We start from the raw sequence: 53357 nt of genomic DNA on the forward strand, positions 1-53357 counted from the left end.
GTTTTATCTGCTATTGCAATTCCTAAATTTACTGATTCAACCGCAGCTGCTAATACTGCTAAAATTCAAGCTGACTTAAGAACTATTGATGCTGCTATTGTAATGTATCAAGCACAAAGAGGTTCGGATCCTGCTGGTATAGGAGCTGCTGGTGACGCAGCAACAAGAGCTACATTGATGGGAGCTGGATTGCTAGTTGAAACACCAACGCCACCAAGAGGGAAATGTTTTCTAGGTGGAGCAACTGCTGTAGCTGTTCCGGCTTCTGCTTATACTTTCGAAACAGTGAATGGAACTATGAGAGCTGTATGTAAAACAGGTAACACATCAGATAAGTTTAAAAAATCTTAATTTTTAAGAATACTTTCTTGGCTATAGCCAAGAAAGTATTCTTCTTCTTAAAGAGGAGGTAACATGCTGATAATTTTTATAGCGGGCTTAGTTATTGGTAGTTTTCTTAATGTTTGCATTTACCGCCTGCCTCTAGAGCAATCGCTGTCATTTCCGCCGTCGCATTGTCAACATTGCCAGAGTGCTGTGAAAAAGTATGATTTAATTCCGGTACTAAGTTGGTTGTTATTAGGCGGAAAATGTCGCCAGTGCGGGATGAAAATATCTTATATTTATCCGTTGGTAGAATTATTAACTGCCTTAATGTTTGTCTGGGCTTATGTAGCAACTAATAGTAATTTAGAATTAATGCGAGCATTGAGCTTAGTCAGTTTTTTTATTGTAATAACTGTTATTGATTTTCAACACCAATTAATATTAGATAAGCTTTTAATACCAATGGCAATAGTTGGTGTGGGGTTTAATGTGCTAATTAATGAGAATTTATTAGCAGGCTATAATTATGGTGCAGAGCTACTAACAGTCAGCTATGCTGAAATGGCGCTGGGTAGTATCATCGGTGGCGGACTATTACTGATAATTGCGATTGTTAGCAATGGCGGTATGGGTGGTGGTGATGTTAAACTAGCAACAGTATTAGGGTTGTGGCTAGGGTGGCAGTATAATATTACATTATTACTATTATCTTTTATTTTAGGGGGCATTATTTGTAGTTTATTGTTACTGCTGAAAATTAGAAGTCGTAAGGATTATATTCCCTTCGGCCCGTTTATTACCTTAGCAGGATGGCTGGTGTATTTATATGGCAAGGAAATTATCAATTGGTATTGGAGTTTGATGAGCTGATGAATAAAGGCTTTTTCCTGATAGAGTTGGTAGTGGCGGTAGCTGTGCTGAGTATTTTAAGCAGTATTGTTTTACCGCAACTGGTTAATACTGATAAGTTATTATTAATGGCGGCAGCACAGCAAATAACTGCCGATTTACGCTATTTACAAGAGGTTAACAGCAATGTTAGTGTGGGTAGTAATGATTTTCCGGAAATTAATACTAATTTGGGGTTAGAGTTGGTGTTTTTTCATAAAGAGAATAATGGTTATTATCTGGTTAAAGGCAGTAATGTTGTCAAAACTATTGAGTTACCGAAAAATGTTGCAGTAAACAGTTCTTATACAAAAGTGGCTTTTGATACTAATGGTTATACCAAACCTCAGCATATTAATTTAACTGTTAACAGGCAACTCTTGGCGGTAATTATAAATAGTGCCGGAAGAATTAGAATTCAATAATAGAATAGAGGTAGATAATGAACAAGAACGGGTTTGTGATAATAGATTGCGTCCTTAGCGTTTTTATTATAACTACAACTATTTTACCGATATTACATTATATTACTATTTATACCAATAACAGCATTACTTCTTTCAATTATTATCAAGCTAGTATTTTAGCAGAAAATGAGCTCGAAACTTTGAAGGGTAAAATAAAGTTTGGAAGCAGTAATGGTGTTATTGAGAAAAAAAGTCTGAATAATTATCATTTTACAAAAAATATCAAAAAGCAAAATTATGAGGTCTATACCGATTTCTCCCAAGCAGAAGATAATCTGGTAAAAGTAAGCGTGAAAGTGCAGTGGCAAGAGGATACTAAGTATAAAGAGTTTGAACTGGAAAGCTTATTATGAAGAAGTGCTATTATAATTTTGCTAATCAGGGTTTTATCTTGGTAGAATTAATACTATATTGTCTGTTGATAATGCTGATAACACAGGTTTTAGCTAATGTGATGGTTAGCACTTATAAAAATTATCAGTGTTGTCTGACTCAAATTGAACTACAACATAATATCAGATTTGCAGTAGAAAGCATTGAAAGAGATGCTTTCTTGGCAAAAAAAATAGAAGTTAATAATAATGTATTGTTGATTTTCAAAGGAACTGATACTACTAATGAAGTAGTTCGTTATGAACTGAGCAGAAAATATCATCCGTATCGTTTAATGCGAGATGGCCAGCCGGTTACCGGTAACAGCATCAATAATGAGGTGGAAATTTCAAGTTTTTCACTAATAAAAAAAGGAAATAATATTCTGGATGTGGAAATTATAGGAGTTGATAGTAATAGCTCCGAATATTTAGCCATAGATAAAGTCATAAATATCATGAATGAGACTTGAAGGTGTAGTGATGAACAACCAAAAGGGCTTCATGACAGTTTTAGCAATGGTGATGATGGGGATAATGTTGTTATTGCTATTTAGCTTAACAACGGTTAAAACGGCAGATAACCAAATGAAGTTAGTATACTATGACGGTATTAAAGCGCGGTATCTTGCTGAAGCCGGAGCTAAAAAAGCTTATATGAAAATTTCAAATGATGAATATTTTCGTCAGCAACTGAAAATTAATCATGCTGCCATAAATTTAAATTCCGCTAAGCAAGAATTTAACAATGGCTTATATGAAGTTGCAGTGAAATATAACAATGAAAAATTTGAAATTTATGCCAAAGGTACATGCGAAACCGCTCAAAGGCAAATAATTTTATGGATAGAAGAATTAGATAACAATGATTATAAAATTATTGCTTGGAAAAATTGTTAAAAGCAATTATTGAAAAAAGAGGAAGAGATGAATGGATAATAAAAAGTTTCAAATTGTTAACTGTATGGAAAAAGCAGTCTTTGATCACTTGGATAATATCATCAATGAAAATAAAACTATTTGTAAATGTGAAAAATGCCGAATGGATGTTGCTGTGCTAGCCCTTAATACGTTAAAGCCACATTATGTTTTAACATTAAAGGGTGGAACTTTTACTAGATTAAAACTATACGAAACACAAAGTGAAGCTGATATTATTTTTGCGTTAACAAAAGCTATAGAAAAAGTCGAGGGTAATCCACAACATGAAGAGCTATTATAGTAAACTTGTTGGAAAAATAAAAAATAGAATATTGCCATCAAAAGAAAGTGTATTGGGAATTGATGTTGGGCCAGGGTATTTGAAAGTAGTAGAATTGTCGTTAGTAGAAGAAAATACTATTAAGGCAGTGGCTATTAATTCGTTAGATAAAAGTATTTTTGACGAAGAGGGTATTGCTGATATAAATTTACTGAGTCAAATCCTAAGAAGAACCATCGAAGTTAATGGTATTAGTGCAAAACACGCTGTTCTTTCCTTGGGCGGGAGAGCTTTGTTTGCCAGAGAAATTTTATTTCCCAAAATGACAGAAACAGAACTTACCGAGGCGATAAAATGGGAAATTGAAAAATATGTGCCATATGAGCCGGAAAAGTATTTTTATGATTACAATGTTATTGGTGAAGCGGAAAATGGCAAAGAAATCAGAGTGATGTTGGTAGCTGCACCAAAAGGTAATGTAGAAAACTTGGTTAGTTTGGTGAAAAGTGCAGGTTTAAAACCATTTATTATCGATGGTGAAACCTTTGCTTTGTCACGGACAATTGGCGTCGAAGATTATATTTGTGTTGATATTGGTAAAGTAAATACTCAAGTTATTATTTATCAAGATGGGGTGCCAATCACAAATCGTAATATTCCGTTATTCGGTGATAGTTTTACAAGAGCGATTGCACAGGTGCTAGACCTTGATTATGTTGAGGCGGAGTCTTTTAAACAACGTCAAAAAAACTTGGTAACTGTACTTGGACAAGTCGAAACAGTAACACCGGTTCAAGAGAAACTTAATGAAATGGTTGATGAATTAGGCAGGGAAATATTACGGACGATAGAATATTTTCAAATTCAAAAGCGTGAAGCGGTTTTTGAAAAAATCATTATCAGTGGTGGCGGGGCTAGATTGGATGGTTTAGTAAACCGTTTAGCCACTGAGATTAGAATACCGGTAGAAATGCATCAACCATTACAAAATTTGCAATGGATAAAATCGTTTGATAAACAATATTTACAAAGTGTTGCACCACAATTGGCGATTGCAGTAGGGTTAGCGTTACGCGGAGGTGAAGAGTAATGATTAAAATTAACTTGTTACCACCGGAACAGCGTAAAGTTAAAATTCCGCTAAAAAAAGCCTTTCTGATAACCTCAGGGTTGGTACTAATGTTGTTGATTGCTGTTTATACAGGAGCCTTAGTGGAAGAATATTTTTTAAAACAAGAATTGGCAAAAGTTAATGAAACTTATCACCAAATGTCATATGTGATGGATACAAAGCAACAGTTTGATGTTAAGCAACAAGAAATTAATAAACGCAATGATATCTTGGTGAAGTTATCGAAAAATACAAAATCGTGGAACTCTTTATTAATTCACTTAGGAAGTATTATGACTAATGATGTTTGGTTGACTGATGTGAAGATGAATGATAAACAAGTGTTAAGTATCAGAGGGATGGCGGCATCTTATCCGGCATTGGCAAAAACTTTAAAAAACTGTGAAAAAGATACTTACTTTAATAATGTAAACTTGGTTAATTCTGAAGCGGGTAAAGGTGAGCAAGACAAGATGTTAACCTCTTTTGAAATTCAAGCAAGCTTCAAGGAGTTGTAGATATTGGAAAAGATAACGGCTAAATTGGAGACAAGGCATAAAATATTTTTCTTTGTACTGGGTCTTGCTATTGTAGTGATGGTGTTTTATACTTATGTATATCAGTCGCAACAACAATGTCTTGCACAGTTGAACACTGATTTACAAATGATAAAACAAAAAGTGCAAGTATTGGAAGGTTTTTTAGTGCAACATCCTGATTTAAAGCAATATGAGAAAGAATTGCAAGATAAAACAGATTTAGTTAATAGTAAATTACCGGCAGATAAAGATATTAGTTCTTTTATTATGCAAGTAGAAGACAGTGCGAAAAAAACTAATGTAAAATTAAATAGAGTAAAGCCAATCGGCGAAGAAAATAAAGAGAATTATCGAGGCATTAAGGTCGAATTAGATATTACCGGAGATTATTTTCAAACTTTGGAATTTCTAAAGAAATTAGAACAGTTGCAGCGTTTTAATACTGTGACAGATATGAGTGTTCAAGCGAAAGATGAAATTTTGAACAGTAAATTATCGCTACTGGTATATTCTTATGGAGTAACACCGACTGAGGCTAATAAAACTCAAAATAATAATTAAAAATTTGTTGCGTCTATCTCTTTATAAGGTAGACGCTTTTTTATGATATGAAAGGATGATAATATGTTTCGTTTTTTAACATCAGGAGAGTCTCATGGACAAGCTTTGACAGCAATTGTCGAAGGAATTCCAGCAGGACTGAAAGTTGATCTGGATTTTATCAATAAAGATTTAGCTAGACGCCAACAAGGTTATGGTCGTGGTGGCAGAATGAAAATAGAAAAAGACCAAGTAGAGATTTTATCAGGAGTTCGTTTTGGTGAAACTATGGGTGATCCAATTACCTTGCTAATAAAAAATAAAGATTGGGCTAATTGGCAAGAAAAAATGTCGGTAGCCGGAGCTGAATTTGGTCCGAAGGTTACTGCTGCTCGTCCAGGACATGCCGATATTACGGGTGTTCAAAAATATAATCGCAAAGATATTCGCGATATTTTAGAACGGGCTAGTGCCAGAGAAACAGCCAGTCGAGTTGCGGTAGGCGGGTTTGCAAAAATATTATTAAAAGCTTGTGGTATTGAAGTTGTTTCTCATGTTACTAATATTGGTGGCGTAAAGATCACCAAAAAAGTAGCAACAGCAGAATTGTTTGATAACAGTAAATCCGAATTAAATTGTTATGATGAAGTTGCAGAACAGCAAATGATGGAAGTTATTGATAATGCCAAAAAAGCCGGTGACACTTTAGGTGGTGTGTTTGAGGTTGTTGTGACCGGCGCGGTTAAAGGTCTTGGTAGCCATATTCAATGGGATACCAGATTAGATGCTAAAATTGCGGCGGCCTTAATGTCAATTCAAGCAATTAAAGGTGTTGAAGTTGGTGAAGGGTTTGAATATGCCAATTTACCGGGTAGTAAAGCTCATGATGAGATGTTTTTAACTGAAAATAAAAATTATATGCGTAAAACTAATCATGCCGGTGGCATTGAGGGTGGAATGAGTAATGGTGAAGAAATTGTTGTAAGAGCGGTTATGAAGCCGATTCCAACTTTGATGAGACCGTTAGCTTCAGTTGATATTGAAAGTAAAAATGAAGTTTCGGCCAATACAGAGCGTAGTGATGTTTGTGCTGTATCGGCAGCTTCTGTTGTTGGTGAAGCGATGGTGGCAATTGCTTTAGTCGAAGTATTGTTGGAAAAGTTTGCTAATGATAATATGGCAGATTTATTAGCGTCGATTAAACAATACCAAGAGCGAATTGGTTGGTGAGACAGTGAATGTTGTATTAATTGGGTTTATGGGAACAGGTAAAAGTAGTATTGGTAAATTATTGTCAGCGAAACTTGGCTATAAATTTGTTGATAGTGATCAGCAGATTGAATATGATTTAAAAATGTCGATTAGTGATATTTTTGCTAAACATGGTGAAAATTATTTTCGCCAAGCTGAACATAGAATTATAAAGAAAATTTCTCAGTATAATAAAGCTGTCATTTCTACCGGTGGCGGTGTAGTGTTAAATAAAGATAATATGGTAGAATTGCGAAAAAAAGGGATGGTTATTTCACTCAGTGCATCCATTGACACTATTTTGGAGCGGACTAATCGCCGTAATAATCGACCGCTCCTAGAACAAGAAGACCGTAAAGCAGCGATTACGGAGCTTTTGGCAAAAAGGGCCGAATTTTATGCTGATGCTGATTTGGTGGTTGATACCGGTAAATATAATCCGCAAGAAGTGGTTCATATTATTTTAAACTTTCTAAAAGAAAAAGGAGCAGTCTATGCCAAAAGTAAAGGTTGATTTACCTAATAATTCTTATATGATAGAGATTGGTTATGATATTTTAGGGCAGATTGGTCAAGAAATAGCGGAGTTTAATTTTTCAAAGCAATTATTATTAATCACTGATGATAATGTAGAAAAGTTATATGCCGATACAGTACAAGTGTCATTAAAGCAACAGGGCTACTTTGTCGAGAAGTTTGTTATTCCGGCCGGAGAAAGTTCAAAATCTTTTGATATGGCTAAAGAAATTTATACTAAAGCGATAAAAATGGGGCTGGATCGTAAAGGCGCTATTATTGCTTTAGGGGGTGGCGTTGTTGGTGATTTGGCAGGATATATTGCCTCAACTTATTTGCGGGGGATTCCTTTTATCCAAGTGCCAACTAGTTTACTAGCACAAGTTGACTCCAGTGTGGGCGGAAAAGTTGCGATAAATCATGAGTTAGGTAAAAATTTAATTGGTTCATTTTATCAACCCAAAAAAGTTTTGATTGATTTAAAATGCCTAGAAACGCTACCGAAACGCGAAATTATTTCGGGAATGGCGGAAATTATTAAGTATGGCTTTATTTATGACCAAGATTTATTTTCTTATCTTAGTGCAAATAGTCAACAGCTAATGGCTTTAAATTTTGAATGTTTAGCAAAAGTAGTGTCTAGATCTTGTGAAATAAAAGCTGATGTAGTCAGACAAGATGAAAAAGAAGCAAACCTTAGAGCTATTTTAAATTTTGGACATACTATTGCCCATGCGATTGAAAGTAATACTAAATATAAGCTATATACTCATGGTGAAGCGGTGGGGATTGGATTATATGGAGCAGTATTGTTAAGTCATTACCACGAAATGGTTGATGTCAATACTGTTAGAGTAACCAAAGAGCTTTTAGAAAAGTTTGAATTACCGTTACAAGCTAAGCAGTGTAATGTTGACACTTTGTTTGAGATTGTCGGTCGTGACAAGAAAGCTGTTAATGGTAAAGTTAAATGGATTTTATTAGCTGAGATTGGGAAAGTTATAATTAGCGATCAAGTATCAACTGAGCAAATTAAGAAAGTCTTACATGAAATTGTAGTTTAAGTTACAATAATAACTAAAATACTTGATGTTTAACCTGTAAAGTGTTAATATTATAATGTGTTAATTGATATTAACAGCCTTTGGGGCAAGGTGAAAAGTTTTTACTTTAATTCCTTACCGGCGGTAGAGCCCGCGAGCCGACAGGCAGATCCGGTTAGATTCCGGAGCCGACAGTATAGTCTGGATGAGAAAAGGCGCGATATAGAGTTTTTGGGCTATAGGTGTGTCTATTTCTAAGTTTTTAAGGGCTGTTAAAAAGATTTTTCTTTTTGACAGTCTTTTTTTGTTGAGGTGATTAAATGGATGAATTTTATATGAGACAAGCATTAGAAATAGCAAAATATGCTTACGGTCGAACCAGTCCTAACCCCTTAGTCGGAGCGGTAGTAGTAAAAGATGATAGAATTGTGGGACAGGGCTGGCATCGCCAAGCTGGTACGGAGCATGCAGAAGTTCATGCTTTAAGACAAGCAGGTGCATTATGTAAAGGGGCGACGATTTATGTGACGTTAGAACCTTGTTCGCATTATGGAAAAACCCCGCCTTGTGCAGATGCTATTATTTCGGCAGGCATTACAAAAGTTGTAATTGGAATGCTTGATCCAAACCCACTGGTAGCCGGTCGCGGTGTCAAAAAAATGCAAGAGGCTGGTATTGCGGTTGTAGTGGGTGTGTTAACAGCGGAAGCTCAAAGATTAAATGAAGTTTTTCTAAAATGGATTATAGATAAAAAACCGTTTATTGTTTTAAAAACAGCGATGACCTTAGATGGTAAAATATCAACCGTTACGGGTCATTCGCGCTGGATTACTAATTCGACCTCACGACAAAGAGTTCATCAATTACGTGATATTTATGATGGAATTTTAGTAGGGGTGGGAACAGTCGTAGCGGATGATCCTGAATTGACTACTAGGTTAGCTGGAGTTGGAAAAAATCCAGTACGGATTATTGTTGATAGTTTGGCACGAACGCCGTTGACTGCAAAAGTTGTAAATGACAAAGCTGCTAGAACAATTATTGCCGTTACGGCACAAGCTAATGAACAAAAAGTTGCGGCGCTTAAAGCGGCGGGGGTAGAGGTTTTAGTAATTCCTGCAGATGAAAATAATCAAGTTGATTTAGTGCAATTAACAGCAAAATTAGGATTGAAAAATATCTGTAGTATTTTGGTAGAAGGTGGCGCAACTATTAATTTTTCTTTTATCAATAATAAATTAGTAGATAAAGTATATTCTTTTATTGCACCTAAAATTATTGGTGGGAAAGAAGCTTTGACGCCGGTGGCGGGAACAGGACTATCTAATTTAGATAATGCATTATTGCTGGAAAATATCAGCACTGAAATATTAGCTGGTGATATTTTAATAACAGGGTATGTTAAACAGGAGGAACTCTAATGTTTACCGGATTGATTGAAGAAATTGGCAACATTAAAAATATTGCTCATGGTAGTAAGTCATGTAAAATAACCATTACAGCGAAAAAAGTTTTAGAAGATGTTAAATTGGGCGATAGCATTGCTGTAAATGGGACGTGCTTGACGGTAGTTGATTATGGAGTTGATTATTTTACAGCAGATGTGATGCCGGAGACTGTTAAACGGACTGTTTTGGCAAAACTTAATAATGGCGATGTTGTTAACTTGGAACGAACAATGGCCTTGGGTGATAGATTTGGGGGACATATTGTTAGTGGTCATATTGACGGTTTAGGTGAAATTGTTAATATGAAGAAGGATGATAATGCCATTGTTATTACTATTAAAGCAAGTTCTAGTGTTATAAAATATATTATTGAAAAAGGCTCGGTAGCGATTGATGGGATAAGTTTGACGGTTGTTAGTGTTGATGCTGAAAAATTTGCAGTGTCAATTATTCCACATACGGTAGCTATGACCAATTTACATTATAAAAACACTGGTGATTATGTAAATATTGAGACTGATGTTATTGGCAAGTATGTAGAAAGATTAATGAATTTTGACAATCAGAAACCAACAAGTACTAGTAAGATAAATTTAGAATTTTTAGCGAAAAATGGATTTTAAGAGGTGAAGATAATGAAATTTAATACTATTGAAGAAGCAATTGAAGATATTAAGCAAGGTAAAATAATTGTAGTGGTGGATGATGAAGACCGCGAAAATGAAGGCGACTTATTAATGGCAGCTGAATTGGTCACACCGGAGTCGATTAATTTTATGGCAACTTATGGGCGGGGGCTGATTTGTATGCCGATTAGTGGACATAGATTAGATGAGCTAGGCCTTGATGCGATGGTTGTACATAATACGGACGCACATTGTACAGCTTTTACGGTTTCAGTAGATGCTTTTGATACGACTACTGGAATTTCTGCTTATGAAAGAGCTCATACTGTAAAAACTATTTTAGATCCGGCTGCAAAACCGCAAAGTTTACGTCGTCCTGGTCATATTTTCCCGTTAAGAGCAGTGGATGGTGGGGTTTTAAGAAGATGTGGTCATACTGAAGCGGCAGTAGACTTAGCAAAGATGGCAGGCCTTTATCCGGCTGGCGTTATTTGTGAGATTATGAATGAAGACGGCACTATGGCTAGAGTTGATGACTTACAAGATTTTGTTAAGAAACATGATTTAAAAATTATTACAATTGAAAGCCTAATCAAGTATCGTAAAGCTAATGAAACTTTCGTTAAACGGGCGGCTGAAACCAAATTACCTACAAAATTTGGTGAGTTTAAATTAGTGGCTTATGATAATACTTTAGATGATAAATGTCATGTGGCCTTGGTTAAAGGTGATGTGGATAAGCTTGATAGTGTTTTAGTGAGAGTTCATTCTGAATGTTTAACCGGGGATGTTTTTGGCTCATTACGTTGCGATTGTGGAGATCAATTAGCGATTGCTTTAGAACGCATTAATAAAGAAGGGGCCGGAGTACTACTATATATGCGTCAAGAAGGTCGTGGCATTGGTTTAGCTAATAAAGTTAGAGCTTATGCATTGCAAGATGAAGGGAAAGATACAGTTGAGGCTAATGAGTTGCTAGGTTTTGCTCCGGACTTACGAGATTATGGAATTGGCGCGCAGATTTTAGCAGATTTAGGTTTGAATAAAATTCGCTTGTTAACCAATAATCCAAGGAAAAGAATTGGGTTAGAGGGGTATGGTCTTAATATTGTGGAAAGAGTTCCATTAGAAATTAAGGCTAATAAATTTAATAAAAGATATTTAAGTGTCAAGAAATCAAAATTAGGGCATATGCTGAAACAAAATGAGGAGGAAATTTAAAATGGCAAAAACTATTGAAGGTAAATTGACAGCACAAGGGTTGAAATTTGGGATTGTGGTATCAAGATTTAATGAATTTATTAATGCTAAATTATTAGGGGGCGCGATGGATGCTTTAATTAGACATGGTGCTGCTGATGATGATATTGAAGTTGTTTGGGTTCCGGGAGCTTATGAAATACCACTGATTGCACAAAAAATGGCAAACAGTAAAAAATATGATGCAATTATTTGTCTAGGAACGGTTATTCGTGGTAGTACCACTCATTATGATTATGTTTGCAATGAAGTTGCTAAAGGTGTTGCCCATGTTGGTTTAAATACGGGAGTACCAACGATGTTTGGCGTTGTTACTACTGAAAATATTGAACAAGCAATTGAGAGAGCGGGAACTAAAGCCGGTAACAAAGGTTTTGATGCAGCCGTAGGCGCGATTGAAATGGCTAATTTATTAAAAGAAATTTAATTTAGCAGAAAAAGGCTACCTCAAAGCATTTGCAATAATCTTTGGAGGTAGCCTTTTTATTAGGAGGATTTATGAAAGATCATATTATTAAAGCAACCGCAAATGGCATTAGAGTTTTTGCCACTGTTACTACAGATTTAGTAGAAGAAGCAAGAACTCGTCATAATTGCTCACCACTGGCTATTGCTGCTTTAGGGCGGACGATGACTGGAGCGTTGTTATTAGCTGCTAATTTAAAAACGGATGAAAGTTTAACGATTAGAGTTTCCGGTAATGGTCCGTTAAAGGAAATTGTGGCAGATGCTTTGGCTAATGGTGAGGTTAGAGGGTATGTGAAAAACCCTTATATTGATTTACCATTAAACAATGGCAAATTAGCTGTTGGTGATGGTGTTGGTGCTGGACATATTTATGTAACTAGATTTACTAATTTAAAGCAGCCTTTCACTGGTAGTACTGAGCTTGTAACTGGTGAAATTGCCGAAGATTTGACTAATTATTTAATGACATCAGAACAAACTCCGTCCAGTGTGGGGTTAGGAGTATTGGTAGGCACTGATTTAAAAATTATGGCGGCTGGTGGATTTTTAATTCAAGCTTTACCTGATGTTGAAGAAAGTGCGATTGATATGCTAGAAGAAAATCTAAAGTCATTAGCACCAATTTCACAATTAATAAGTGAAGGTAAAGATGGCGCCGGCATTATTGCGGAAATTTTTAAAGGAATGGCTGTAAATTACTATGATACCACTGCTGTTAGTTTTAAATGCCAATGCAATAAAGAAAAAATTGAGAAGGTTTTAATTAGTTTAGGTGAGGCTGAATTAAATCACCTAATAGCGGAAGGGAAAGCAGAAGTTAAATGTCACTTCTGTAGTCAGGCTTATGACTTAAATAAGGAAGAATTAGAAAAGTTATTGTGTGAAGCGCAGTAACGAAATAAAAGCAAATCCTTTGGTGTAAGGATTTGCTTTTATTTTATGATTGCTTATTATATAATAAAAAAATATAGAAAAAAAGAGCTGATTATCAGCTCTTTGACTCGTATTTTAATTAAACTGCACGTTGAACTTTACCGGAACGCAGGCAACGAGTACAAACGTTAACTCTTTTTACCTCACCATTTACTAGTGCGCGAACACGTTGGATGTTTGGTTTCCAAGTACGTTTAGTTTTTAAATGAGAGTGACTCACGTTGAAACCACTAGTTATACCTTTTGCACAAACTTCACAAATATTTGCCATTTATTCCACCTCCTTTAACGAAGGACAACATATCCTCATACATAATGACTATATTCTATCACAAGGGAATAATAAAATGCAAATTCTTTTTTAAAAAATAAGAAAATTTATGTATTATTTTAAATATAATTACTATTTTATCCAAAAATATTCTTGCTTTAAATTTTGGGATTGAAATGCTATCCTTAAAAGATAGTGATGGTGGAGGATACTATGTTATTAGATAAAGATATTTTAGAACTTAAAGGTGTGGGAAAAATCAAAGCGCAAGGATTGAATAAGTTAGGGCTCTATAAAATTAGTGATTTATTAACTTATTATCCGCGAAGATATGAAGATCAAACTACTTTAACAGAACTAGCAAAGTTGAAAGATGGTATGATCTCAACTGTATTTGGTAAGGTTGTTGATATTGTTGAGTCTAAAGTTAGAAAAGGCTTAACATTAACAAAAATCCAAATAATTGATGAAAATGTTAAGGCAGAGTTAATTTATTTTAATCAACCTTTTGTAAAAAGTAAATTTTTTACAGGTTTAAATATTGTCGCTAGTGGTAAGGTTAGTGTGAAATTTCGAAACATTACTATTAGTAACCCGCAGATTGTGATTTTAAAAGATAAAAATTTATATAATGGGAGAATTTTACCAGTATATAATATTAATAATATAGTAAATCAAAAATTATTGCATAATATTATAGCAACAGTGTTAAAAGATTTAGTAGTAAAAGATTTCATACCCGTAAAAATTAGCAAATCTTTAAATTTAATAGATCGTGCCAGTGCACTAAAAAATATTCATTTCCCTAAAGATGAAAAAATGTTAATGGCAGCAAAAAACAGACTTATTTTTGAAGAGTTGTTTTTATTACAATGCGGAATGATGTTACTAAAAAAAATCACACAGCAACAACATTGTGGGATTGAGCATAGTGCTGATGGGTCTTTAGTGAAACAGCTTAAGGCAAAACTGCCGTTTGCTTTAACCAATGATCAGAAAAAAGTCTTGAGGGAGATTAAAGCTGATATGGAAACCGAAATGCCAATGCAAAGATTATTGCAGGGTGATGTTGGTTCGGGAAAAACTATTATTGCAATGTTGTTGCTGGTGAAAACTGTGGAAAATGGTTACCAAGGAGCGTTAATGGTGCCAACAGAAATTTTGGCGCAACAGCATTATAATGTGTTTTGTGAATATTTAGAGCCGTTGAAGATGAAAATTGGATTGCTAAGTAGCAAATTGACGAAAAAAGAACGACAGGAGATATTAATTAAGCTAAACGAAGGAACCATTGATATTGTCATTGGTACGCATGCCTTGATTCAAAAGGATGTTGAATTTTTCAAGTTAGGATTAGCAATAACGGATGAACAGCATCGTTTTGGTGTTAGACAAAGAGCTGATTTAAAGGCTAAAGGAAAGTTGCCGGATGTGCTTGTTATGACGGCAACGCCAATTCCGCGGACGATGTCGTTGACGGTTTATGGTGATCTAGATGTATCAACCATTAGAGAATTACCGCCGGGGCGAAAGCTTATTAGAACTTTTGTTAGAAATAGTGTTAAGCGAGAATTAATTTATGATTTTGTGTTAAAGGAACTACTAAAAGGACGACAAGCTTATGTTGTTTGTCCATTAATTGAAGAATCGGAAAATATTGATGCAGTAGCAGTAGTTGCTGTTTATGATGAACTGAGAAAAAGTGTGTTTAAAGATGTAAAATGCGCCTTACTACATGGTGGTCTTAATAAAAAAGAGAAAGAATCAGTAATGGCGGAGTTTGTAGATGGTAAGATTAAAGTTTTATTTGCAACAACAGTGATAGAAGTTGGTGTTAATGTTCCTAATGCTAGTGTGATGGTGGTAGAAGGTGCAGAAAGATTTGGATTGGCGCAGTTGCATCAATTAAGAGGGCGAATTGGTCGAGGTGAATACCAATCATATTGTATTTTGATTACCGATGGCAAAAGTACCAAGACTAAGGAACGACTAGGAATAATGGAGAAAACTAATGATGGGTTTGTGTTGGCAGAAGAGGATTTAAAAATTAGAGGCCCCGGTCACTTCTTGGGGACAAAACAACATGGCTTGCCTAACTTAAAGATAGCCGATTTAACAATGGACTTAGAAACTTTATTTTCTGCCAGAGATTATGCGATGCAAGCACTGGTAGAACCTGAAAACATACCGTTAATTATTGAGGGGTTAAGAGTTTATTTTGGGGAATGTTTTAGTGAGATTACCGGAACAATTTTATAACAAAGGCTTTATTTTAATAGTGAAAAGTTGTAAAATTAATTAATGTGCAAAAAAAGAGTTAAAGGAAAGAATTATATGAAAAAATTGATGGGCTGGGTTGTAATTATTGTAGCAATAACAGTTTTATATGCATTGTTTCCGGAATTTTTTAGGCACGCTTATGGAATTATTGAGCATGGTGATATTGGAGCTTTGGCTGATTATTTAAGAGGCTTTGGCTGGGTCGGCATTTTGGTGACAATTGCGTTGTTTATAGTGATGACTTTTACGATAGTATTTCCCTTTATGATTTTGTCGGGAGCGGCCGGAATAGTTTATGGTTTGTGGTCCGGTATTTTTATTTCTTGGTTTGGTGAAGTTATCGGTGCAGTGGTGATGTTTGTTTTTGCCAGATTTTTTTTCCGTGAAATGCTTGAAGGCCTAATAAGTAAAAGTGTTTACTTAAAAAAAGTTGATGACTATAGTGCGGAAAATGGTTTTAAAGCGTTGTTAATTGCGAGATTGTTGCCGTTAGCGCCATCAGGGATTATTACCGCGGTTGCGGCTATCAGTAAAATGAACTTTAAAGATTTTATGTTAGCAACTGTTATTGGGAAATTACCACCAGTTGTTTTGAAAGTGCTCATTGGTCATGATTTGGCGTTTGCCAATGAAAATATGACTAGATTGATTTTATTATGCTTATTAGTGGTGGTTGTTTATGCCGGATTATGGTGGCAAAAAAAAAATAGTGTTGAAACCTGAGTGAATTTTAGAGGAGGGCTTATTATGCCAATAGTACAAATTGATATGTTAGAAGGACGTACCGTAGAACAAAAAAGAGAATTAGTGCGTAAGGTTACGGCGGCGATTTGTGAAACTGCTAGTTGTTCACCGGAAGCGGTAAAAATTGTGATTAGAGATATGAGTAAAGATAATTATGGTGATGGCGGAAAATTGCGTTCTGATTTTTAAGTTATTACCTTGACATTGTGTGGTTTTTTAAGATAAAATAATATCCAAGTTGTAAGTAGAGTAGAGGTGCAGTAAACATAAGTACTTTTGGGGAGAATGGCAACAATGAACTGAGAGGAAAGGGAATACTGCCGAAGCTTTGATAAAAGCCTTGTTATCATTGCTGGTCTTACATTGAAAAAGTGTAAGATTGTCACCAATTGTTGGTGGAGTGCTATCTCATCCAGAATAAAATTTTTATTTTATTCATAAAGCTGTTTTTTGTAGCTGGTGAGAAATCTCATCAGCTATTTTTTATAATGTAAAACTTTAACAAATGCTAATATGGAAACAGAATTTTAAGCTACAAAGCTTTTAATAATAGATGGAGGTGTAATATGGTAAAAGTAATGGTTTGTGGAGCTTATGGTAAAATGGGACGTGAAGTGTTAAAAGCTGTGCATAATGATACTGAATTATCGTTAGTAGGAGCAGTCGATTTAATGTCAGAGGGTGCTGATGCCGGAGACTTGATTGGCGTTGGTAAACTAGGAATCACAGTCGAAAACAATTTGGAAGTTGCAATTAGTAAAACCAATCCGGATGTTGTAGTTGAGTTTACAAATCCGGCAGTGGTGATGCAAAACATAAGAATAGCAATGAAAAATGGTGTTTCACCGGTAGTGGGGACAACTGGTTTATCAGAAGCAGACTTAGCCGAAATAAAAAGTATGTGCAATGATAAAGTTAAAGCTTTTATTGCACCGAATTTTGCAATCGGTGCGGTGCTAATGATGAAACTATCACAACAAGTTGCAAAACATTTGCCACATGTGGAAATTATTGAATTGCATCATGATAATAAGTTAGATGCTCCTTCCGGAACTGCGTTAAGAACAGCGCAACTTATTACTGAAAGTCGTGAAAGTATTAAGCAGGGCAATCCGAAAGAAGAAGAGTTGATTAAGGGCGCACGGGGAGCTGAATATGACGGAATGCGGATTCATAGTGTTCGCTTGCCAGGGTATGTCGCTCATCAAGAAGTTATTTTTGGTGGCTTAGGACAAACTTTAAGTATTAGACATGATTCCATTTCTCGAGAATCTTTTATGCCAGGCGTAGTGCTTGCTTGCAAAAAAGTTCAACAATTAGAGGGATTGGTGTGCGGTTTAGAAAATATATTGGATTAATAAGGAGATAAAATCAATGAAAAAATATAATATTGCTATTCTTGGGGCAACAGGCGCGGTTGGTCAAGAATTTTTAACTTTAATAGAAGAAAGAAAATTCCCTTTTGCTAATTTGAAACTATTAGCATCAAAGAGATCAGCCGGTAAGGTTATAACTTTTATGGGCAAAGAATATGTGGTAGAAGAAGCTAGTAATGATTCTTTTAAAGATATTGATATTGCCTTGTTTGCTGGCGGCTCGGCAAGTACTGTTTTTGCTGAGGCTGCGGTAAAAAGTGGTGCAGTTGTTATTGATAATTCCAGTGCATTTAGAATGGACCCTAACGTTCCGTTAGTAGTGCCGGAAGTTAATCCAGAAGCAATTAGTAGTCATAAGGGTATTATTGCTAACCCTAATTGTTCTACTATTATTATGACAATGGCTCTTAAGCCGATTTATGATAAAGCGAAAATTAAAAGAATTATTGTTTCTACCTATCAAGCGGTTTCTGGAGCAGGAAAAGAAGCTATTGATGAACTTGATAATCAAGTGAAAGCGATTGCTGAAGGTCGAGATGTTGAGGCGAAAGTTTTACCGAGCGCTAGTTTACCAAAACATTATCAAATTGCTTTTAACTTGATACCGCAAATTGATGTGTTCACCGATAGTGGTTACACTAAAGAAGAAATTAAAATGATTAAAGAAACACATAAAATTTTGCAAGATGACAATATTGGTATTACCGCTACAACTATTAGGGTTCCGGTATATCGTAGTCATGCTGAATCAATCAATATTGAGTTGGAAGATGAGGTTACGGTAGCTGAGGCGAAAGCTTTGCTAAATGCCTTCCCGGGGGTAATTGTACAAGATGAACCGGAGAATATGGTTTATCCAATGCCACTATATACATCGATGCAAGATGAAGTTTTTGTTGGACGGATTAGAAAAGATAATTCGATTAAACATGGTTTGAACTTATGGGTTGTTGGTGATCAAATTCGTAAGGGTGCAGCATTAAATGCTTTACAAATTGCTGAATACATGATTAATAATAATTTATTAAGTAAATAATTAGTTTAAAAAGTCCATTTTTTAATGGACTTTTTTTAAGGTGATTAGTCTGAAAGCCTGATGTATTCTAAGATAAAGCTTGTTGTTTCGATAATCATAAGGTATAATGATAATTGAGTTAGCGAACGGATGATTTTGGGATAACGTAATTTTGGGTAACTTTAATTGTGCGGAAAGAACGAAATATTGAATTAAGTTGGTAATGAAAACCAAAAATGTTAATATAATAAAATGTGGAGGTGTGAAATTTTTTGACACAAGTAGAACAAAAACTTCAAATTATCCCCCTAGGTGGGTTAGGGGAGATTGGGAAAAATTTAACGGTAGTAAGATGTGGTGATGAAATTATTGTCATTGACTGCGGGTTAATGTTCCCTGACGATGAAATGTTAGGAATTGATTTAGTTATTCCTGATATAACATATTTACTAGAAAACATTGATTTAGTAAAAGCGATTGTTTTAACGCATGGTCATGAGGATCATATTGGAGCGTTACCATATGTATTGAGAAATTTAAATGTTCCGGTATATGGTACTAAATTGACTTTAGGAATTTTAGAAGGTCGCTTAAGAGAAAACAATGTTGACTCCAGTAGCTTAGTACCGGTAAAACCTGGTGATTTAATCCATATTGGCTGTTTTAAAGTGGGCTTTGTTAATGTTAGTCATAGCATTGCTGATGCTGTAGCATTATACATTAAAACACCGCTTGGAACTATTGTTCATACTGGAGACTTTAAACTTGATCAAACACCGGTTGATGGAAAAGTAACTGATTTTCATAAATTTGCTGAGCTGGGCGATCAAGGAGTATTGGTAATGTTAGCAGATAGCACTAATGCTGAACGACCTGGCCATACTTTAAGTGAAAAAACAGTTGGTGTAGCCTTTGATGAGGCTTTCCGAAATATTAAAGACCGCATTATTATTGCTACTTTTTCCTCTAATGTACATCGAATTCAACAAGTTATTGATACTGCCCATAAATATAATCGCAAAGTAGCAGTATTAGGTCGCAGTATGGTGAATGTAAGTAATATTTCAGCCGAACTTGGCTATCTTAATATTCCGGATGGAGTTTTAATTGATATTGATGAGATTAATAATTATCCGCCATCTAATATTGTTATTATTACTACCGGTAGTCAGGGTGAGCCGATGTCTGCGTTGACAAGAATGTCGACCTCAGATCATCGTAAAGTAGGAATTGTTCCGGGAGATACAGTTATTATTTCCGCAACACCAATTCCGGGCAATGAAAAACTTGTTTCAAGAACAATTGATAATTTATTGAAACAAGGGGCAAATGTTATTTATGAAAAAACTTCGGGTATTCATGTTTCCGGACATGCTAGTCAAGAAGAGTTAAAACTAATTCACAATTTAGTTAGACCCAAATTCTTTATTCCTGTTCATGGTGAGTATCGTCATTTAAGAAAGCATGCTATGCTAGCTCAAGATTTAGGCATGCCGAAAGAAAATGTATTTGTTGCTGAAAATGGTAACATTATTGAGTTCACCAAAGAAAAAGGTGGAATTGTTGGTAAAGTTCCTTCGGGAATTGTACTGGTTGATGGTTTAGGCGTAGGTGATGTTGGTAATATCGTTCTTCGTGATCGTCGTCAATTATCACAAGATGGTATTTTAATTATCGTAGTGACAATGGACAAAGAAATGGGTGCTGTTGTTGCTGGACCTGATATTGTTTCACGGGGCTTTGTGTATGTCCGTGAATCGGAAGAGTTAATGGAAGAAGCAAAAGAAAAAGTAAAAATGGCATTAGAAAAATGCGAAGACAATAATATAACAGAATGGGCAGTTATTAAATCAAATGTGAGAGATGCGCTAGGTAGATACTTGTATGAGCGCACTCGCAGACGTCCAATGATTTTGCCTATAATAATGGAAATTTAACAACAACCCCGATCTCCGCACAGGATTTCGGGGTTCTTTTCCGATAAATAGGGATTGTAATGTATAAATGAGGTGAAGGTATTGAAAGAAAAATTTATTATTATTGATGGTAGTAGCTTGATGTATAGAGCATTTTATGCCCTACCTTTATTAGAAACGAAAAAAGGCCAATATACAAATGCGGTCTATGGCTTTGCAACAATGCTGTTTAAATTATTAGAAAATTTTAGTCCTGAATATATTGTTGTGGCATTTGATAAAGGAAAAATAACTTTTCGTAATGAAATTTTTGATCAATATAAAGCTCATCGTAAAGAAACACCGTCGGAATTGTCAATGCAAATACCTCTTATTCATGAATTTTTAGTGGCAATGAATATAACATTGATAGAAGAAAGTGGTTTTGAGGCGGATGATATTATTGGCACTTTAGCCAATAAAGCCGCAGCAAACAATAAAAAAGTACTGATTGTAACCGGTGATAAGGATGCGTTGCAATTAATTAATGATGATATTTCGGTATTGTTAACGAAAAAAGGCATTTCGGAAATGTTGGAATTTAACAAAAAGCTGTTTAAAGAAACTTATGGCTTAGAATGTAATCAACTAATTGACTTAAAAGCGTTAATGGGTGATAGTTCAGATAATATTCCGGGAGTACCGGGCGTTGGCGAAAAAACTGCGACAAAATTATTAGCGGAATATAATACCTTGCAAAATATATATGAAAATATTGATAATGTGAGTGGCAAAAAACTTCAAGAAAAGCTTAAGGATAATAAAGACTTGGCTTTTATTTCGCAACAATTAGCAAAAATAAATAATAATGTACCGCTTAATTATGCAGAAGAACAATACAAACTCAATTTAGCTGAAAATAAATTAGAAGAATTTTGCTTAAAGTATGAATTTAAAAGTATTTTAGCGCGAGCTAATTTTTTAGAGTCTAAATCACCAGAGCAAATTGCTATAACACCAGTAGAATTTTGCAATATAAATAATAGTGATGAGTTTAAAATATTAGTAGATAAAATTATACAAGAGAAAAAAATGGTGTTTTATCCTGTCTTAGAATCTAGTGCTTTTGACCTTAAACATATTTTCATAGCTAATAGTAATCAAAGTTATTGCATTAGTAATAACTCTGAAATTGAAAATATCTTTGTTACATTATTAGAAAATCCTGAAGTTGAGAAAATTACTTATGATGTAAAAAAATTATATAAATTCTGCTTTCAGCAACATAAGATGATTCAAGGCACTGTGTTTGATATTATGCTGGCAGCATATTTATTGGAGCCAATGGCCAATAACTATTCAATAGAAAGCTTACATAATTTTTATGTAGGAGAAAATTATCATTTAAATGAGAAAAATATTGAAATCATTCAACTTCAAGCGTTTTATGTTGAAACAATTGAAAAAATATATCAGAGCTTAAAAAGTAAGCTAAAGCAGGCTGATTTGTTTGAGTTATACCAAACTGTTGAAATGCCACTAATAAAGGTATTAGCGAAGATGGAACTTTATGGTATAAAAGTTGATGCGGAACAATTGAAAATAATGTCTGCTGAAATGGATATTAAAATAAAGCAACTATTAGAAGATATTTATGAAATGGCAGCAGAACCGTTCAATGTAAATTCGCCAAAACAATTAGGTGTTATTTTATTTGAAAAATTAAATTTACCAATTATTAAGAAAAATAAAACTGGCTATTCTACCGATGCGGAAGTGTTGGAACAATTGAGAGACCAACATCAAATCATTAGCAAAATTTTAGAATATCGACTATTAACTAAATTGAAATCAACATATTTAGAAGGCTTAGGAAACTTATTATCGCCAACGGAAATGCGAATTCATACCAGCTTTAATCAAATGGTTACGGCAACAGGGCGCTTGAGTAGTTCAGAACCTAACTTGCAAAATATTCCGACCAGAAGTGAAGAAGGAAAAAAAATTAGAGAGCTATTTGTGCCGGGACTAGGATTTGACTATTTACTATCAGCTGATTATTCGCAGATTGAATTGAGAATTTTAGCACATATGGCAAATGACCCTAATTTAATCAGTGCATTTAATGATAATCAGGATGTTCATGCTAGAACGGCCGCTGAAGTTTTTTCTGTTGATTTGTCAGCAGTAACTCCTGAAATGAGATCTAGGGCAAAAGCTGTTAACTTTGGAATTGTATATGGTATTAGCGATTATGGTTTAGCGAAGGATATTAATGTTAGCCGCAAAGAAGCTGGAGAATATATTAGCAATTATTTTTCTAAATATCACGGCGTTAAAAATTTTATTGATAATATTATTGCTGATGCTAAGAAAAATGGCTATGTCATAACGATGTTTGGGCGTAGACGTTATTTAAAAGACATTAATAGTAGTAACTATAATATTAGATCCTTTGCTGAAAGAATGGCAATGAATACTCCAATTCAGGGGACTGCTGCTGATATTATAAAATTGGCGATGATAAAAGTAGATTATGATTTGCAAAAAAATAATTTAAAAAGTAGAATATTGTTACAAGTTCATGATGAGTTGTTATTAGAAGTTGTTGAGGCTGAAGTCGAAATTGTTTCAGAAATAGTAACAACAGCGATGCAAAATGTCGTTTCGTTAGCAGTGCCGTTAACGGTAGATGTTAAGGTTGGGAAAAGTTGGGCTGAAACAAAATAGAAAGTGGGGTGAAAATTTTGCCGGAAATGCCAGAGGTTGAAATAATTAGAAAATCATTAGTAGGATTTTTAAAAACCAGAAGAATTAAAAATGTTGAAATTGGCTTAAGTCGATTGATTAAATGGCCTTCACCAACTGAATTTAGTGGGTTAGTAATCGGTAAAAAAATTTTGGATGTTAAAAGAAGAGGTAAATATTTATTAGTAGAGTTAGAAAATGAGTATTATATTATTGTACATTTGAGAATGACCGGTAAACTATTATATGTGAAGAAAGGTGAAAAAAAAGATTCTCACAGTCGGATTGTTTTTTATTTAGATAATGATGATTTATTGGTCTATGCTGATACTAGAACTCTTGGCACAATTCATGTTATTAATAAGACTGAAATATGGAGAATTTCCGGGCTAGCTAATTTAGGACCGGAGCCTTTGAGTAAAGAATTTACTGTAGAGTACTTAGAATTAATATTAGCCAATAATAAGGGGAAAATTAAAACATTATTGTTAAATCAAAAATACATTTCGGGACTAGGTAATATTTATGTTGATGAAGCGTTATTTTTAGCAGGGATTCACCCTGAGCGAATTGCCGGAAAAATAGAATCAGCAGAAATAAAAAAGCTGTATACGGCAATAAATAAAGTTATTAAAGATGGACTAGCACATGGTGGAACTACCTTCCGTGATTACCGTAATGCGGAAGGGGAAAAAGGGCAACATCAAAACCATCTTTATGTTTATGGTCGAAAAGATAAACCTTGTTTAAATTGCCATACTTTTATTAATAAAATTGAAGTTGGTAGTAGAGGTACACATTTTTGTCCTAAATGCCAAAAATAGGGGGAAGAAGTTTGTACTTGATAGGATTGACCGGAGGAATTGGTAGTGGAAAAAGCACTGTTAGCAATTATTTAAAAGAATTAGGTGCGAAAATTATTGATGGTGATATTATTGCTAGAGCTGTTGTTGTACCAGAGCAACCTGCCTGGAAAGCAATTGTAGAGACTTTTGGTAATGAAATTTTATTGGCTGATTTATCTTTAAATCGCTTAAAGTTAGGTGAAATTGTTTTTAACAATAAAAAAGCGAAAGAGTTATTGGAGAATATAATTAGTCCATATATTGCTGCAGAAATTAATAAGCAGCTAAATTCCTTTAAAAAGGTAAAAAATATAATAGTAGTGCTAGATTTACCGTTGTTATATGAAAATAATTGGGATAAAATAACTGATGAAAATTGGGTTGTCTTTGTTGAACAAGACATTCAGATAAAGCGATTGTGTGATCGCAATAATTTTACGATAGAACAGGCTTTAAGCCGAATAAATAATCAACTACCGTTATTTGAAAAAGCTGGCAAAGCAAATGTTGTTATTAATAATAATTTTGATATTGAAAATACCAAGCAACAAGTTCTTGCTAATTGGCAGGAAGTTAAAAAAAGAATAAAGACTAATGAGCGTGAATAATTATGTTTAAGAAGTTAAGTAGATGCAGGTTGCATATTGTATTTTTTAGTGTAATTTTTGCAATTATGAGCTTGTTTTATTTAAATAAAGATATTATAAAAGATGATATTTATTTGTATCCTTATAAAGATATTATCATAAAATATGCTAAGCAGAATGAACTGGAAGTTTCGTTGCTAGCAGCGGTTATTTTAAGTGAAAGTAAATTTTACTATTCTGCAGAATCACATCGTGGCGCAAAAGGGTTAATGCAATTAATGCCGGAAACAGCAAGGTGGGTTGCTGGTGAAATTGGATTAAACAATTATGCTGAAGACCAATTATTAGAGCCGGAAATAAATATAATGTTGGGCTCATGGTATTTAGCGTCATTGAAGCGCGAATTTAATAATAATGAGGTGCTTATGTTAGCGGCATATAATGCTGGCAGAGGCAATGTTAATGAATGGATGAAACAATATGATTGGCACGGTGATTTTGCTAAAATTGAAGAAATTCCTTTTCCAGAGACAAAAAATTATGTTGAAAAAGTTTTAATGCGGAAAAAAGTATATGAAGATCTCTGTGTTTACAAAAAAAGAATGTTGAACTTACAATTTAATAATTAATTAAAATGGTTATACAATGAAAAATGTATAACCATTTTTTGTAGATAATAATAAATTTTACAAAATAAGATAGTTTTTAATAATATTCTCATGGTATAATTTAACTAAGTATGATTAATAATGAGGAAAGTGTGTGTTAGAGGGAAATATAACTATGTTCGACTCTTTGGTCAAATCAGCAGAGGTTATTCAAAAAATTATCCCACTGGATTGTTGTATTATGATTTGTAATAAAGAGGGGTTAATTGTAAAATTTGTTGGTGCTGAAAGTTTTGATATGAATGTTAGAGAGGGGAGTGGTGTTGCTAAAGGTGGCTCACTTGGTGAATGTATAGCGACAGCCAAAATTGTTCATAAAGCAATACCTAAAGAAGCTTATAATGTACCAATTAAGGCCATTGCAGTGCCGATTTTTGATAATAATAATGTATTAATCGGTGGCATTGCCACAGGTATAAGCTTAGCGAATCAAGAGGCACTGCTAGATTCGGCACAAATTATTGCAGCAACCTCAGAAGAAATGACAGCCACAACTCAAGAATTAGCAGCTACTGCAACGCATTTATCAAGTGGTCTGGATGATATTCAGTCAATTGGTAATTCTGTTATTAATGAAGTTAAAAAGACAGATGATATTTTACGCTTTGTTAGTGATGTTGCAGCAAATTCAAACTTATTGGGGTTAAATGCCGCAATTGAAGCGGCAAGAGCTGGTGAACATGGTCGAGGGTTTGCAGTAGTTGCTGAAGAAATCAGAAAAATGGCAGTTAATAGTGCTGAAGCTGTTAATGATATAAAGGATATTTTAAATAATATAAGAAAAGAAGTCGAAATTTTAAAAAATAAAGTTGAAGAAAACTCATCCATGGCAGAGCGCCAAGCAACCGCTACGCAAGAAATTGCAAAAGATATGGAATCATTGGCGGCATCCGCAATCGAAATCGAAAAAGTTGCTCAAATAATTTAATGTTAAAATAGCAATAAGAATTAAAATTCTTGTTGCTATTTTTTTGCAAATTGATAATTTTTTTTATAAACTATTAATTACAAAAAACTTTATTATAAGATATAATATAAATAGTTGATTTTTAGGAGGTAGCCATGGATATTTTTTTAGCAAGACAACCTATCTTTAATAAGAATATGGACGTTTATGGTTACGAACTACTTTATCGTAATAACAATGTGAAAAATCTTTGTCAATTTTTCAATGCCAAAGAAGCGTCGCTGGAAGTTATTGCTGCCAGCTTTGTAGTAATTGGGTTGACAAAATTAACCGGTGGAAAAAAAGCCTTTATAAATTTTACGGAAGATTTATTACAAGAAGAATTTGCCACGATTTTACCTAAAGAAGATTTGATAATAGAAGTATTAGAAGATGTTGAGCCAACAAAAGAAAATGTGGAAGCTTGTCATAACTTGGTTAAGGCAGGCTATAAAATTGCTTTAGATGATTTTGAATATAAAGCAGCGTATAATGATTTAATTAATATTTCGTCAATAATTAAAGTTGATTTTATTAATAGCAGTAGAGCTGCTTGTAAAGAACTTATTAATAAGTATAAAAATAGCAAGATTTTATTTCTTGCTGAAAAAATTGAAACACAAGAAGATTTTGAATGTGCCCTAGCTATGGGTTATTCCTTGTTCCAAGGTTATCATTTTTGTAAGCCGGTTATTTTATCAGCGAAAAAGGTGGAGCCGTTTAAAATAAATGCCATTGAGCTGATAAAATTGGTAAATGAGGATGTTCCTAATTTTAAAGAAATTGCTAAGGTTATAGAAAATGATGTATCATTATCATTTAATTTATTAAAACTGGTTAATTCCTTAGCTTTTAGTCGCGGGACAAAAATAAAATCAATTTTACAGGCGATATCGTTATTAGGGGAAAAAGAAATTCGTAAATGGATTACATTAGTGGCCATTGAAAAAATTTCTTCAGACAAGACTAAAGAGCTGTTGCGACTTAGTATTATAAGAGCTAAGTTTTGCGAAGTGCTTTGTCATAAATTTTCTTTAGGTAATAGAAAGACAGAACTATTTTTATTAGGTTTGTTTTCGTTAATGGATGCAATGATGGATGTTCCGAAAGAAGATGTTTTTTTAGAATTACCAATTTCCGAAGAATTGAAAGAAGCTTTAATTAAGCAAACCGGTATTTTTGCTGATTGCTATGAAATAATGATTGCTTATGAGCGGGCAAACTGGGGCTTGGTAGCACAAATTGCTGTAAAATATAAATTAGCAGAAGCCGAGATTGCGACAGCATATTATGAGGCAGTGAAATGGTTAAATAACAATATTGAATAGCCTTGACGAAAATTAGATACCTAACATATAATCTTAATATGAGGAAAAATAATGCAGTTGCCTTAATGAGTAGAATCAGAGCTAAGGCTAATCGTTTTATAATTGAATCATTGGTGGCGGAAGGGATTGAAGGGATAGTGCCATCGCATGGTGAAATAATGATTCATCTTTTTGCGGAAAAAGATTATACAATGCAAGAACTAGCTCAAAAAATTAATAGAACAAAGCCGACTGTAACAATTCTAGTAAGTAAATTAGTTAATTACGGTTATGTTTACAAAGAAAAAAGTATTACTGATAACAGAGTTACTTATATAAAATTGACGCCGTTAGGTATAGCCTTAAAACCTGTTTTTGAAAATATCTCAAAAGATTTAAATAAAATAATTTATAAGGGTTTAAGTGATACTGATGCTGAAAAATTAGAAATATTACTGAATAATATTTCTGAAAATTTTACTGAACAATGAATTAGTGGCAAATACTGTTGTATTTGCTTTTTTAACAACAAAATAGTTAGAAATCTAACATAAAAAGAATTAATGGAATTGTTAACGTGAAAATTTCTACAAGTAAAACCATAGCAAAATATTGCTATGGTTTTTAATTTATTTGCAAAATTTACAGGATTTGTTTGTGATTTATAGAATATCTTTTTAAACTAAAAAATAGTGGAGGTGAAGTTGTGAAGAATAAAATTATTATTTCCTTAATACTACTAAGTTTGTTTTTAATTAGTGGAGCAGTAAATGTATTTAAGGAGAATAATGTTATTACAGAAGAGGTAAAACAAGAAATTACAGAAAATGGACAGAAACTAGAGAGTGACATTACTGTTTATGTATCAGGAGCGATTAATCATCCTGGCACTGTAAAGTTAGCAGAAGGTAGCAGTGTTGCTGATGCTATTGCCCACAGTGGAGGAGCTTTATTGACGGCGGACTTAAGTAAGCTGAATTTAAGTGAAGCGCTAAAGGATGGGCAACAATTAAATGTTCCTGAAAAGCCATTGAAAATTATTAATGGTGAGGCGATGGTTGGTGATGCTAAACATAGTAAAGTTAATATTAACACTGCTGATGAAAAAGAACTTGATACTTTACCGGGAATTGGCCCGGCCATGGCAAAGGCTATTATATATTATCGAAACAATAATGGCGGTTTTAAAAATATTGAAGAATTGAAGAACGTAAAAGGAATTGGTGATAGTAAATATAAGAAAATAGAAGACTGTATTGAGTTGTAAAATGGATTCTTACATTTTACGACTCAATATTTTACTAATAACCTTTGTTAGCTTTTTGTTGTTAATTCATCAGCAATATAATATTTACTTTATCCTAAGTTTGCTCTTTGCTTTGTTGTTAATTTTATATTATAGAACAAAAAACTTAACATTATTGATCTTAGTGATGCTTTTTTCGCTAATTGGTGTTACAAGAGGTTTAACTACTGATTTTGCTATGAAATCAGAATTTATTGAAAATGAAGTCGTTGAAATTACCGGAGTCGTGGTGGCGGTGCCGAAGGTTACAGAAAAAGATAATGGTGATATTAGTATTAAATATGTTATTGACTTTTCTAATAAAGATCATACTAAGAAAAAAATCTTAGCATATGTAAAATATAAGAAAAACACAGTGAGAACTGAAGCTAAGGTTAATGATATCGTGAAGCTACGAGGACAGTTTACAGCACAACAAAACTATAATAATCCTGGAGCTTTTAATTATAAGATAAAACTGCTGAATGAAGGTATTGTTGGTAATGTCTTTGTTAAGAATAATGATTTTAGTATAACCAGAGAAGTAAGAAGTGGCTTTAAATATTATATCTATAAGATAAAAGATAAAATTTTAGAAAATTTAAAAAATGTAATGTCTCCTAATGATGCGGCGATACTTTTTGATATGGTTTTTGGGGGCTATGATGGGATTAATCCTGAAGTATTAAAAGCTTTTTCTAGTACTGGTATTGTTCATTTATTATCAGTATCTGGCTCTCATATTGCCTTAATAGTTGCATTTATAACTTGGAGTGGAAAACTATTAAAGCTTAGCAATAAAATTAATGCGGTTTTGGGAATAGTAATAATTATAATGTATGCAGCGTTAGCGGGTTTTGTACCGCCGGTAATTAGATCTGTGCTAATGGGTGGGTTGAGCTTAATTGCTGTAATTTTAGAAAAAGAGGTTTTTGCCAAAAACTCTCTTAGCATAATAGCATTAGGAATGTTGTTCGTTAATCCATTATTACTATATGATATAAGTTTTCAGTTGTCGTTTATGGCAACGGCAGGATTATTGTATTTAGCACCAATAATTAGTGCTAAACTTTATTTCTTGCCTCAAAGTATTAGACAAAATTTAGCAATAACGATAGCAGCGCAATTAGCAACGTTACCTTTTTTAGCATGGTATTTTAATACTGTCTCTCTCAGCAGTATTTTTAGTAATTTATTAGCAGTACCAATCCTTGAGTTTATGATAATATTAACTATCCTTGGAGTCTTACTAAGTTTAATGGTACCGCTTGTTGCTAAAGTGTTGTTGGTAAGTTGTAGCTTGTTATTGGGGGCTGTATATGATTTTATAGTTTTACTAAGTAAATTTTCTTATGGTAGTGTATATTTGCCATCAGGTAATATTTACTATGGCATCGGCTATTATATTATGTTAGTAGGTGTTTTTAATGATGCTTATTACAGTGCAATTAAAAAATATGATAAAAAACTATGGTTGATTAATTTTGTAGTAGTGGCAATGATTTTAACGGTAATTGCTTACCAAAATAAGTATAGCTTAAAAATGGAAGTGCATTTTATTGATGTTGGTCAAGGCGATTGCTGTTTAGTGATAACGCCACATCGAAAAGCGATATTAATTGATACCGGGGGCAATATTAATGATAATTTTAATATTGGTGAAAAGGTTGTTGTACCGTATTTGAGGCATATTGGAATTACTAGTTTAGAATATATAATTTTAACACATTGTCACATTGATCATGCCGGAGGAGCCGGTGCAGTTGTTGACAATATCAATACTAAATATGTTTTGATTGGTAAAGAAAATCGTGATTTATATGCTAAGGCAATGAAAAGAAGTGTTGAAAAGTGTGATAATTTAATTCCGGTGCTAGAGCTAGAGCAATTTAAAATTGATGATGTTATGTTTGAAATTATACCAAGTGAGAATATTATTAGTAATAATATTAATGAATATTCTAATGTTGTTAAAGTTAGCTATGGGAAAAATGATTTTATGATTACTGGTGATTTGGAAGTTGAAGGTGAAAATGCTATACTTAATAAAAACATTAATATTGCCAGTGAAGTTTTAAAGGTAGGACATCATGGGTCTAACACTTCTAGCTCGGAAAAGTTCTTAAAACAGGTACAGCCATTGTATGGAGTGATTTCAGTAGGCTACAATAATCGGTTTGGGCATCCTGATAGTGCTGTGCTTGAAAGAATGGAGAAACTAGGAATTAAGATTTATCGTACTGATCTTAATGGGGCAATTGTGTTTCAAGCAACTAAAGATAATTTGAAAGTCCAGGCTTTCCGTTAAAGGTGAATAAATGAATTATAATGATTTTTTAAAAAAGAAAAGTTTAACCGACAACTTATATTTAATAGTTGGTGAAGAAAAATATTTAGCTGATAAAGTTGAAAGTTTTATCAAAAAAGAATTTTTAGCAGATAATTTGGATGGGGTCATAGCTGTTAATGGTGCTGCTGAAATAAAAGAGTTAAGCAATACTGTTAATAGCGTGCCTTTTTTCGCGCCGTATAATTTAGTCGTTGTTAAAGAGTTTAAGTTATTAAGGGACAGTAAAAAGAATGCTGAGAAAAGTAAGGAAAAAGATGAAGAAGATTTTTTGACACTAATAAATTTATTACCACAGTTTTCTATCCTAGTATTAATTGCAGATAAAGTTGATAAGAGAAGAAGAATTTACAAAGCCATTGACAAAAATGGCACGATTATTGAAGTGAATAGACTCAAGGTGAAAGAAGTAAGAGAATGGTTGGAAATAAAATTAAGAGAGCTTGGTAAAAGTTTTGATAGTGAAGCTAACCAATATTTTTTAGAAGTGGTTAGCAGAATGAGCAATATTTCGCTGGGCTTGTTGGATCAAGAAATAAATAAAATCGGTTTATATAATGAGGAAAAAATTATTACTAAAAAAGATTTAGTAAATGTTTTTGCGGGAATTCCGGAGGCATCAATTTTTGCTTTAACAGATGCTATTGGTGAAAGAAAACTTGTTAAAGCGTTAAATTTATTAAAAGAACAAATCGCCAATGGAGAACATTTTTTGAAGATATTAACGATGCTCATTCGAGAAGTAAGATTGTTATTGAGAGCTAAGCAGTTAAAAGAATTAGGTTATAGCCATGATAATATTGCCACTAAGCTTGAACTGTTAAGTTTTATAGCAGATAAGGTTATAGAAAAAAGTCGAAATTTCACCGAAAAAAAACTGGAGCAAGCATTGATTAACCTGGCGCAATTAGATGGTGACTTCAAAACCGGGCAAGCTGATAATGTAGCGATGGAAAAAATTATTATTGATTTGATAAAAAAATAAGGCAAAGGTACAACTTGTATTGCAAGTTGTACCTTTGCCAAATAAAAAAACCTGTCAAAGACAGGTTTTAAAAATGCTATTATTCGTTGATAGCATTAATTTTGCGAGCTAAACGAGATTTTCTACGAGCAGCTGCGTTTTTATGAATAACGCCTTTTGCCGCCGCTTTATCAATAACTTTGCTAGCATTTGTAAGGAGAGCTTTTGCATCGTCAGCTTGACCTGCAACAGTTGCTTCAACTACTTTACGAGTAGCAGTTCTAATTGTTGATCTTACAGCAAAGTTTTTTGCGCGACGCTCAGCGTCAGTTTTCACACTACGTTCTGATGACTTAATATTAGGCAAATCATTCACCTCCTTACAATTTTGGTTACTAAAACATTCTATCACGAGTGTAAATAAAATGCAAGTAAAGAATAAATAGAAGTATTAAATGTTCTTTAGATAAAGTTTATTATAACTCATCTTGATAAATCTTGCTAGTACCTATTAAGAGATGCTATAATTTAAAGAACTGTTTTTAATGATAGATAGGAGAAGCTTATGCAAACAAAAAATATTCGTAATTTTTCAATTATTGCACATATAGATCATGGTAAATCAACAATAGCAGATAGATTGATTGAATATACGGGAGCTTTAACATCACGTGAGATGGAAGCGCAAGTGCTGGATTCGATGGATTTAGAACGTGAAAGAGGTATAACCATTAAGGCTCAAGCCGTAAGACTGGAATATGTCGGCAAAGATGGCGAAAAGTATATGATTAACTTGATTGATACTCCGGGACATGTTGATTTTACTTATGAAGTATCAAGAAGCTTAGCTGCTTGTGAAGGAGCATTATTAGTAGTTGATGCGGCACAAGGAATTGAAGCGCAAACTTTAGCTAATGTTTATTTAGCCCTGGAAAATAATTTAGAAATTATCCCCGTTATTAACAAAATAGATTTACCTAGTGCTGATCCGGAGAAGGTGAAACATGAAATTGAAGATGTTATCGGGTTAGATGCTTCGGAAGCGGTGTTAGCTAGTGCAAAAACTGGGATTGGAATTGAAGAAATCCTTGATGCTATCATTGACAAAGTTCCGGCACCAAGTGGCGATGTTAATGCACCACTACAAGCATTAATATTTGATTCATATTTTGATGCCTATAAAGGTGTTATTGCTTATGTTAGAGTTATGGATGGTAACATTAAACCGGGGATGAAATTGAAAATGATGGCAACAGATAAAACTTTTGAAGTGACTGATGTCGGAATTTTTAAACCATCGTTAATAAATATCGATGAACTTGGTCCGGGGCAAGTTGGATTTGTTGCCGGTAGCATTAAAAATGTTAAAGATGTAAGAGTTGGTGATACTATTACTAGTCTTCATAATCCAGCCCAAAATCAATTGCCGGGTTATCGAAAAATGAATCCAATGGTTTATTGTGGTCTGTATCCGGTTGATAGTGCTGATTATGATGCGCTAAAAGATGCGCTAGAAAAGTTACAATTAAATGACGCCTCATTATTGTTTGAGCCAGAAACATCGATTGCTTTAGGGTTTGGGTTTCGCTGTGGTTTCTTAGGGTTATTACATATGGATGTTATCCAAGAGCGGTTAGAACGTGAATATAATTTAACGCTAATTACAACGGCACCAAGTGTTATTTATAAAGTATACAAAACAGATGGTGAAGTGCTAGATATTGATAATCCTTCGAAGTTACCGACACCACAGGAAATTGATCATATTGATGAGCCATATGTAAAAGCTACAGTTATTGTTCCTAAAGACTATGTTGGAGCAGTGATGGAACTTTCACAGGAAAAGCGTGGCGAATATCAGGATATGAAGTACCTTGATGAAAATCGTGTAATGATTACTTATAATATTCCGCTTAGTGAAATAATTTATGATTATTTTGACAGGCTTAAATCTTCTACTAGAGGGTATGCTTCGCTTGATTATGAGTTGATCGGTTATCATACATCAATTTTGGTTAAGTTGGATATTTTATTAAATGGTGAAGCAGTCGATGCATTATCGATTATTGTTCATCGTGATAAAGCAGCACAACGTGGTAGACTGTTAGCTGAAAAATTAAAAGCAATTATTCCAAAACAAATGTTTGAAATACCAATTCAAGCAGCGATAGGGAATAAAGTAATTGCCAGAGAAACAGTAAGAGCGATGCGTAAAGATGTATTGGCGAAATGTTATGGTGGGGATATTTCTCGTAAACGCAAACTTCTTGAAAAACAAAAAGAAGGTAAAAAGCGTATGAAACAAGTTGGTAGTGTTGAAATTCCTCAAGAAGCTTTTATGGCAATACTGAAAATTGATTAAGGTGGTATTAGTATAATGAATATAGGCTTATATGTTCATATACCTTTTTGCCAACAAAAATGTTTTTATTGTGATTTTCCGTCCTTTGCCGGTCAGGAAAATTTGCAAGGTGCTTATATGGCCGCTTTGAATAAAGAAATTTTTATTCAAAGCGGCTACAATTATAATGCTATTGACAGTATTTTTATTGGCGGTGGTACTCCGACAATGTTATCTGAATATATGTTAAGTTCTTTATTAGAACATATTTACAAAAATTTCAATGTAACTAAAGATGCAGAAGTAAGTATTGAAGCTAATCCGGGAACTGTAGATGAAAATAAATTAAAAGTTCTGTTTGATGGTGGTGTTAATCGTATTAGTTTTGGGGTGCAAAGCTTTAACGATGATGTCTTAATAAAATGTGGAAGAATACATACTGCGCTTCAAGCACAAGAGAGTGTATATCAAGCACAAGCAGTGGGCTTTAATAATATTAATATTGATTTGATGTATGGTTTACCAGAACAATCAGTGGAAATTTTCCAACAAACATTACAGCAAGCCTTTACCCTTAAAGTTCAACATTTGTCAATTTATGGCTTAAAAATAGAAGAAGGTACTCCGTTTTACCAATGGGAAGCAGAGGGTAAGTTGAAATTACCGGATGAACAGACTGAAGATGAAATGGATGCTTTAATTAATAAATTATTATTGAAGAATGATTATATAAGATATGAAATTTCTAATTATGCTAAAGGCGGTTATGAATGTAAGCATAATTTAAAGTATTGGCATTATCAAAATTATTTAGGCTTAGGTGCTGGTGCTCATTCATTACTATATCCACAACGAACTTCTAATGTCAGAGATATTACAACATATATTGAAAAAATAAATAATAACGAATTGCCGATAGCAACTAATACCATGCTTGATAAAAATGCGGCCATGGAGGAATTTTCTTTTTTAGCATTAAGAACGGCAAAAGGAATGAACATTAAAAAGTTCACTGAGTTTTTTGCCACTGACTTTAATGGCTTGTATGGTGGCAAAGTGAAAGCTTTGATTGAAAAAGGGTTATTGCAGCAACACGGAGAGTTTATTTCCTTAACGGCTGGCGGACAAAAATATGGCAATTTTGTTTTTGCAGAATTTTTATTATAAACTGACTTAAATTCTTGACAATTTATAAGACAAGTGGTATTTTTTTATTAGGCATTAGCACTCTCTTGCGATGAGTGCTAACAATAGGAGGTGGGATTGTGCTGGATGAACGAAAACAAAAGATTCTCCAAGCGATTATTGATGATTATATTTCCACCGCAGAGCCTATTGGTTCAAGGACAATTGCCCGAAAATATAATTTAGGTGTCAGTTCTGCTACTATTAGAAATGAGATGGCTGATTTGGAGCTGTTAGGTTATTTAGAACAGCTACATACTTCTTCTGGTCGTGTGCCGTCCGGAAAAGGTTATCGCTTATATGTAGATGATTTATTAGCGCCAAGTAAAATCTCTGAAAAAGAAATTAATTTAATAGCAAGTTGGTATAACTCCAGAACAAAGTCGATTGAAGAGGTTTTTCAGGAAACTGCTAAGATTATTTCTCGATTGACTAAAAATGTTTCTTTGGTTATGGCGCCTCAATTGTCACAATCTACCTTTAGGTGTTTGCAATTTGTCGCATTAGATAAAAATCAAGCTATTGTGATTGTTATGACCGATGCCGGTTTCATTGAGAATAAAATTATAGATATTCCTCATGGAACAAGTATTGAAGATTTACAAAAGATAGCTACAATCATTAATGGACATTTATCAGGATTGATGTTAGATGAAATAAAGACATCCTTGATAAAAAAAATAAAAAATGAAGTTAATTTGGACTTGTTTGAAGCAACTTTTGACTCGATTTTAAAGGCTTTAGCAATTGAAAAAAAAGAACGACTTTACCTTGGTGGGACAACGCAATTGTTAAGTCAGCCTGAATTTCGTAATGTTGAAAAAGTCAAAGATATTTTAACAATGTTAGAAGAAGAACAACTGTTATGTGATTTGCTTAATTCACAAAATGGTGATGGTGTTACAGTTACTATTGGACAAGAAAATAAATATAGTGGAATAAAAGATTGTAGCATTATAAAAGCTACTTATCATATTAAAGGTAAAGTCATTGGAACTGTGGCTGTTCTAGGTCCGACCAGGATGGAATATGGTAAAATTATAACATTGCTGGAGTTTATGCATGGTAATTTAGGACAAATATTGAAGAAATATATTTTCTAAGTTGCATTGGAGGAAAATAAATTGAAACAAACTGATAGTAATGCAGAAATACAGGATACAGCGACAGCCTTAAGTACCAATGTAAATGCCGTTAGAGCTGTTGCAAGAGCAGTTGAAGGAACGATTGGTCCGAAGGGGCTTGATACAATGCTGGTTGATAATTATGGTGATGTTATTGTCACCAATGATGGTGTTACCATTTTGGAAAAAATGGAAGTTAATCATCCGGCGGCCAAGATGCTTATTAACATTGCGAAAGCTCAACAAGAAGCAGTGGGTGATGGTACGACAACTGCGACAATTATGGCCGGTAGCATGGTTTCGGAAGGGTTGTTTCAAGTTATCAAAGGTGTTCCCGTAGCTAGAGTAATCGAAGGAATTAAATATTCTCTAGAGCAGGCACTGCTTTTCATTAAGAACAGTGCAATTAAAATTGAGTTATTGGATGATGAAAATCTTTATAACATTGCGATGGTATCTGGTCGTGAACATAGTGACATTGCTAAGTTAGTAGTTGAAGCAGCCAAATTAATTGGTAGGGAAAAATTGTGTGACAATAATTTTAAATTGGCAGAAACCATTATTGCTAAAGAAAGTGCAGATAATGAAGTTTTTATGGGAGTTGTTGTTACCAAAGAGCGAATGAGTAAGGAAATGCCGGATAGTATTGAAAATGTTGGGATTTTACTTATTGATGATGCTCTGGAACCGGAAGAAATGACAAGTGAAGCACTAAGAACAGATGCTGGATTTCAGCGCTATTTATTGTTGCAAGAAGAATTTAAGAACAATATACATAAAATCATTGATACTGGAGTAAAACTTATTTTAGTGGATCGCGGTGTTAATGAAGTGGCTGAAGAAATGTTAACTGATGCCGGTGTAATGGTGTTACGCCGCGTTGAACATGCTGAAATGGAAAAAGTAGCAGAACATATCGGTGCAAGAATGATTAAGCGGAATGGCCTTAAAAAATCATTAGAAGAGTTAACAAGATATATTGGTTTTGCCCAAAAAGTTTATGAAGATAATAAGCTTGAGCAAGTGAGAATTTTGGGTGGTAAAGGAAAACCTATGGCAACCGTTTTGGTAGGAGCTGCAACGCAAGAGGTTGTTGGTGAAAGAGCCAGAATCGCTAAAGATGCTGCTTCCAGTGTTCAAGCTACCGTTAAAGAAGGTTATATTGCCGGTGGTGGAGCACTTGAAATTGCGACTGCACAAAAAATCGAAGGGTTGCGAGAGAATATCGGTGGAATGTCGGCTTATGGTGTTGATTGTGTTGTCAATGCTTTAAAGAGGCCACTAACCCAAATTATTAATAATGCCGGCTATAATCCACTGGAAAAGTTGGAAGAAGTAATAGCAACCCAAAAAAAATTAAATAATACTAATTTAGCGATTGATTGCAATACCGGAAATGTTGCTGATATGTTATCATTAGGTGTCATTGATCCCATGTTGGTAAAATATCATGCTGTTAAAGCTGCCGGTGAAGTAGCAATAGCTATTTTAAGAATAGATACTATCATCCGTAAAAAAGATGAGTCTAATATTGAAGAAAACTAAAGTTTAAGAAAGAATAAGAGGTGGGGTTGTGACAATGACCAAAAAAGAACAAGAACAGTTAGCTGATGAAGTGCAGACAGAAACAGAAGTTGAGGTAGAGGTTGCGACAAATGTTGCACCGGAAAACGATGAGATAGCGGAGCTGAAAGCTCAGTTAGCACAAAAAGAGGAACAAATTCAAGAAAATATAGATCGCTTAAAGCGATTGCAGGCTGACTTTGACAACTTTCGTCGCCGTAGTCGCCAAGAAAAAGAAGAACTGTCAGCTCATGTTACACAAAATATTATTAGAGAATTATTACCGCTAGTAGATAATTTTGAAAGAGCTTTAAATGCGGATAATAGTCAGGAAATAACATCCTTTAAAGAAGGAATTGATATGATTAATAAGCAATTTATCAATATTTTAGAGAAAAATGGCTTAGAAAAAATCAATTGTGTAGGTGAGCAATTTGATCCTAACTTTCACGAAGCTATTATGCGTGTGGAAGATGCTGATAAAGAAGATGGCACAATTGCTGATGAGTTGCAAAAAGGTTATATGGTTCAAGGAAAAGTAATTAGACCAAGTATGGTCAAAGTTGTAGGTAACTAAAATTTATATATATTTTCAAGGGGGATTTTAAATTATGGCAAAAGTAATAGGTATTGATTTGGGTACTACTAACTCCGTAGTAGCTGTTATGGAAGGGGGCGAACCTACTGTTATAGCAAATGCAGAAGGTAGCCGCATTACTCCTTCGGTTGTCGGGTTTTCCAAAAATGGTGAAAGATTAGTTGGTCAATTAGCAAAGCGTCAAGCGGTTTCTAATCCTGATCATACTTTTAGTTCTATTAAACGTTATATGGGAACAGACCATAAAGTTAATGTTGATGGTAAAGAATATTCACCACAAGAGATTTCTGCAATGATTTTGCAAAAACTAAAAGCGGATGCTGAAAGTTATTTAGGTGAAACTGTTACTCAAGCGGTAATTACAGTGCCTGCATATTTCAGTGATAGTCAGCGTCAAGCGACTAAAGATGCTGGAACAATTGCCGGATTAGAAGTGTTGCGTATTATTAATGAGCCAACAGCAGCATCGTTAGCTTATGGTATGGATAAAGGTGAAGAACATACTATCTTAGTATTTGACTTAGGTGGCGGTACTTTTGACGTTTCTATCTTAGAATTAGGTGATGGTGTTTTTGAAGTAAAAGCAACTAATGGTAACAACCGCCTTGGTGGTGATGATTTTGATGCTCGTGTTATGAAGTGGATGGTTGAAGAGTTTAAAAAAGAAAGTGGCATTGATTTATCTCAAGATAAAATGGCGGCTCAACGCTTATTGGAAGCAGCTGAAAAAGCAAAAATTGAATTATCAGGGGTGCTTTCCACTAATATCAATCTTCCGTTTATTACCGCTGATGCTAGTGGTCCAAAACATTTAGATTTAAATTTAACACGTGCTAAATTTGATGAATTAACAGCTGATTTAGTTGAAGCAACAATGGGGCCAACTAGACAAGCACTTGCAGATTCAGGTTTATCACAACAAGATATTGATAAAGTAATTTTAGTCGGTGGATCAACGAGAATTCCAGCAGTACAAGAAGCTATTAAGAAATATTTAGGACAAGAACCTCATCGTGGGGTTAATCCTGATGAATGTGTGGCGGTTGGAGCTGCTATTCAAGCCGGTGTATTAGTCGGTGACGTAAAAGATGTATTATTATTAGATGTAACTCCATTATCTTTAGGTATCGAGACAATGGGTCGAGTTTGTACGAAAATCATTGAAAGAAATACAACTATTCCAACGGAAAAAAGCCAAATTTTCTCTACTGCTGCTGATAATCAACCATCAGTTGATATTCATGTATTACAAGGTGAAAGAGAAATGGCTGATGGCAATAAAACATTAGGCAGATTTGAGTTGTCGGGTATTCCACCAGCTCCACGCGGTGTACCACGCATTGAAGTTACATTTAAAATTGATGCTAATGGTATTGTTCATGTTTCTGCTAAAGATTTAGGTACCGGTAAGGAACAAAAAATTACAATTACTTCTTCTGGTGGAATGAGCAATGAAGAAATTGATAGAATGGTTAAAGAAGCTGAAACTCATGCCGCTGAAGATAAAAAACGTAAAGAAGAAGTTGAAGTGAGAAATAACGCTGATTCTTTAGTATATCAAGCTGAAAAAGCAATTAAAGAGGTTGGAGAAAAAGCTGACAAAGCATTAGTGGAAAAAGTTCAAAAAGCAGCTGACCAGTTAAAAGAAAGCTTAAAAGGAACAGATATTGAAAAAATTAAAGCTGATACGGAAGAGTTAACAAAACCATTATATGAAATGAGTGCAGCAGCATATCAAGAAGCTGAAGGTGCGCAAGGTGCTCCGCAAGAGCAAACAGAAGCAAAAGATGACAATGTTGTTGATGCAGAATATAAAGTGGTAGATGACGAAAAGAAATAAGATTTAGGTTTTTTGACTCCGGCTATTAGTCGGAGTCAAAAGTGTGCTTGAAATATGTTAATGAGGGTGGTGTAGAGTGAGTAAACGCGATTATTATGAAGTGCTGGGCGTTAGTAAAAATGCTACTGACGATGAAATAAAAAAGGCTTTTAGAAAGTTAGCAAAAAAATATCATCCTGATGTTAATCGAGATAATTCTAAAGAGGCTGAAACGAAGTTTAAAGAAGCTAATGAAGCCTATGAAGTCTTATCGAATACTGAGCGTAGAGCTCAGTACGATCAGTTTGGTCATGCTGCATTTGATGGTTCTGCTGGTGGAGCCGGTGGTTTCGGTGGCGGTTTTGGTGGATCCGGCGGTTTTGGTGATATTTTTGATATGTTCTTTGGTGGTGGCAGTCAAGGGGGATTTGGTTTTGGTGGCGGTGGTCGCCGACAAAATGGTCCGGAGCGTGGTGCTGACTTACGCTATGATTTAGAAATTGAATTTAGTGAAGCTGCTTTTGGTAAAGATTTAGAAATAACAATCCCGAGAACGGAAAAATGTTCAACTTGCAAAGGTAGTGGGGCAGCGGAAGGCTCTCACCCGGAGACTTGTCCACAATGTAATGGTTCTGGTCAAGTTCAATTTACACAAAATACGCCATTTGGCAGAATGGTAAATGTCAAAACTTGTGAGCGTTGTAATGGCGAAGGAAAAATTATTCATAATCCTTGTAAAACTTGTGGTGGTAAAGGAACTACTAAAGTTAAACGAAAAATTGATATTAAAATACCGGCAGGGGTTGATGATGGAGCTAGATTAAGAGTCTCTGGCGAAGGTGAAGCTGGTAAACGCGGTGGTCCGGCTGGTGATTTATATGTTTATATTTATGTAAAGCCACATAAATTATTTATACGTGATAATTTTGACGTTATTTGCGAAGTGCCAATTAATTTTGTCCAAGCATCTTTAGGCGATGAAATTGAAGTGCCTACTTTGGACGGTAATGTAAAAATGAAAATTCCGGAAGGTACACAATCTGGAACGATATTAAGACTAAAACACAAAGGTATTCCTCATTTACGCGGACAAGGACGCGGTGATCAACATGTTAAAATTAAAGTTTTAACACCGCAAAAATTAAATGCTAAACAGAAAGATATTTTGCGGGAATTTGCCAAAGAAAGTGGCGAAAATATTAATCCGGAGCAAGAAAGTTTTTTTAAAAAATTCTTTAAAAATTCTTAAAGCTTTGGAACAACCAATTAAGCTTAGGCCGAGGGTAAACTCTCGGTCTAAATTTTTCTTAAAGAGGTGAGCTAGATGAATTGGCAAGAAATTAGTATTCAGACTAATCACGAAGCAGTCGAAGCTATTTCGAATATTTTTCAGGAAATTGGGGCAACTGGCGTTATTATTGAAGATCCACTGTTGGTTAATCAATATCTGGACTCAGGGTTATGGGATTATACCGATATTGAAAAAAGTGAAAATACAGAGGTTGTTATTATCAAAGCATATTTGCCGGTAGATGCTTACTTAGAAGATAGAATATTAAAATTTCAAGCACAAGTTGAGGCATTAGAGAGTTTTGGGATTAATAAGGGCTTAGGGATAATTTCATATCAAGATGTAGCTGAAGAAGATTGGGCTACTTCTTGGAAACAATATTTTCATCCCGTGAAAATTGGACAAAGGATAGTTATTAAGCCATCTTGGGAAGACTATCAAGCAAGTTCTGAGGAAATTATTATAGAATTAGACCCAGGCATGGCATTTGGAACAGGGACTCATCATACTACGGCAATGTGTTTAAAAGCACTAGAAAAATTAGTTGTGCCTGGTACAGAAGTTTTTGATGTGGGTACAGGCTCAGGAATATTAGCGATTGCAGCAGCAAAATTAGGGGCGAAAAGTATTAGAGCCGTAGATTTAGATGCTGTTGCGACAAAAGTTGCCAAAGAAAATATTAGACTTAATAATGAACACAATAATATCGAAGTTGCTGAAGGTGATTTGTTGAGTGGTTTTACCGGAAAAGCTGATATTGTTATTGCTAATATAATAGCTGATGTTATTAAACGATTGTTAGAAGATATTAGCTTACGCTTAAAGCCTAATGGTATTTTATTAGCTAGCGGAATTATTAAAGAACGAGCAGCTGAAATTATAACAGTTGCTCAAGGTAAGGGACTGATTGTTGAAGAAGTTATGGAAGAAGGCGGATGGGTGGCAATGATCATTCGCAATGGTGTCGAGTAATGCGAAGATTTTTCATTCATGAAAAAATATCACCTATTTTTAATCTTTCACCAGAAGACTCTTATCATATTGCAAAAGTGTTAAGGATGAAAGTTGGTACTGAGCTGGTAGTTGTTGATAAGGATGAGGCAATTGCTGTCGTAAAGATTATTGCCATTGAAAATAATCTTGTAACAGTAGCTTTCCAAGGTTATCTAGAAGATAACACCGAAGCACCGATTAACTTGATTTTAGCGCAGGGATTACCCAAAGCTGATAAAATGGATTTTATTGTGCAAAAAGCTGTTGAACTTGGTGTTACCGAAATACAACCGTTAATTATGGAAAATTGTGTAGTCAAATATGATGAGGCTAAAAAAAGTCAACGTCAAACTAAGTGGCAAAAAATTGCTAATGAAGCAGCAAAGCAATGTGGTAGAACGGTTATCCCTGAAATAAAACCGATAATAACACTAGGGGAGTTTCTGAAAAGTTTGCCGAAAAGTTGCAACAAAATAGTCTGTTATGAAGCTGAGAATAATAATGGCATAAAAAAATTATTAGATAATACTAATAGTGTTGATTATTGTGTATTTGTGGGCCCGGAAGGTGGCTTTAGTAATAATGAAATAAAGATCTGTAATGAAAATTCTTGTCAACCAGTTACCTTAGGCCCACGTATTTTAAGAACCGAAACAGCTTCTTTAGCAGCAATTTCAATAATCTTGTATCATAAAGGTGATTTAGGGGGTTTTTAACTTGATGAAAGTTGCCTTTACAACGCTAGGCTGTAAGGTTAATCAATTTGAAACTGAAGTTATGGAAGGTCTATTTAAAGAAAAAAAATATGAAATTGTCAATTTTGAAGAGGTAGCAAATGTTTATGTTATTAATACCTGTTCTGTAACTCATTTAGGTGAAAAAAAATCAAGACAATTAATTAGGCGAGCGATAAAAAATAATAATAAAGCGATTGTAGCGGTGGTTGGTTGTTATTCACAAGTAGCGGCGGATGAAATAGCAAAAATCGAAGGCGTTAGCTTGATTGTGGGCACTAAGGAACGCAAAAATATTGTAACTTTAGTTGAAACAGTATTAAAAGAGCATCAACCATTACAAGTTGTTGAAGATGTTATGGACTATCATGAATTTGAAGATATTCCTTTATTGAATAATCCTGATCGAACTAGGGCTTTTTTAAAAATTCAGGATGGTTGCTCTAATTTTTGTACTTACTGTATCATTCCTTATACTAGAGGGCCTTTAAAATCAAGAAAGCTTGATAGTATTTTAAGTGAAGCGGAAAAATTATTAGAAAGCGGATTTAAGGAAATTGTTTTAACTGGTATACATTTAGGGGCATATGGAAAAGATTTAGCGGATGAAATTGCCTTAGTTGATGTTGTAAAAGCGTTGCTAGACAATGAAAAATTAACAAGACTCAGATTAGGTTCGCTAGAATCTATTGAACTGGATCAAGAAATTCTAGAAATTATGAATCAAGATCAGCGGCTTTGTCGCCAACTTCATCTGCCACTACAGTCCGGTAGTGATAAAATTTTAAAAAAGATGAATAGAAATTATACCACTGCAGAATTTAAAGCATTGATAGATAATATTTATGCTAAAGTTCCTGGCGTTGCTATTACTACTGATGTTATTGTCGGATTTCCCGGGGAGAATTCAACAGATTTTAATGAGGCGGTTGAATTTATAAAAAATATGAATTTTTCAAAAATTCATATTTTCCCTTATTCGAAAAGAAAAAATACTCCGGCAGCTAATTATGCCGAACAAGTTAGTGAAGAGGAAAAAAAGAAACGCAGTGTTTATTTAAAAGAAATTAGTGATATGGCAAGTGCTAAATATCGTAATAAGATGTTAAATACTACCGTTGAGATTCTAGTAGAAAATATTACTCCTGATTATGCTGAAGGTCTGGCGAGTAATTATGTTAAAGTATATTGCGAAAATAATAATTTTCAAAAAGATAATTTTTATAAGCTGAAAATTATAAAATTGTATAAAGATGGGGTCTGGGCTGAGAAAATTTAATTTTATAGCAGGGATAAATAGTTAGAAAACGAATATTAATAATGCTGTAAATTAGAGGAGGGGTTTTATGATTAAAGATTGTATTTTTTGTAAGATTGTAAATAAAGAAATTCCGGCACAAATAATTTATGAAGATGAATTGATAATAGCCTTTAATGATATTAGTCCTGTTGCCCCAGTACATATTCTGGTTATTCCTAAAAAACATATACCGAATTTACTAGAATTGGCTCCGGGTGACAGTATGTTGTTGAGTCATATTCATTTAAAAATTGCGGAAATTGCCAAACAACAAAATATTGCCGATAGTGGCTTTAGAGTTGTTACCAACATCAATGATGAAGGTGGGCAAACTGTAAAACATCTTCATTGGCACATCTTAGGAAAACGTTTTATGCAATGGCCACCGGGGTAATATTGACAATGCATGATAAGTGAAGTATAATGTTTAGGTGTATGAAAGCAATACACTCCCGTGACGGACTTAGTGGAGGGGAGGGAAAATAGATGTCAGAGGTTAAAGTTGGAAAAAATGAAACTATCGATAGTGCACTTCGTAGATTTAAGCGTACATGCCAAAAGGCTGGAACCCTTGCTGAGGTTAGAAAACGTGAGCATTACGAAAAACCAAGCGTAAAGCGTAAGAAAAAATCAGAAGCTGCACGTAAACGTAAATTCAAAGCGTAATTTTGCGGAGGTAGCAAAATGTCTCTTAAAGACAAGTTGACTGAAGATATGAAGCAAGCCATGAAGGATAAAGAGGCTGGTAAATTACGATTGTCTGTTATTCGTATGGTAAGGGCTGCGATAAAAAATGTTGAAATTGACACTAAAGCAGAGTTAGCCGAAGAGGATGTAATCGCAATAGTGGCAAAAGAAGTTAAAATGCGTAGAGATTCAATGGAAGAGTTCAAAAAAGGGCAACGTGATGATTTAGTGGCTCAACTTGAACAAGAAATTGAAGTTTTATTGCCTTATCTTCCACAACAATTAACTGAAGCTGAAGTTCGTGAAATTGTAACTGAAGCCGTAGCAATCGCAGGTGCAACATCTTCTAAAGATATGGGTAAAGTTATGGCGGTATTGATGCCGAAAGTAAAAGGACGTGCCGATGGTAAGTTGGTTAACAACATCGTGCGTGAATTATTAAATCAATAAAATTAATCCGACACAATATTATTGTGTCGGATTTTATTTTTTATGTAGAAAAATAGGTCAAAATAGATATTGACTTTAATGTTAAATATCGGATAATTAAAGTAGGTCAATATTTAGGGTGAGGTGTTGATTGTGGAGACTATTTTCAAGAGTGTTAATGTTAAAAGTTTTAAAGATACACAAATTGAAGACTCTAAGATTGAAAAAATTTTATGTGCAGGAATGCAAGCTCCATTAACAAATCATCAACATGATTGGGAATTCGTAGTTACCCAAGGTAAGAAACAAATCACTGAATTAGCTGAAATGAGTCCTTACTCCGGACCGATTCAACGTGCACCGATGGCGATTACGATTGTTTCTAATAAAGAAAAATTAACTTTTGCCGATGCTTGGGAACAAGATTTAGCATCAGCAACCCAGAATATCTTAGCAGAAGCACTGGAACTGGAATTAGGGGGAATGTGGATTGGCGTTGCTCCGTCTTTAGTGCGAATGAAATATTTAAAACATATTTTGAAATTACCAGAGCATATTTTGCCATTTTCCATTATTGCGTTAGGATATCCGATTGAAGAAATTAAACAGATGTCCAACTTTGATTTTAGTAAAATTCATTTTGAAAAGTATTAATTTTTAAAGAGTTTATATTAAAAATAGTATATTGCAGGAATTAATCCTTCTTTGCTGAATAAATAAAGTGAGAGGAGTTTTTATTATGCAATCAGAACTTTTACTGTTGCCAGTCGTTAAAATTTTATTGATAGCAGTATTTTTTTTAGCAGTGTTAATTGAAATAAAAACGGCAGGGACAGGCATTGGTGCTTTATTAGGAATTATTGCGGCTGGTGCTTTGTTTTTTAGTGAATATATGGCAGGTAGTGTATCTTTTTGGGAAATAATAATTTTTTTAATTGGAGTAATTTTTATTACCATTGAGATTATTCTTCCGGGAATTGGTTTATTTGCTATTATAGGAATGCTGGCTATTTTTTATAGCTTTATTATGGCACTAGGAGGCAATATGGCGGCATTTTATGCTTTGTTGCTTAGTTTATTGATTGCCATAATATTTTTTGCTTTAATATTAAAAAAAATACCATCTAGTAAGCTTTGGAATAATGTTGTTTTGAAAGATTCTGAAAGTAGTATTGAGGGCTTTTCTAGTAGTCTTGATTATAGTTCGTTACTAGGAAAGAAGGGTGTTGTAATAGCAAAATTAAGACCGGCAGGAAGTATTGAAATAGCTGAGCAAAAAATTGATGTGATTTCACAAGGTGAATTTATTGATATTGGAGTTATGGTGGAGATAGTTGAAATAATAGGCAATAAGATAATTGTCAAGAAAATTTAAAAAAAGGAAGTGACTGTAATGAGTGAGTTTTTAGGCTTTGCGGCGATTATTATTTTATTTTTAATAGCAATTATGACGTTTTTGCATTTTATTCCACTAGGGTTATGGATTTCAGCGTTAGCAGCTAGTGTTGATGTAGGAATTTTTACTTTGGTAGGAATGAGACTACGCCGAGTTACACCGGCTTATATTGTAATGCCTTTAATAAAAGCTAATAAGGCAGGGATTGATGTTAGTGTTAATCAATTAGAAGCTCATTATTTAGCTGGTGGGAATGTAGACCGAGTTATTGATGCATTAATTGCAGCTCATCGTGCGCAAATTCCTTTACCGTTTGAGCGTTCAGCAGCAATTGACTTAGCAGGTCGTGATGTGCTGGAGGCAGTACAAATGAGTGTTAATCCAAAAGTGATTGAAACACCGACAGTATCAGCTGTTGCGCAAAATGGGATAGAATTAAAAATTAAAGCAAGAGTTACAGTAAGAGCAAATATTGATAGACTTGTAGGGGGAGCTGGTGAAGCTACTATTCTGGCAAGAGTTGGCGAAGGAATAGTAACAACAGTTGGTTCATCTAATGATCATAAAGATGTTTTAGCAAATCCAGATCACATTTCTAGAACAGTTTTATCAAAAGGATTGGATGCTGGTACTGCCTTTGAAATCTTATCGATTGATATTGCCGATGTTGATGTTGGTCGAAATATTGGTGCGGAATTAATGACTGATCAAGCTGAAGCAGATAAGCGAATTGCACAAGCTAAAGCTGAAGAACGTCGAGCAATGGCAGTTGCTCATGAGCAGGAAATGAAAGCATATACTCAGGAAATGAGCGCAAAAGTAGTAGAGGCTCAAGCGGAAGTTCCTCGTGCGATGGCGATAGCTTTAAAAGAAGGACGCATTGGTGTTATGGACTATTATAATATGAATAATATAACAGCTGATACCAAAATGCGTGAGGCTATTGGTCAAATTAATCCGCTAGAAGATGGTAAATAGTGATGGATATTATCAGTATTTTAATCTTTTTTATAATTATTACAATAATTAGTAATTTTATTGAGAAAATTAAAAACAAAAGTGAAAATGAGCCTAATAGTAATGAAAAGTTTGAAATACCGACTTTAAAACATAAAAAACCACCAATAAGACTTCCTAATGAAGAAGTGAAAAGTTATAAGGCGGTAATTGAGGGAAAAATAACTGCTGAAGAAGCAAGAGAAAACTTATTTCAGCATCAAAAAGAAAAACAGCAACATAGTTTAAATAAAAAAAACATTCTCAATGGTATTGTTTTTGCTCAAATTTTACAGCCACCAAAAGCGTATCAAAATTTAAATAATCAAAGAAAAGAATAAAAGAAAAGCAATGATATTTTTTTAGACTATATCATTGCTTTTTATTTTTTGTTAAAATAAATTTAGTGTATTGAAAGCTATGAGGAGATTGTTTTGAAAAAAATAAATTTTAATTTTAATTATCGTATTATAATAAAGTTTAGTTTGCTATTATTGCTAATAAGCATTAGTGCGGTTTATATTATATCAACAATGGTAGTTTGGAATTTATCGCATCCAAGTCGAGAAAGAGTATATTATAATATTAGAAAAGATTTTATAGAGGCCGAAGATATAGGGTTTTATAGCAGGAAAAATGATGTGTTTTTAAAAGGCTGGTTAATAAAAGCACCGGACAATAAGAAAACAGTTATTTTTGCGCATGGTTATGGTAAAAATAGATTACAAGATGATGTGCCATTAATCGATCTCGTAACAGAACTACATAAGCAAGGTATCAATGTTGTAATGTTTGATATGCGTAATTCTGGCGAATCTCAAAAAGCGTTGACAACGATTGGCTACAACGAAGCCTATGATTTGTTGGGAGCGTATGATTATATTTTAAATAGAAATGATGTTAATAATGATGTTGTGTTACATGGTTTTTCGATGGGGGCAGTTGCTACTATTTTAGCGGCGGAAAAAGAACCGAGGGTTAAAAAAATAATAGCTGATTCACCGTTTGCTGATTTAAAAATGTATATGGAAGATAAATTATCCATATGGTCAAATTTGCCGCCATTTCCGTTTAATTTTACTTGTATTCAAATGACTCCGCTAATTAGTGAATTAAGTATTGAAGAAGTAAGTCCGCTTCATAAAGTTAAGAATTTGAAAAATACGAAGATGCTATTAATTCATGGATTAAATGACAACGATATTGATGTGAAAAACAGTGAAATTATTGCCAATAATTATAGTGATGCTAAGCTAATAACGTTTCCTAAGGCGGAACATGTAAAGTCATATTCAGTTGATAAAGATAAATATGTGAGAAATATTACAGAATTCATTTTGCAAGAATAAGCCTTTTGACAGTAGCTTCATTGTATAATTAATATAAAAGTGGTATAGTTAAGAGTAGAGCTTTTTTATTATAAAAATAGGAGGAAAAAGATGTTTAATTTTAGTTTTAAAAATAAGGACAATGAGTTCTTTGAATTATTTGCTAAAAGTGCTGACTTATTTCATGAAGGTGCATTAGTATTACATGATGGTGCTGAAGATAATGCTAAGTTAAAGCAAAAAATGGAAGAGATTGCAACGCTTGAACATGCGGCAGATGATATTAATGATGAAATCATCGACAAACTTAACCAAACTTTTATTACACCTATTGATCGCGAAGATATTTATGCATTGGCAACAAGACTGGATGATGGTGTTGACTATATTCAAGAAACTGTTCAAAGAATGGTGTTATATCGTACAGGCGAAGCTAGTGTTGGTTCGATTGACTTAACAAGAATTTTAGTTGATTGTACGGCTGAATTAGTTAAAGCATTTAATCTAATTAAAAATATTAAAGGAAATCAACAAAAGATTTTAGAATTCACTCAAAAAATTAAAGTGTTGGAAAGTGAAGGCGATAAAATTTATCGCAAAGAAGTAGCTTGTTTGTTTGAAACATGTAATGATCCAATTGAGATTATTAAGTGGAAAGAAATATTAGAACATTTTGAAGAGTGTATTGATCATTGTGAAGATATTGCAGACTTACTAAGAGGCGTGGTAATGAAATATGCTTGAGTATTTAATTTTTACAGTAGTCATCTTAGCATTGCTATTTGACTATATTAATGGTTTTCATGATACTGCTAATGCTATTGCAACATCTGTTTCGACCAGAGCAATTCCCCCTAAAGTTGCGGTTTTGTTTGCCGCTGTGCTAAATTTTGCTGGAGCAATGTTTAGTACCGGAGTAGCAAAAACTATTGGTGGCGATATTGTTAGTTCTGCTAAAATGGTTGATCAACATATCATTATTGCAGCATTGGTTGGTGCAATTTTTTGGAATTTACTAACATGGTGGAAGGCAATTCCTAGCAGTTCTTCACATGCTTTAGTTGGTGGTATTATGGGAGCGGTATTAATTTCAACCGGTACAACCGGGTTAAATTGGTTTGGCATTATGAAAATTGTTGCATCATTAATTTTATCGCCACTACTTGCTCTAGGAATTGGCTTTTTAATAATGAAAACATTAGGTTTTATTTTTTGTAATTTTGCTCCGGCCAAATTAAATCATAAGTTCAAAAAAATGCAAATCTTATCAGCTGGTTTAATGGCATTTTCTCATGGATCTAATGATGCACAAAAGGCAATGGGTATTATAACACTAGCACTGTTAAGTGGTGGCTATATTAATACATTGGAAGTTCCTACTTGGGTTAAATTAGCTGCTGCTACAGCAATGGGTCTTGGTACCGCGGCCGGTGGTTGGAAAATAATCAAAACAATGGGTGGGAAAATTTTTAAACTTGAGCCAATAAGCGGTTTTGCGGCAGATTTAAACTCATCAATGGTTGTTTTCGGAGCAACACTATTACATTTACCAGTTAGTACTACTCATGTTGTATCTGGCTCTATTATGGGGGTTGGTACAGCGAAGAGACTTAGCGCAGTAAGATGGGGCGTGGCTCAGCAAATGTTGATGGCGTGGGTATTAACTATTCCTTGCACGGCTTTGGTTAGTGCGATCACTTATAAAATTGTCATGTTATTATTTTAAAAATAACAGCCTATGAGGTGTAATTATGGAAAAGAATGAAGTACTTATTAATATTAATGATAAAGATTTTAGCTTTACAAAAGGCATAACAATAGGCGGAATTTTAGAAAAAGAAAATTTTAGTACAGATGCAGCAATTATTGCTGCATCTGTTAATAATAAGGTTAAAACATTAAATTATAAAATTGAGCAAGATTGTAAAATTAATTTTATTGATTTATCCTCAGAGCTAGGCAATAAGATTTATCAACAATCAATATCCTTTGTTTTATTAACAGCTACAAAAGAGTTGTATCCTAAAGCACAAATTAAAATTCAACATTCCTTAGCAGATGCACTTTATGGAAAAATTTATCTCGACAATCCATTAACTGATGATGATGTTTGGGAAATAAAACAAAGAATGCAAGAAATTATAACTGAAAATAGACCAATTATTAGAAAAGTATTTTCTAAAGATGAAGCAATTCAAAAAATTGAAAAATTATGGGGTTGCGAAAAAGTCACGTTGATTAATCAATTGGAACAAGAGGAAATTCCATTATATTATTGTGGGGAAATATATGATTATTTATATAGTTATGTTGTTGATTGTACTGGAGTTTTATCGTTATTTGATTTAAAGCGTTATCGCGATGGCTTTTTGCTAAGTTCACCTAATAAAAATAATCCTAAAAAAATTAAATTTAAAGATTTGCCACGATTAGCTAATGTTTTTGAAGAAGCAGAAGAATGGGGCAATATTCTAAAATGTGGTTATGTCAGTAATTTAAACAAAGCTATTCTTTCTGGTGACTTTAAAGATGTTATAAGAATATCAGAAGCATTGCACGAAAAGAAAATAGCACAAATCGCTGATTACATAAAGAATAATATTGAACAGATAAAAATCATTTTAATTGCGGGACCATCATCTTCGGGGAAAACTACCTTCGCTAGGCGGCTAGGGATTCAACTAAGAGTTAATGGTATTGAACCATCTGCCATTTCTTTAGATGATTATTTTTTAAATCACACCGAAACACCGCTGGACGAATTCGGTAAAATGGATTTTGAATCAATCGAAGCTTTAGACTTAGAACTATTCAACAAACATTTAATTCAACTCTTAAACGGTGAAGAGGTTGAAATTCCAAGATATAATTTTGTAACTGGTAGTAGAGAAGCAAGCGGTCATAAAATGAAGATTAATCCTAAGCAACCGATTATTATCGAAGGAATTCATGGTTTGAATGAAAGGTTAACCAAAGATTTACCGCGTGAAAGTAAGTTTAAAATCTATATTAGTGCTTTAACGCAGTTAGCCTTAGATAGTCATAATAGAATTTCGACAACTGATGCTAGATTATTAAGAAGAATGGTTAGGGATCATAATTTCCGTGGCAATAGTGCACTTGGTACGTTGCAACAATGGGCATCGGTTAGACGTGGCGAAGAAAAAAATATTTTTCCGTATCAAGAAGATGCTGATATTATGTTTAACTCTGCGCTGATTTATGAACTAGCTGTGTTGAAAAAATATGCCGAAGAATTATTAATTGAAATTCATGAAGATATGCCTGAATATGTTGAAGCGAAAC

General features: G+C 34.0%; 57 protein-coding genes and 1 riboswitch. Of the genes, 55 read left to right on the forward strand and 2 right to left on the reverse strand.

The genetic code is table 11. The features are described 5' to 3' along the window. The 18 genes from KBI38_01885 to hslO form a co-directional block, all read left to right on the forward strand. Window positions 1-351 (forward strand): hypothetical protein (locus KBI38_01885; GenBank protein ID MBP8628810.1); only part of this gene is annotated, 351 nt, incomplete at its 5' end. 63 nt (window positions 352-414) lie between these two features. Next, window positions 415-1197 (forward strand): prepilin peptidase, encoded by a 783-nt coding sequence (locus KBI38_01890; protein ID MBP8628811.1) that lies wholly within the window; start codon window positions 415-417, stop codon window positions 1195-1197. Continuing rightward, window positions 1197-1640, forward strand: a complete 444-nt coding sequence (locus KBI38_01895) for a prepilin-type N-terminal cleavage/methylation domain-containing protein (protein MBP8628812.1) — start codon at window positions 1197-1199, stop codon at window positions 1638-1640. Before KBI38_01890 ends, KBI38_01895 begins: the two co-directional genes overlap by 1 nt. Window positions 1641-1657: 17 nt before the next feature. After that, entirely contained in the window at window positions 1658-2035 is a 378-nt protein-coding gene (locus KBI38_01900) for a hypothetical protein (protein MBP8628813.1), read from the forward strand. After that, a complete protein-coding gene (locus KBI38_01905; protein MBP8628814.1) occupies window positions 2032-2526 on the forward strand; it encodes a hypothetical protein in 495 nt (164 codons plus the stop codon). Before KBI38_01900 ends, KBI38_01905 begins: the two co-directional genes overlap by 4 nt. Window positions 2527-2536: 10 nt before the next feature. Further along, window positions 2537-2953: a hypothetical protein gene (locus KBI38_01910; GenBank protein ID MBP8628815.1), complete on the forward strand. Its 417-nt coding sequence runs from the start codon at window positions 2537-2539 to the stop codon at window positions 2951-2953. A 31-nt stretch (window positions 2954-2984) separates the two neighbouring features. Further along, window positions 2985-3275 carry a late competence development ComFB family protein gene (locus KBI38_01915; protein MBP8628816.1) on the forward strand — a complete coding sequence of 97 codons (291 nt, stop codon included), beginning with the start codon at window positions 2985-2987 and terminating at the stop codon, window positions 3273-3275. Then, window positions 3259-4344 carry a type IV pilus assembly protein PilM gene (pilM, locus tag KBI38_01920; protein MBP8628817.1) on the forward strand — a complete coding sequence of 362 codons (1086 nt, stop codon included), beginning with the start codon at window positions 3259-3261 and terminating at the stop codon, window positions 4342-4344. The genes KBI38_01915 and pilM overlap by 17 nt, the downstream gene beginning before the upstream one ends. Further along, on the forward strand, window positions 4344-4883 hold the full coding sequence (locus KBI38_01925; protein ID MBP8628818.1) for a PilN domain-containing protein: 540 nt from the start codon (window positions 4344-4346) through the stop codon (window positions 4881-4883). The genes pilM and KBI38_01925 overlap by 1 nt, the downstream gene beginning before the upstream one ends. A 3-nt stretch (window positions 4884-4886) precedes the next feature. Next, window positions 4887-5465: a type 4a pilus biogenesis protein PilO gene (gene pilO / locus KBI38_01930; protein ID MBP8628819.1), complete on the forward strand. Its 579-nt coding sequence runs from the start codon at window positions 4887-4889 to the stop codon at window positions 5463-5465. A gap of 63 nt (window positions 5466-5528) precedes the next feature. Beyond that, on the forward strand, window positions 5529-6674 hold the full coding sequence (gene aroC / locus KBI38_01935) for a chorismate synthase (protein ID MBP8628820.1): 1146 nt from the start codon (window positions 5529-5531) through the stop codon (window positions 6672-6674). Between the two features lie 28 nt (window positions 6675-6702). Then, window positions 6703-7209 carry a shikimate kinase gene (locus KBI38_01940; protein ID MBP8628821.1) on the forward strand — a complete coding sequence of 169 codons (507 nt, stop codon included), beginning with the start codon at window positions 6703-6705 and terminating at the stop codon, window positions 7207-7209. Continuing rightward, window positions 7190-8275: a 3-dehydroquinate synthase gene (gene aroB / locus KBI38_01945; protein MBP8628822.1), complete on the forward strand. Its 1086-nt coding sequence runs from the start codon at window positions 7190-7192 to the stop codon at window positions 8273-8275. The genes KBI38_01940 and aroB overlap by 20 nt, the downstream gene beginning before the upstream one ends. Window positions 8276-8347: 72 nt before the next feature. Then, window positions 8348-8475, forward strand: a riboswitch (FMN riboswitch). 99 nt (window positions 8476-8574) lie between these two features. Next, on the forward strand, window positions 8575-9675 hold the full coding sequence (gene ribD, locus KBI38_01950) for a bifunctional diaminohydroxyphosphoribosylaminopyrimidine deaminase/5-amino-6-(5-phosphoribosylamino)uracil reductase RibD (GenBank protein ID MBP8628823.1): 1101 nt from the start codon (window positions 8575-8577) through the stop codon (window positions 9673-9675). Continuing rightward, window positions 9675-10325, forward strand: coding sequence for a riboflavin synthase (locus KBI38_01955; GenBank protein ID MBP8628824.1), 651 nt, complete (start codon window positions 9675-9677; stop codon window positions 10323-10325). The genes ribD and KBI38_01955 overlap by 1 nt, the downstream gene beginning before the upstream one ends. A 12-nt stretch (window positions 10326-10337) precedes the next feature. Continuing rightward, window positions 10338-11549 carry a bifunctional 3,4-dihydroxy-2-butanone-4-phosphate synthase/GTP cyclohydrolase II gene (locus KBI38_01960; GenBank protein ID MBP8628825.1) on the forward strand — a complete coding sequence of 404 codons (1212 nt, stop codon included), beginning with the start codon at window positions 10338-10340 and terminating at the stop codon, window positions 11547-11549. A 1-nt stretch (window position 11550) separates the two neighbouring features. After that, window positions 11551-12015: a 6,7-dimethyl-8-ribityllumazine synthase gene (locus KBI38_01965; GenBank protein MBP8628826.1), complete on the forward strand. Its 465-nt coding sequence runs from the start codon at window positions 11551-11553 to the stop codon at window positions 12013-12015. Window positions 12016-12086: 71 nt separating this feature from the next. After that, on the forward strand, window positions 12087-12950 hold the full coding sequence (gene hslO, locus KBI38_01970; protein MBP8628827.1) for an Hsp33 family molecular chaperone HslO: 864 nt from the start codon (window positions 12087-12089) through the stop codon (window positions 12948-12950). 118 nt (window positions 12951-13068) lie between these two features. Here hslO and KBI38_01975 read toward each other — a convergent pair whose 3' ends face one another. Continuing rightward, window positions 13069-13260, reverse strand: a complete 192-nt coding sequence (locus tag KBI38_01975) for a 50S ribosomal protein L28 (GenBank protein ID MBP8628828.1) — start codon at window positions 13258-13260, stop codon at window positions 13069-13071. A gap of 213 nt (window positions 13261-13473) precedes the next feature. Here KBI38_01975 and recG point away from each other — a divergent pair, with 213 nt between their 5' ends. The 16 genes from recG to holA all read left to right on the forward strand — a co-directional run bounded on the left by recG (window position 13474) and on the right by holA (window position 32288). Further along, entirely contained in the window at window positions 13474-15519 is a 2046-nt protein-coding gene (gene recG, locus KBI38_01980) for an ATP-dependent DNA helicase RecG (protein ID MBP8628829.1), read from the forward strand. 75 nt (window positions 15520-15594) lie between these two features. Next, complete coding sequence (locus KBI38_01985; protein ID MBP8628830.1) at window positions 15595-16263, forward strand: TVP38/TMEM64 family protein; 669 nt, start codon at window positions 15595-15597, stop codon at window positions 16261-16263. 24 nt (window positions 16264-16287) lie between these two features. After that, window positions 16288-16473 carry a 4-oxalocrotonate tautomerase gene (locus KBI38_01990; GenBank protein ID MBP8628831.1) on the forward strand — a complete coding sequence of 62 codons (186 nt, stop codon included), beginning with the start codon at window positions 16288-16290 and terminating at the stop codon, window positions 16471-16473. Window positions 16474-16850: 377 nt separating this feature from the next. Then, a complete protein-coding gene (locus tag KBI38_01995) occupies window positions 16851-17642 on the forward strand; it encodes a 4-hydroxy-tetrahydrodipicolinate reductase (protein ID MBP8628832.1) in 792 nt (263 codons plus the stop codon). Window positions 17643-17658: 16 nt separating this feature from the next. Beyond that, the gene (locus KBI38_02000; GenBank protein MBP8628833.1) at window positions 17659-18696 is read left to right on the forward strand and encodes an aspartate-semialdehyde dehydrogenase; all 1038 of its coding nucleotides are present in this window, start codon (window positions 17659-17661) and stop codon (window positions 18694-18696) included. Window positions 18697-18947: 251 nt separating this feature from the next. Continuing rightward, window positions 18948-20612, forward strand: coding sequence for a ribonuclease J (locus KBI38_02005; GenBank protein ID MBP8628834.1), 1665 nt, complete (start codon window positions 18948-18950; stop codon window positions 20610-20612). A gap of 81 nt (window positions 20613-20693) precedes the next feature. After that, window positions 20694-23300 (forward strand): DNA polymerase I, encoded by a 2607-nt coding sequence (gene polA, locus KBI38_02010; protein ID MBP8628835.1) that lies wholly within the window; start codon window positions 20694-20696, stop codon window positions 23298-23300. Window positions 23301-23317: 17 nt separating this feature from the next. Continuing rightward, window positions 23318-24142 carry a bifunctional DNA-formamidopyrimidine glycosylase/DNA-(apurinic or apyrimidinic site) lyase gene (mutM, locus tag KBI38_02015; protein MBP8628836.1) on the forward strand — a complete coding sequence of 275 codons (825 nt, stop codon included), beginning with the start codon at window positions 23318-23320 and terminating at the stop codon, window positions 24140-24142. 11 nt (window positions 24143-24153) lie between these two features. Continuing rightward, window positions 24154-24771 carry a dephospho-CoA kinase gene (locus KBI38_02020; GenBank protein ID MBP8628837.1) on the forward strand — a complete coding sequence of 206 codons (618 nt, stop codon included), beginning with the start codon at window positions 24154-24156 and terminating at the stop codon, window positions 24769-24771. A gap of 29 nt (window positions 24772-24800) precedes the next feature. Then, entirely contained in the window at window positions 24801-25379 is a 579-nt protein-coding gene (locus tag KBI38_02025) for a lytic transglycosylase domain-containing protein (protein MBP8628838.1), read from the forward strand. A 154-nt stretch (window positions 25380-25533) separates the two neighbouring features. After that, window positions 25534-26346 (forward strand): hypothetical protein, encoded by an 813-nt coding sequence (locus tag KBI38_02030; protein ID MBP8628839.1) that lies wholly within the window; start codon window positions 25534-25536, stop codon window positions 26344-26346. Window positions 26347-26480: 134 nt separating this feature from the next. Then, window positions 26481-27692, forward strand: coding sequence for an HDOD domain-containing protein (locus tag KBI38_02035; GenBank protein MBP8628840.1), 1212 nt, complete (start codon window positions 26481-26483; stop codon window positions 27690-27692). Between the two features lie 38 nt (window positions 27693-27730). Beyond that, complete coding sequence (locus KBI38_02040) at window positions 27731-28162, forward strand: winged helix-turn-helix transcriptional regulator (GenBank protein ID MBP8628841.1); 432 nt, start codon at window positions 27731-27733, stop codon at window positions 28160-28162. Between the two features lie 215 nt (window positions 28163-28377). Next, the gene (locus KBI38_02045) at window positions 28378-28938 is read left to right on the forward strand and encodes a helix-hairpin-helix domain-containing protein (protein MBP8628842.1); all 561 of its coding nucleotides are present in this window, start codon (window positions 28378-28380) and stop codon (window positions 28936-28938) included. Window position 28939: 1 nt separating this feature from the next. Beyond that, on the forward strand, window positions 28940-31264 hold the full coding sequence (locus KBI38_02050; protein ID MBP8628843.1) for a DNA internalization-related competence protein ComEC/Rec2: 2325 nt from the start codon (window positions 28940-28942) through the stop codon (window positions 31262-31264). Window positions 31265-31274: 10 nt separating this feature from the next. Then, a complete protein-coding gene (holA, locus tag KBI38_02055) occupies window positions 31275-32288 on the forward strand; it encodes a DNA polymerase III subunit delta (protein ID MBP8628844.1) in 1014 nt (337 codons plus the stop codon). A gap of 79 nt (window positions 32289-32367) precedes the next feature. Here the strand turns inward: holA and KBI38_02060 are convergent, their stop codons facing one another. Continuing rightward, window positions 32368-32634: a 30S ribosomal protein S20 gene (locus KBI38_02060; protein ID MBP8628845.1), complete on the reverse strand. Its 267-nt coding sequence runs from the start codon at window positions 32632-32634 to the stop codon at window positions 32368-32370. A gap of 198 nt (window positions 32635-32832) precedes the next feature. Here KBI38_02060 and lepA point away from each other — a divergent pair, with 198 nt between their 5' ends. The 21 genes from lepA to KBI38_02165 form a co-directional block, all read left to right on the forward strand. Beyond that, window positions 32833-34629, forward strand: coding sequence for a translation elongation factor 4 (gene lepA / locus KBI38_02065; protein ID MBP8628846.1), 1797 nt, complete (start codon window positions 32833-32835; stop codon window positions 34627-34629). Window positions 34630-34644: 15 nt separating this feature from the next. After that, complete coding sequence (gene hemW, locus KBI38_02070; protein MBP8628847.1) at window positions 34645-35775, forward strand: radical SAM family heme chaperone HemW; 1131 nt, start codon at window positions 34645-34647, stop codon at window positions 35773-35775. Between the two features lie 98 nt (window positions 35776-35873). Next, on the forward strand, window positions 35874-36896 hold the full coding sequence (gene hrcA, locus KBI38_02075) for a heat-inducible transcription repressor HrcA (protein ID MBP8628848.1): 1023 nt from the start codon (window positions 35874-35876) through the stop codon (window positions 36894-36896). Window positions 36897-36902: 6 nt separating this feature from the next. Next, a complete protein-coding gene (locus KBI38_02080; GenBank protein ID MBP8628849.1) occupies window positions 36903-38462 on the forward strand; it encodes a TCP-1/cpn60 chaperonin family protein in 1560 nt (519 codons plus the stop codon). Window positions 38463-38496: 34 nt separating this feature from the next. Continuing rightward, window positions 38497-39057: a nucleotide exchange factor GrpE gene (gene grpE, locus KBI38_02085; GenBank protein ID MBP8628850.1), complete on the forward strand. Its 561-nt coding sequence runs from the start codon at window positions 38497-38499 to the stop codon at window positions 39055-39057. A 34-nt stretch (window positions 39058-39091) separates the two neighbouring features. Continuing rightward, window positions 39092-40918 (forward strand): molecular chaperone DnaK, encoded by a 1827-nt coding sequence (gene dnaK / locus KBI38_02090; GenBank protein MBP8628851.1) that lies wholly within the window; start codon window positions 39092-39094, stop codon window positions 40916-40918. 76 nt (window positions 40919-40994) lie between these two features. Further along, window positions 40995-42146, forward strand: coding sequence for a molecular chaperone DnaJ (gene dnaJ / locus KBI38_02095; GenBank protein ID MBP8628852.1), 1152 nt, complete (start codon window positions 40995-40997; stop codon window positions 42144-42146). A 75-nt stretch (window positions 42147-42221) separates the two neighbouring features. Next, window positions 42222-43160, forward strand: a complete 939-nt coding sequence (gene prmA / locus KBI38_02100) for a 50S ribosomal protein L11 methyltransferase (GenBank protein MBP8628853.1) — start codon at window positions 42222-42224, stop codon at window positions 43158-43160. Beyond that, window positions 43160-43897 carry a 16S rRNA (uracil(1498)-N(3))-methyltransferase gene (locus KBI38_02105; protein ID MBP8628854.1) on the forward strand — a complete coding sequence of 246 codons (738 nt, stop codon included), beginning with the start codon at window positions 43160-43162 and terminating at the stop codon, window positions 43895-43897. The genes prmA and KBI38_02105 overlap by 1 nt, the downstream gene beginning before the upstream one ends. Before the next feature lies 1 nt (window position 43898). Further along, window positions 43899-45194: a tRNA (N(6)-L-threonylcarbamoyladenosine(37)-C(2))-methylthiotransferase MtaB gene (gene mtaB, locus KBI38_02110; protein ID MBP8628855.1), complete on the forward strand. Its 1296-nt coding sequence runs from the start codon at window positions 43899-43901 to the stop codon at window positions 45192-45194. Between the two features lie 67 nt (window positions 45195-45261). Beyond that, the gene (locus KBI38_02115) at window positions 45262-45609 is read left to right on the forward strand and encodes a histidine triad nucleotide-binding protein (GenBank protein ID MBP8628856.1); all 348 of its coding nucleotides are present in this window, start codon (window positions 45262-45264) and stop codon (window positions 45607-45609) included. A gap of 92 nt (window positions 45610-45701) precedes the next feature. Next, the gene (locus KBI38_02120) at window positions 45702-45881 is read left to right on the forward strand and encodes a 30S ribosomal protein S21 (protein ID MBP8628857.1); all 180 of its coding nucleotides are present in this window, start codon (window positions 45702-45704) and stop codon (window positions 45879-45881) included. A gap of 18 nt (window positions 45882-45899) precedes the next feature. Then, a complete protein-coding gene (locus KBI38_02125; GenBank protein ID MBP8628858.1) occupies window positions 45900-46352 on the forward strand; it encodes a GatB/YqeY domain-containing protein in 453 nt (150 codons plus the stop codon). Window positions 46353-46484: 132 nt separating this feature from the next. Continuing rightward, window positions 46485-46985, forward strand: a complete 501-nt coding sequence (locus KBI38_02130; protein MBP8628859.1) for a nitroreductase family protein — start codon at window positions 46485-46487, stop codon at window positions 46983-46985. An 85-nt stretch (window positions 46986-47070) separates the two neighbouring features. After that, entirely contained in the window at window positions 47071-47706 is a 636-nt protein-coding gene (locus KBI38_02135; GenBank protein ID MBP8628860.1) for a serine protease, read from the forward strand. 18 nt (window positions 47707-47724) lie between these two features. Then, a complete protein-coding gene (gene floA, locus KBI38_02140) occupies window positions 47725-48705 on the forward strand; it encodes a flotillin-like protein FloA (protein ID MBP8628861.1) in 981 nt (326 codons plus the stop codon). Next, window positions 48705-49064: a hypothetical protein gene (locus KBI38_02145; protein ID MBP8628862.1), complete on the forward strand. Its 360-nt coding sequence runs from the start codon at window positions 48705-48707 to the stop codon at window positions 49062-49064. Before floA ends, KBI38_02145 begins: the two co-directional genes overlap by 1 nt. A gap of 93 nt (window positions 49065-49157) precedes the next feature. Continuing rightward, window positions 49158-50072 (forward strand): alpha/beta fold hydrolase, encoded by a 915-nt coding sequence (locus KBI38_02150; protein ID MBP8628863.1) that lies wholly within the window; start codon window positions 49158-49160, stop codon window positions 50070-50072. Window positions 50073-50162: 90 nt separating this feature from the next. Continuing rightward, complete coding sequence (locus KBI38_02155) at window positions 50163-50795, forward strand: DUF47 domain-containing protein (GenBank protein MBP8628864.1); 633 nt, start codon at window positions 50163-50165, stop codon at window positions 50793-50795. Next, entirely contained in the window at window positions 50788-51777 is a 990-nt protein-coding gene (locus KBI38_02160; GenBank protein MBP8628865.1) for an inorganic phosphate transporter, read from the forward strand. The genes KBI38_02155 and KBI38_02160 overlap by 8 nt, the downstream gene beginning before the upstream one ends. Before the next feature lie 25 nt (window positions 51778-51802). Next, window positions 51803-53357, forward strand: a 1555-nt coding sequence (locus KBI38_02165; protein MBP8628866.1) for a nucleoside kinase, incomplete at its 3' end; no start/stop codon positions are given.

Source organism: Negativicutes bacterium (genome assembly GCA_018052945.1).
Taxonomy (GTDB): Bacteria; Bacillota; Negativicutes; order JAGPMH01; family JAGPMH01; genus JAGPMH01.

What these genes read in the sequence shown, in the direction of transcription:
- KBI38_01910 (MBP8628815.1), top strand. Translation starts at nt 2,537, where the DNA reads ATGAACAACCAAAAGGGCTTCATGACAGTTTTAGCAATGGTGATGATG.
- KBI38_02120 (MBP8628857.1), top strand. Translation starts at nt 45,702, where the DNA reads ATGTCAGAGGTTAAAGTTGGAAAAAATGAAACTATCGATAGTGCACTT.
- KBI38_02000 (MBP8628833.1), top strand. Translation starts at nt 17,659, where the DNA reads ATGAAAAAATATAATATTGCTATTCTTGGGGCAACAGGCGCGGTTGGT.
- KBI38_02135 (MBP8628860.1), top strand. Translation starts at nt 47,071, where the DNA reads ATGCAATCAGAACTTTTACTGTTGCCAGTCGTTAAAATTTTATTGATA.
- pilM (MBP8628817.1), top strand. Translation starts at nt 3,259, where the DNA reads ATGAAGAGCTATTATAGTAAACTTGTTGGAAAAATAAAAAATAGAATA.
- KBI38_01895 (MBP8628812.1), top strand. Translation starts at nt 1,197, where the DNA reads ATGAATAAAGGCTTTTTCCTGATAGAGTTGGTAGTGGCGGTAGCTGTG.
- KBI38_01960 (MBP8628825.1), top strand. Translation starts at nt 10,338, where the DNA reads ATGAAATTTAATACTATTGAAGAAGCAATTGAAGATATTAAGCAAGGT.
- KBI38_02125 (MBP8628858.1), top strand. Translation starts at nt 45,900, where the DNA reads ATGTCTCTTAAAGACAAGTTGACTGAAGATATGAAGCAAGCCATGAAG.
- aroB (MBP8628822.1), top strand. Translation starts at nt 7,190, where the DNA reads ATGCCAAAAGTAAAGGTTGATTTACCTAATAATTCTTATATGATAGAG.
- holA (MBP8628844.1), top strand. Translation starts at nt 31,275, where the DNA reads ATGAATTATAATGATTTTTTAAAAAAGAAAAGTTTAACCGACAACTTA.
- KBI38_02105 (MBP8628854.1), top strand. Translation starts at nt 43,160, where the DNA reads ATGCGAAGATTTTTCATTCATGAAAAAATATCACCTATTTTTAATCTT.
- KBI38_02040 (MBP8628841.1), top strand. Translation starts at nt 27,731, where the DNA reads ATGAGGAAAAATAATGCAGTTGCCTTAATGAGTAGAATCAGAGCTAAG.
- KBI38_01915 (MBP8628816.1), top strand. Translation starts at nt 2,985, where the DNA reads ATGGATAATAAAAAGTTTCAAATTGTTAACTGTATGGAAAAAGCAGTC.
- recG (MBP8628829.1), top strand. Translation starts at nt 13,474, where the DNA reads ATGTTATTAGATAAAGATATTTTAGAACTTAAAGGTGTGGGAAAAATC.
- hslO (MBP8628827.1), top strand. Translation starts at nt 12,087, where the DNA reads ATGAAAGATCATATTATTAAAGCAACCGCAAATGGCATTAGAGTTTTT.
- KBI38_02035 (MBP8628840.1), top strand. Translation starts at nt 26,481, where the DNA reads ATGGATATTTTTTTAGCAAGACAACCTATCTTTAATAAGAATATGGAC.
- KBI38_01905 (MBP8628814.1), top strand. Translation starts at nt 2,032, where the DNA reads ATGAAGAAGTGCTATTATAATTTTGCTAATCAGGGTTTTATCTTGGTA.
- hemW (MBP8628847.1), top strand. Translation starts at nt 34,645, where the DNA reads ATGAATATAGGCTTATATGTTCATATACCTTTTTGCCAACAAAAATGT.
- dnaK (MBP8628851.1), top strand. Translation starts at nt 39,092, where the DNA reads ATGGCAAAAGTAATAGGTATTGATTTGGGTACTACTAACTCCGTAGTA.
- aroC (MBP8628820.1), top strand. Translation starts at nt 5,529, where the DNA reads ATGTTTCGTTTTTTAACATCAGGAGAGTCTCATGGACAAGCTTTGACA.
- KBI38_02030 (MBP8628839.1), top strand. Translation starts at nt 25,534, where the DNA reads ATGTTCGACTCTTTGGTCAAATCAGCAGAGGTTATTCAAAAAATTATC.
- prmA (MBP8628853.1), top strand. Translation starts at nt 42,222, where the DNA reads ATGAATTGGCAAGAAATTAGTATTCAGACTAATCACGAAGCAGTCGAA.
- ribD (MBP8628823.1), top strand. Translation starts at nt 8,575, where the DNA reads ATGGATGAATTTTATATGAGACAAGCATTAGAAATAGCAAAATATGCT.
- KBI38_02155 (MBP8628864.1), top strand. Translation starts at nt 50,163, where the DNA reads ATGTTTAATTTTAGTTTTAAAAATAAGGACAATGAGTTCTTTGAATTA.
- KBI38_01995 (MBP8628832.1), top strand. Translation starts at nt 16,851, where the DNA reads ATGGTAAAAGTAATGGTTTGTGGAGCTTATGGTAAAATGGGACGTGAA.
- floA (MBP8628861.1), top strand. Translation starts at nt 47,725, where the DNA reads ATGAGTGAGTTTTTAGGCTTTGCGGCGATTATTATTTTATTTTTAATA.
- KBI38_01975 (MBP8628828.1), bottom strand. Translation starts at nt 13,260, where the DNA reads ATGGCAAATATTTGTGAAGTTTGTGCAAAAGGTATAACTAGTGGTTTC.
- lepA (MBP8628846.1), top strand. Translation starts at nt 32,833, where the DNA reads ATGCAAACAAAAAATATTCGTAATTTTTCAATTATTGCACATATAGAT.
- KBI38_01940 (MBP8628821.1), top strand. Translation starts at nt 6,703, where the DNA reads ATGGGAACAGGTAAAAGTAGTATTGGTAAATTATTGTCAGCGAAACTT.
- KBI38_02050 (MBP8628843.1), top strand. Translation starts at nt 28,940, where the DNA reads ATGGATTCTTACATTTTACGACTCAATATTTTACTAATAACCTTTGTT.
- KBI38_01990 (MBP8628831.1), top strand. Translation starts at nt 16,288, where the DNA reads ATGCCAATAGTACAAATTGATATGTTAGAAGGACGTACCGTAGAACAA.
- KBI38_01965 (MBP8628826.1), top strand. Translation starts at nt 11,551, where the DNA reads ATGGCAAAAACTATTGAAGGTAAATTGACAGCACAAGGGTTGAAATTT.
- KBI38_01985 (MBP8628830.1), top strand. Translation starts at nt 15,595, where the DNA reads ATGAAAAAATTGATGGGCTGGGTTGTAATTATTGTAGCAATAACAGTT.
- KBI38_01900 (MBP8628813.1), top strand. Translation starts at nt 1,658, where the DNA reads ATGAACAAGAACGGGTTTGTGATAATAGATTGCGTCCTTAGCGTTTTT.
- KBI38_01955 (MBP8628824.1), top strand. Translation starts at nt 9,675, where the DNA reads ATGTTTACCGGATTGATTGAAGAAATTGGCAACATTAAAAATATTGCT.
- KBI38_01925 (MBP8628818.1), top strand. Translation starts at nt 4,344, where the DNA reads ATGATTAAAATTAACTTGTTACCACCGGAACAGCGTAAAGTTAAAATT.
- grpE (MBP8628850.1), top strand. Translation starts at nt 38,497, where the DNA reads ATGACCAAAAAAGAACAAGAACAGTTAGCTGATGAAGTGCAGACAGAA.
- KBI38_02115 (MBP8628856.1), top strand. Translation starts at nt 45,262, where the DNA reads ATGATTAAAGATTGTATTTTTTGTAAGATTGTAAATAAAGAAATTCCG.
- KBI38_01890 (MBP8628811.1), top strand. Translation starts at nt 415, where the DNA reads ATGCTGATAATTTTTATAGCGGGCTTAGTTATTGGTAGTTTTCTTAAT.
- KBI38_02160 (MBP8628865.1), top strand. Translation starts at nt 50,788, where the DNA reads ATGCTTGAGTATTTAATTTTTACAGTAGTCATCTTAGCATTGCTATTT.